General features: G+C 71.3%; 58 protein-coding genes (2 of these 58 only partly in view). 39 read left to right on the top strand and 19 right to left on the bottom strand.

All coding sequences use genetic code 11. The features are described from left to right. The 3 genes in view from H284_RS0104070 to H284_RS0104080 are tightly spaced (at most 37 nt apart) and all read left to right on the top strand, a layout consistent with a single transcriptional unit that may run on beyond the window. On the top strand, window positions 1-588 hold the end of the coding sequence (locus tag H284_RS0104070; RefSeq protein ID WP_020075247.1) for a 6-phospho-beta-glucosidase. It extends 684 nt beyond the left edge of the window; the window shows 588 of its 1,272 coding nt (coding positions 685-1,272); the start codon falls outside the window, past its left edge; the stop codon is at window positions 586-588. Beyond that, window positions 585-1,589 (top strand): N-acetylglucosamine kinase, encoded by a 1,005-nt coding sequence (locus H284_RS0104075; RefSeq protein ID WP_020075248.1) that lies wholly within the window; start codon window positions 585-587, stop codon window positions 1,587-1,589. Before H284_RS0104070 ends, H284_RS0104075 begins: the two co-directional genes overlap by 4 nt. Window positions 1,590-1,626: 37 nt before the next feature. Then, window positions 1,627-2,259 carry a protein-L-isoaspartate(D-aspartate) O-methyltransferase gene (locus tag H284_RS0104080; protein WP_020075249.1) on the top strand — a complete coding sequence of 211 codons (633 nt, stop codon included), beginning with the start codon at window positions 1,627-1,629 and terminating at the stop codon, window positions 2,257-2,259. Between the two features lie 7 nt (window positions 2,260-2,266). On the opposite strand, the gene H284_RS0104085 is transcribed toward H284_RS0104080, so the two are convergent. Further along, complete coding sequence (locus H284_RS0104085) at window positions 2,267-3,013, bottom strand: gamma-glutamyl-gamma-aminobutyrate hydrolase family protein (protein ID WP_020075250.1); 747 nt, start codon at window positions 3,011-3,013, stop codon at window positions 2,267-2,269. Between the two features lie 124 nt (window positions 3,014-3,137). Between H284_RS0104085 and H284_RS0104090 the strand changes: the two genes are divergently transcribed. The 7 genes from H284_RS0104090 to H284_RS0104120 all read left to right on the top strand — a co-directional run bounded on the left by H284_RS0104090 (window position 3,138) and on the right by H284_RS0104120 (window position 10,480). Next, window positions 3,138-5,231, top strand: coding sequence for a TPM domain-containing protein (locus H284_RS0104090; RefSeq protein ID WP_029042809.1), 2,094 nt, complete (start codon window positions 3,138-3,140; stop codon window positions 5,229-5,231). A gap of 55 nt (window positions 5,232-5,286) precedes the next feature. Continuing rightward, entirely contained in the window at window positions 5,287-6,036 is a 750-nt protein-coding gene (locus tag H284_RS0104095) for a PspA/IM30 family protein (protein ID WP_020075252.1), read from the top strand. Continuing rightward, window positions 6,033-6,914, top strand: coding sequence for an arginase family protein (locus tag H284_RS0104100; RefSeq protein WP_020075253.1), 882 nt, complete (start codon window positions 6,033-6,035; stop codon window positions 6,912-6,914). The genes H284_RS0104095 and H284_RS0104100 overlap by 4 nt, the downstream gene beginning before the upstream one ends. A gap of 10 nt (window positions 6,915-6,924) precedes the next feature. Then, window positions 6,925-7,710 (top strand): crotonase/enoyl-CoA hydratase family protein, encoded by a 786-nt coding sequence (locus tag H284_RS0104105; protein ID WP_020075254.1) that lies wholly within the window; start codon window positions 6,925-6,927, stop codon window positions 7,708-7,710. A gap of 99 nt (window positions 7,711-7,809) precedes the next feature. Then, complete coding sequence (locus H284_RS0104110) at window positions 7,810-9,261, top strand: dihydrolipoyl dehydrogenase family protein (RefSeq protein WP_020075255.1); 1,452 nt, start codon at window positions 7,810-7,812, stop codon at window positions 9,259-9,261. After that, the gene (locus H284_RS0104115) at window positions 9,258-9,638 is read left to right on the top strand and encodes a hypothetical protein (protein ID WP_020075256.1); all 381 of its coding nucleotides are present in this window, start codon (window positions 9,258-9,260) and stop codon (window positions 9,636-9,638) included. Before H284_RS0104110 ends, H284_RS0104115 begins: the two co-directional genes overlap by 4 nt. Next, a complete protein-coding gene (locus H284_RS0104120; protein WP_020075257.1) occupies window positions 9,635-10,480 on the top strand; it encodes an SDR family NAD(P)-dependent oxidoreductase in 846 nt (281 codons plus the stop codon). The genes H284_RS0104115 and H284_RS0104120 overlap by 4 nt, the downstream gene beginning before the upstream one ends. A gap of 75 nt (window positions 10,481-10,555) precedes the next feature. Here H284_RS0104120 and H284_RS0104125 read toward each other — a convergent pair whose 3' ends face one another. Next, complete coding sequence (locus H284_RS0104125; RefSeq protein ID WP_020075258.1) at window positions 10,556-11,002, bottom strand: SIP domain-containing protein; 447 nt, start codon at window positions 11,000-11,002, stop codon at window positions 10,556-10,558. A 120-nt stretch (window positions 11,003-11,122) separates the two neighbouring features. Here H284_RS0104125 and H284_RS0104130 point away from each other — a divergent pair, with 120 nt between their 5' ends. Then, a complete protein-coding gene (locus H284_RS0104130; protein ID WP_020075259.1) occupies window positions 11,123-12,187 on the top strand; it encodes an ATP-dependent DNA ligase in 1,065 nt (354 codons plus the stop codon). Window positions 12,188-12,251: 64 nt separating this feature from the next. Continuing rightward, window positions 12,252-12,899, top strand: a complete 648-nt coding sequence (locus H284_RS0104135) for a UdgX family uracil-DNA binding protein (protein ID WP_020075260.1) — start codon at window positions 12,252-12,254, stop codon at window positions 12,897-12,899. A gap of 4 nt (window positions 12,900-12,903) precedes the next feature. Here the strand turns inward: H284_RS0104135 and ligD are convergent, their stop codons facing one another. Continuing rightward, window positions 12,904-13,923, bottom strand: coding sequence for a non-homologous end-joining DNA ligase (gene ligD, locus H284_RS0104140; RefSeq protein ID WP_029042810.1), 1,020 nt, complete (start codon window positions 13,921-13,923; stop codon window positions 12,904-12,906). Between the two features lie 154 nt (window positions 13,924-14,077). On the opposite strand from ligD, the gene H284_RS0104145 reads away from it, so the two are divergent. The 3 genes from H284_RS0104145 (at window position 14,078) to H284_RS0104155 (ending at window position 16,855) form a co-directional block, all read left to right on the top strand. Next, window positions 14,078-14,755, top strand: coding sequence for an endonuclease/exonuclease/phosphatase family protein (locus tag H284_RS0104145; RefSeq protein WP_018190295.1), 678 nt, complete (start codon window positions 14,078-14,080; stop codon window positions 14,753-14,755). Between the two features lie 29 nt (window positions 14,756-14,784). Beyond that, window positions 14,785-15,327 (top strand): cysteine hydrolase family protein, encoded by a 543-nt coding sequence (locus H284_RS0104150; RefSeq protein ID WP_020075262.1) that lies wholly within the window; start codon window positions 14,785-14,787, stop codon window positions 15,325-15,327. A 70-nt stretch (window positions 15,328-15,397) separates the two neighbouring features. Further along, on the top strand, window positions 15,398-16,855 hold the full coding sequence (locus H284_RS0104155; RefSeq protein WP_196802820.1) for a lipase maturation factor family protein: 1,458 nt from the start codon (window positions 15,398-15,400) through the stop codon (window positions 16,853-16,855). On the opposite strand, the gene H284_RS0104160 is transcribed toward H284_RS0104155, so the two are convergent. After that, window positions 16,849-17,475, bottom strand: a complete 627-nt coding sequence (locus H284_RS0104160; protein ID WP_018190292.1) for a hypothetical protein — start codon at window positions 17,473-17,475, stop codon at window positions 16,849-16,851. The genes H284_RS0104155 and H284_RS0104160 overlap by 7 nt on opposite strands. A gap of 66 nt (window positions 17,476-17,541) precedes the next feature. Beyond that, window positions 17,542-17,928 carry a DUF7144 family membrane protein gene (locus H284_RS0104165; RefSeq protein ID WP_018190291.1) on the bottom strand — a complete coding sequence of 129 codons (387 nt, stop codon included), beginning with the start codon at window positions 17,926-17,928 and terminating at the stop codon, window positions 17,542-17,544. Between the two features lie 65 nt (window positions 17,929-17,993). Here H284_RS0104165 and H284_RS0104170 point away from each other — a divergent pair, with 65 nt between their 5' ends. Then, window positions 17,994-18,293 (top strand): DUF1905 domain-containing protein, encoded by a 300-nt coding sequence (locus H284_RS0104170; protein WP_018190290.1) that lies wholly within the window; start codon window positions 17,994-17,996, stop codon window positions 18,291-18,293. Between the two features lie 2 nt (window positions 18,294-18,295). On the opposite strand, the gene H284_RS0104175 is transcribed toward H284_RS0104170, so the two are convergent. Beyond that, complete coding sequence (locus H284_RS0104175; RefSeq protein WP_020075264.1) at window positions 18,296-18,988, bottom strand: DUF1345 domain-containing protein; 693 nt, start codon at window positions 18,986-18,988, stop codon at window positions 18,296-18,298. A 53-nt stretch (window positions 18,989-19,041) separates the two neighbouring features. Between H284_RS0104175 and H284_RS0104180 the strand changes: the two genes are divergently transcribed. Continuing rightward, on the top strand, window positions 19,042-19,440 hold the full coding sequence (locus H284_RS0104180; RefSeq protein WP_231371063.1) for a (deoxy)nucleoside triphosphate pyrophosphohydrolase: 399 nt from the start codon (window positions 19,042-19,044) through the stop codon (window positions 19,438-19,440). Continuing rightward, complete coding sequence (locus H284_RS0104185) at window positions 19,437-20,468, top strand: zinc-dependent alcohol dehydrogenase family protein (RefSeq protein WP_020075266.1); 1,032 nt, start codon at window positions 19,437-19,439, stop codon at window positions 20,466-20,468. Before H284_RS0104180 ends, H284_RS0104185 begins: the two co-directional genes overlap by 4 nt. A gap of 276 nt (window positions 20,469-20,744) precedes the next feature. Here H284_RS0104185 and H284_RS0104190 read toward each other — a convergent pair whose 3' ends face one another. Further along, entirely contained in the window at window positions 20,745-21,536 is a 792-nt protein-coding gene (locus H284_RS0104190; RefSeq protein WP_039731200.1) for a G protein-coupled receptor family protein, read from the bottom strand. Between the two features lie 158 nt (window positions 21,537-21,694). Between H284_RS0104190 and H284_RS0104195 the strand changes: the two genes are divergently transcribed. Both H284_RS0104195 and H284_RS0104200 read left to right on the top strand, forming a co-directional pair. Then, window positions 21,695-22,303, top strand: coding sequence for an HD domain-containing protein (locus H284_RS0104195; protein ID WP_018190284.1), 609 nt, complete (start codon window positions 21,695-21,697; stop codon window positions 22,301-22,303). After that, window positions 22,300-23,223 (top strand): hypothetical protein, encoded by a 924-nt coding sequence (locus tag H284_RS0104200; protein ID WP_020075268.1) that lies wholly within the window; start codon window positions 22,300-22,302, stop codon window positions 23,221-23,223. Before H284_RS0104195 ends, H284_RS0104200 begins: the two co-directional genes overlap by 4 nt. Before the next feature lie 33 nt (window positions 23,224-23,256). Here the strand turns inward: H284_RS0104200 and H284_RS0104205 are convergent, their stop codons facing one another. The 4 genes from H284_RS0104205 to H284_RS0104220 all read right to left on the bottom strand — a co-directional run bounded on the left by H284_RS0104205 (window position 23,257) and on the right by H284_RS0104220 (window position 29,987). After that, window positions 23,257-25,734 carry a transglycosylase domain-containing protein gene (locus H284_RS0104205; RefSeq protein WP_020075269.1) on the bottom strand — a complete coding sequence of 826 codons (2,478 nt, stop codon included), beginning with the start codon at window positions 25,732-25,734 and terminating at the stop codon, window positions 23,257-23,259. A gap of 264 nt (window positions 25,735-25,998) precedes the next feature. Then, entirely contained in the window at window positions 25,999-28,545 is a 2,547-nt protein-coding gene (locus H284_RS0104210) for an ATP-dependent Clp protease ATP-binding subunit (protein WP_020075270.1), read from the bottom strand. A 111-nt stretch (window positions 28,546-28,656) separates the two neighbouring features. Further along, the gene (locus H284_RS0104215; protein ID WP_020075271.1) at window positions 28,657-29,475 is read right to left on the bottom strand and encodes an aldo/keto reductase; all 819 of its coding nucleotides are present in this window, start codon (window positions 29,473-29,475) and stop codon (window positions 28,657-28,659) included. 56 nt (window positions 29,476-29,531) lie between these two features. Further along, window positions 29,532-29,987: an Lrp/AsnC family transcriptional regulator gene (locus H284_RS0104220; protein WP_020075272.1), complete on the bottom strand. Its 456-nt coding sequence runs from the start codon at window positions 29,985-29,987 to the stop codon at window positions 29,532-29,534. A gap of 103 nt (window positions 29,988-30,090) precedes the next feature. Between H284_RS0104220 and H284_RS0104225 the strand changes: the two genes are divergently transcribed. From H284_RS0104225 to H284_RS0104235, 3 genes are read left to right on the top strand one after another with little or no spacing between them, the layout of a single operon-like run. Then, window positions 30,091-30,555, top strand: a complete 465-nt coding sequence (locus H284_RS0104225; RefSeq protein ID WP_020075273.1) for a DUF2000 domain-containing protein — start codon at window positions 30,091-30,093, stop codon at window positions 30,553-30,555. A 49-nt stretch (window positions 30,556-30,604) separates the two neighbouring features. Beyond that, window positions 30,605-31,315 carry an alpha/beta fold hydrolase gene (locus tag H284_RS0104230; protein ID WP_020075274.1) on the top strand — a complete coding sequence of 237 codons (711 nt, stop codon included), beginning with the start codon at window positions 30,605-30,607 and terminating at the stop codon, window positions 31,313-31,315. Between the two features lie 22 nt (window positions 31,316-31,337). Continuing rightward, window positions 31,338-32,423 carry a DNA glycosylase AlkZ-like family protein gene (locus tag H284_RS0104235; RefSeq protein WP_020075275.1) on the top strand — a complete coding sequence of 362 codons (1,086 nt, stop codon included), beginning with the start codon at window positions 31,338-31,340 and terminating at the stop codon, window positions 32,421-32,423. 36 nt (window positions 32,424-32,459) lie between these two features. Here H284_RS0104235 and H284_RS0104240 read toward each other — a convergent pair whose 3' ends face one another. Further along, window positions 32,460-33,236, bottom strand: coding sequence for an SDR family oxidoreductase (locus H284_RS0104240; protein ID WP_020075276.1), 777 nt, complete (start codon window positions 33,234-33,236; stop codon window positions 32,460-32,462). A gap of 101 nt (window positions 33,237-33,337) precedes the next feature. Between H284_RS0104240 and H284_RS0104245 the strand changes: the two genes are divergently transcribed. The 6 genes from H284_RS0104245 (at window position 33,338) to H284_RS0104270 (ending at window position 38,734) form a co-directional block, all read left to right on the top strand. After that, entirely contained in the window at window positions 33,338-34,195 is an 858-nt protein-coding gene (locus H284_RS0104245) for a helix-turn-helix transcriptional regulator (protein ID WP_020075277.1), read from the top strand. 9 nt (window positions 34,196-34,204) lie between these two features. Next, window positions 34,205-35,155 (top strand): hypothetical protein, encoded by a 951-nt coding sequence (locus tag H284_RS0104250; RefSeq protein ID WP_020075278.1) that lies wholly within the window; start codon window positions 34,205-34,207, stop codon window positions 35,153-35,155. Beyond that, a complete protein-coding gene (locus H284_RS0104255) occupies window positions 35,152-35,859 on the top strand; it encodes a histidine phosphatase family protein (protein ID WP_018190271.1) in 708 nt (235 codons plus the stop codon). The genes H284_RS0104250 and H284_RS0104255 overlap by 4 nt, the downstream gene beginning before the upstream one ends. Next, the gene (locus H284_RS0104260) at window positions 35,852-36,724 is read left to right on the top strand and encodes an NAD(P)H-hydrate dehydratase (RefSeq protein ID WP_020075279.1); all 873 of its coding nucleotides are present in this window, start codon (window positions 35,852-35,854) and stop codon (window positions 36,722-36,724) included. Before H284_RS0104255 ends, H284_RS0104260 begins: the two co-directional genes overlap by 8 nt. 116 nt (window positions 36,725-36,840) lie before the next feature. Beyond that, window positions 36,841-37,332, top strand: coding sequence for an SHOCT domain-containing protein (locus tag H284_RS0104265; protein WP_020075280.1), 492 nt, complete (start codon window positions 36,841-36,843; stop codon window positions 37,330-37,332). A gap of 157 nt (window positions 37,333-37,489) precedes the next feature. After that, window positions 37,490-38,734: an AI-2E family transporter gene (locus H284_RS0104270; protein ID WP_020075281.1), complete on the top strand. Its 1,245-nt coding sequence runs from the start codon at window positions 37,490-37,492 to the stop codon at window positions 38,732-38,734. Between the two features lie 33 nt (window positions 38,735-38,767). On the opposite strand, the gene H284_RS0104275 is transcribed toward H284_RS0104270, so the two are convergent. The 4 genes from H284_RS0104275 to H284_RS0104290 all read right to left on the bottom strand — a co-directional run bounded on the left by H284_RS0104275 (window position 38,768) and on the right by H284_RS0104290 (window position 41,645). Next, window positions 38,768-39,370, bottom strand: a complete 603-nt coding sequence (locus H284_RS0104275) for a hypothetical protein (RefSeq protein ID WP_231371167.1) — start codon at window positions 39,368-39,370, stop codon at window positions 38,768-38,770. Window positions 39,371-39,408: 38 nt separating this feature from the next. Further along, window positions 39,409-40,059, bottom strand: coding sequence for a DUF3558 domain-containing protein (locus tag H284_RS0104280; RefSeq protein ID WP_231371064.1), 651 nt, complete (start codon window positions 40,057-40,059; stop codon window positions 39,409-39,411). Between the two features lie 43 nt (window positions 40,060-40,102). Continuing rightward, complete coding sequence (locus H284_RS0104285; protein ID WP_020075284.1) at window positions 40,103-41,191, bottom strand: ATP-binding protein; 1,089 nt, start codon at window positions 41,189-41,191, stop codon at window positions 40,103-40,105. A gap of 100 nt (window positions 41,192-41,291) precedes the next feature. After that, complete coding sequence (locus H284_RS0104290) at window positions 41,292-41,645, bottom strand: hypothetical protein (protein ID WP_020075285.1); 354 nt, start codon at window positions 41,643-41,645, stop codon at window positions 41,292-41,294. Window positions 41,646-41,745: 100 nt separating this feature from the next. On the opposite strand from H284_RS0104290, the gene H284_RS0104295 reads away from it, so the two are divergent. Then, window positions 41,746-43,140, top strand: a complete 1,395-nt coding sequence (locus tag H284_RS0104295; protein ID WP_020075286.1) for a DUF2252 domain-containing protein — start codon at window positions 41,746-41,748, stop codon at window positions 43,138-43,140. On the opposite strand, the gene H284_RS0104300 is transcribed toward H284_RS0104295, so the two are convergent. Together H284_RS0104300 and H284_RS0104305 are read right to left on the bottom strand one after the other, a co-directional pair. Continuing rightward, window positions 43,133-43,927, bottom strand: a complete 795-nt coding sequence (locus H284_RS0104300) for an alpha/beta fold hydrolase (protein ID WP_020075287.1) — start codon at window positions 43,925-43,927, stop codon at window positions 43,133-43,135. The two genes, H284_RS0104295 and H284_RS0104300, sit on opposite strands and share 8 nt — an antisense overlap. Next, window positions 43,924-44,739, bottom strand: a complete 816-nt coding sequence (locus H284_RS0104305) for an ABC transporter ATP-binding protein (protein ID WP_020075288.1) — start codon at window positions 44,737-44,739, stop codon at window positions 43,924-43,926. The genes H284_RS0104300 and H284_RS0104305 overlap by 4 nt, the downstream gene beginning before the upstream one ends. A 128-nt stretch (window positions 44,740-44,867) precedes the next feature. Here H284_RS0104305 and H284_RS0104310 point away from each other — a divergent pair, with 128 nt between their 5' ends. The 8 genes from H284_RS0104310 to H284_RS0104345 all read left to right on the top strand — a co-directional run bounded on the left by H284_RS0104310 (window position 44,868) and on the right by H284_RS0104345 (window position 51,842). After that, the gene (locus H284_RS0104310; protein WP_231371065.1) at window positions 44,868-45,878 is read left to right on the top strand and encodes an acyl-CoA dehydrogenase family protein; all 1,011 of its coding nucleotides are present in this window, start codon (window positions 44,868-44,870) and stop codon (window positions 45,876-45,878) included. Continuing rightward, window positions 45,872-47,149, top strand: a complete 1,278-nt coding sequence (locus H284_RS0104315; RefSeq protein ID WP_020075290.1) for a PIG-L family deacetylase — start codon at window positions 45,872-45,874, stop codon at window positions 47,147-47,149. Before H284_RS0104310 ends, H284_RS0104315 begins: the two co-directional genes overlap by 7 nt. Further along, on the top strand, window positions 47,146-47,832 hold the full coding sequence (locus tag H284_RS0104320; RefSeq protein ID WP_020075291.1) for a glycosyltransferase family 2 protein: 687 nt from the start codon (window positions 47,146-47,148) through the stop codon (window positions 47,830-47,832). Before H284_RS0104315 ends, H284_RS0104320 begins: the two co-directional genes overlap by 4 nt. An 84-nt stretch (window positions 47,833-47,916) precedes the next feature. Next, a complete protein-coding gene (locus H284_RS0104325) occupies window positions 47,917-48,588 on the top strand; it encodes a hypothetical protein (protein ID WP_020075292.1) in 672 nt (223 codons plus the stop codon). Next, on the top strand, window positions 48,575-48,928 hold the full coding sequence (locus tag H284_RS0104330) for a hypothetical protein (RefSeq protein ID WP_018190258.1): 354 nt from the start codon (window positions 48,575-48,577) through the stop codon (window positions 48,926-48,928). The genes H284_RS0104325 and H284_RS0104330 overlap by 14 nt, the downstream gene beginning before the upstream one ends. 10 nt (window positions 48,929-48,938) lie before the next feature. Further along, window positions 48,939-49,862 (top strand): hypothetical protein, encoded by a 924-nt coding sequence (locus tag H284_RS0104335; RefSeq protein ID WP_020075293.1) that lies wholly within the window; start codon window positions 48,939-48,941, stop codon window positions 49,860-49,862. Between the two features lie 137 nt (window positions 49,863-49,999). Next, on the top strand, window positions 50,000-51,142 hold the full coding sequence (locus H284_RS0104340) for an OmpA family protein (protein ID WP_020075294.1): 1,143 nt from the start codon (window positions 50,000-50,002) through the stop codon (window positions 51,140-51,142). A 52-nt stretch (window positions 51,143-51,194) separates the two neighbouring features. After that, window positions 51,195-51,842, top strand: a complete 648-nt coding sequence (locus H284_RS0104345) for an NADPH-dependent F420 reductase (RefSeq protein ID WP_020075295.1) — start codon at window positions 51,195-51,197, stop codon at window positions 51,840-51,842. A gap of 39 nt (window positions 51,843-51,881) precedes the next feature. On the opposite strand, the gene H284_RS0104350 is transcribed toward H284_RS0104345, so the two are convergent. Beyond that, window positions 51,882-52,157, bottom strand: a complete 276-nt coding sequence (locus H284_RS0104350) for a hypothetical protein (RefSeq protein WP_020075296.1) — start codon at window positions 52,155-52,157, stop codon at window positions 51,882-51,884. Window positions 52,158-52,283: 126 nt separating this feature from the next. On the opposite strand from H284_RS0104350, the gene H284_RS0104355 reads away from it, so the two are divergent. Continuing rightward, window positions 52,284-54,213, top strand: the 5' portion of a protein-coding gene (locus H284_RS0104355; RefSeq protein WP_029042813.1) for a DUF4062 domain-containing protein. 632 nt of this gene lie beyond the right edge of the window; 1,930 of the gene's 2,562 nt are visible here — the first part of the coding sequence; it begins with the start codon at window positions 52,284-52,286; the stop codon falls past the right edge of the window.

The following is a 54,213-nucleotide window of genomic DNA, read 5'->3' on the forward strand; positions in this document are numbered from 1 at the left end:
GTCGAGCTCCCCGCGTCCCTGATCCGGCTGCTCGGCGACGTGCCCAGCTACTACCTGCGCTACTACTACGCCCACGACGAGGTCCTCCGCGAGCAGCTCGACTCCCCCACTCGCGCCGAGGCCGTGCAGCGCGTCGAGCGCGAGCTGCTGGAGCTGTACGGCGACCCGGCGGTCGACACCAAGCCCGAGCAGCTCTCGCAGCGCGGCGGCGCGTTCTACTCGGAGGCGGCGGTCGACCTGATCGCCTCGCTCACCGGCGACCGCGGCGACGTGCAGGTCGTGAACCTGCGCAACGACGGAGCGCTGCCGTTCCTCCCCGACGACCACGTGATCGAAGTGTCGGCGACGGTGGATGCGCGGGGCGTCACCGCCCTCCCGATCGACCCTCTGCCCGCCGATCACGCCGGGCTGATCTCCCACGTCGCAGGCTACGAGCGGCTCGCGCTCGACGCCGCGGTGCACGGTGGACGCGACCGCGTGCTGCGGGCCATGCTCGCGCATCCCCTCGTCGGTCAGTACGATCGGGCCGAGCGACTGACCGACCTGCTGATCGCTCACAACCGCGACCACCTGGAGTGGGCCAAGTGACCGACGACAACGCGCCCATCGCGCCGCTCGTGATCGCCGTCGACGGCGGCGGATCGAAGACGGACGCGGTGGCGCTGGAGCTCGACGGCACGGTCGTCGCCGAGGCCAGGGGCACCACCTCCAGCCCTCACCTGATCGGGATGCGCGGCTCGGCCGATCTCGTCTCGGCACTGATCGGCCGCCTGCTGGAGCAGACCGGCCCGCTTCCGATCGCCGCCGCCAACCTGTACCTCTCGGGGCTCGACCTGCCCACCGAGATCGACGACTTCCGGGCGAGCATCGCGGGGACGCCGTGGGCGGCGGCGACGGTCGACAACGACCTGTTCGCCCTGCTCCGGGCGGGAACCGACGAGCCGGACGCGGTCGCCGTGGTCTGCGGCACGGGCATCAACTGCGTCGGCGTCCGCGCCGACGGCGCCGTCGTCCGCTACCCGTCGCTCGGGACCATCTCAGGCGACTGGGGCGGCGGCTGGCACCTCGGCGAGCGCGCGCTCTGGCATGCGGCACGCGCCGTCGACGGCCGCGGTCCGGCGACGGAGCTCGCCCGGGCGGGCCCCGCGGCGTTCGGGCTGGACAGCGTCCAGGCGGTCATCGAAGCGCTGCACTTCGGCCGCCTCCCGAACCGCGACCTCGCGCTGCTCGCACCGACCGTGTTCGCGAGCGCGCGCGCCGGGGACGCCATAGCGGCGGCGCTGATCGACGAGCAGGCGGAAGAGATCGCCACCTTCGCGGTGACGACGTTGCGCCGACTCGACCTGCTCGACCGGCCGGTCCCCGTCGTCCTCGGCGGCGGCGTGATCGGCGGGCGCGACGAGCGGCTGCTCGGCACCATCGAGCGGCTGCTCGCCGAGCGGGCGCCGGCAGCGCGGATGGAGCTCGTCACCGCCGCGCCCATCCTCGGCGCCGCCCTCCTGGCACTGGAGTCGGCCGGAGCAGACCCGGCCGCGCTGGACGCTGCCCGACGCACTCTGGAGGAGCGACCCGCCGCGGTGGTTCAATAGCCGCACGGACCACGATCACGACTTGGAGCGGGCGCGGATGGTCGAGCAGCAGCTCGTCCCGCGCGGGATCGAGGACCAGCGCGTCCTCGATGCGATGCGACGTGTGCCCCGGCACCTGTTCGTGGAGCCGTCGGCCGAGCCGTACGCGTACGAGGACCATCCGATGCCCATCGGCGACGGCCAGACCATCTCGCAGCCGTACATCGTCGCGCTGATGCTGCAGGCGGCGCGGATCGGCCCGGAGGACGTCGTGCTCGATGTGGGCACCGGCTCGGGATACGCGGCAGCCGTCGCCTCGCTCCTCGCGCATCGTGTGGTCAGCATCGAGCGGCATCCTGGGCTGGCGGTGGGGGCCGCGGCGACGCTGGACGCACTCGGCTACCGGGTGGAGGTGGTCACCGGCGACGGCACGCTGGGCTGGCCGTCCGGCGCTCCGTTCGACGTGATCGTTGCGGCGGCGACAGGTCCAGCCGTTCCCGGCGCCTGGCGGGCGCAGCTCGCGCCGGGCGGACGCGTGGTCATGCCGGTCGGTCGTCCCGGAGGCGCGCAGCACCTGGCCGCGTTCACGCGCGGCGACGACGGGTCGCTGCACGAGACGAACCTCGGCGGTGTGGCGTTCGTGCCGCTGCTGGGCGAGCAGGGGTGGCCGGTGCGGCCGTCCCGGGACTGAGTACCGCTCAGGCCGCGACGACCTCGCGGGCCGGGACGGCGACCCTCAGCGCTCGGAGCAGCGCGGCCAGCTGCCCGGCCGGGGCGGCGATGTCCTCGGGGTGCCACTGCACCGCGAGGAGCGGGGCGTCGGCGTGCTCGATGGCCTCGACGTGGCCGTCGTGCGACCGGGCGGTGACGACGAGGTCGGCGCCGAGCGCATCCACCGCCTGATGGTGGGCGCTGCGCACCTCGAGCGAACCCGCTCCGAGGAGATCGGACGCGCGGCTGCCCGCCTCGACCTGCACGGTGTGCGTGGTGAGCACCTGCGGGATGGGGACGCCGCGGTTGACGTGCGCGCACTCCTCGCCGAGGTCTTGGACCAGCGTGCCGCCCAGCGCGACGTTCACGATCTGGAGCCCGCGGCAGATGCCGAGCAGCGGCGTTCCGCGCACCAGGGCGGCGTACACCAGCGCGATCTGCGCGGCGTCCGCCGCCGGCAGGTGCCGTGACTCGTTGGGGTAGCCCGTCCGGCCGCCGTAGAAGTCGGGATGGATGTCCTCGCCGCCGACGATGACGACGGCGTCGGCCGGCTCGGTCTCGGCGAGCAGTGCGTCGGCGCCGCGGTCCGCCGCGAGCCGGTCGACCCTCCAGCCTTGCGCCTCAGCCTCGGCGATCACGTTGCCGACGAGCAGCTGGACGTAGTCGTGATAGGCCGGATCATGGCCGCGGAAGCGCGTGGCCTCGACGACGGCGAGAGTCGGCTGCTCGGACATGATCCCATCCCACCAGCAGGGTCCGCCGAGCGCACGGGTGGCCGTAACAGGCCGAAACAGTGACACTGTCGGAGAGCACCAATAGACTCGGCTGCGTATCAGCCGGACCCGAGAGAGTGGGTGGATGCGCTTGCGACGTCTGCTGACCGGAGCCCTGCTGGCGCTCGGACTCGTAGCGGGGCCGACGCTGCTCACGGCCTCGCCGGCCTCCGCACAGGACCCGGTCGATCTCGGTCCCAGCCACGTCGTCGATCAGGCGCAGGTGCTGAGCGGATCGGACGAGTCGACGATCACGGCGGCCGCGAAGAAGCTCTACGACGATCACCGCATCGACCTCTACGTCGTCTACGTCGACCGGTTCACCGATCCGACCGAGGCCGCCGACTGGGCCAACGAGACGGCCGCGCGCAACGGACTCGGGCAGCGCGACTACCTGCTCGCGGTCTCCACGGAGGGCCGCACCTACTACCTGTCGGGCGACGACAACGGCCCGGTGAGCGCCGACCAGCTCGACTCCATCGAGCGCAACGACATCGAACCGAAGCTGCACGACGGCGACTGGGCCGGGGCGGCCGTCGCCGCGGCGAACGGGCTCGGCGACGCCGTCGGCGGAGGTGGTGGCGGCGCCGTGTTCTTCTGGGTGTTCCTCATCGGCGTGCTGATCGTCGGCCTCGTCGTATTCCTACTGGTCCGCTCACGCGGTTCCCGCAAGAAGAAGGCCGCCGCGGGGCCGACCACGCCGCAGAGCGAGTTGCAGACCATCTCCCTCCCCGACCTCGAACGGCGAGCCGGGTCCGCGCTGGTGCAGACCGACGACGCCATCCGTACGAGCGAGGAGGAGCTCGGCTTCGCCACCGCACAGTACGGGGCGGATGCGGTGGTGCCGTTCCAGTCCGCCCTCGACACGGCGAAGGGGCAGCTGCGCGAGGCGTTCACGCTCAAGCAGCGGCTCGACGACGCGGAGCCCGACACCGACGAGCAGCGCCGCGAGTGGAACATCCGGATCGTCCAGCTCTGCGCCACCGCCAATCAGGCACTGGATGCGCAGGCCGACGCCTTCGACGAACTGCGGGCGATCGAGAAGCGCATCCCCGAGGCGAGTGCCGAGATCGCCACCCAGGCCGCGGCCCTCCGGCAGCGTCTCACGGCGACGCGCGGCACGCTCGACGGACTGGCGCAGCGGTACACCGACGCCTCCCTCGGCACCGTTCACGACAACATCGACCAGGCGACGCAGCGCCTCGACTTCACCGACACCGCGCTGGCGGGCGCCGCGCAGAAGGCGGCGGCCGGCGATGCGGGCGCCGCGGCCGTGGGCGTTCGCGCTGCCGAGGAGTCGGCGGACCAGGCGGGCCTGCTGCTCGACGCGGTCGACCGGCTCGGCTCCGATCTGGCCGCCGCGCAGCAGTCGCTCGACGGCACCCTCGCCGAGCTGCGGAGCGACCTGGCGGAGGCGCGCGCGCTCGCCGCCTCCAGCGACCCCGGCGGCGCCATCGCCGCGGCGGTCGCCGGCACGGAGCAGACCGTGACCGACGTGCAGGCGGCCCTCTCCGCCGGACGCGTCAACCCTCTCGAACTGGCCCAGCGGCTCGACGCCGCCAACCGATCCATCGACGGGGTGCTGCAGGGCGTCCGCGACGCCCGCGCCCAGGCGCAGCGCGCCCAGTCGGCACTCCAGCAGACCCTGATGACCGCGAAAGCGCGCGTGTCGGCGTGCGAGGACTTCATCACCGCCCGGCGCGGAGCCGTCGGCGCCGAGGCGCGCACCCGGCTGGCGGAGGCCGCCCGGCTCGTGGTCCAGGCCGAGCAGACCGCGGCGACCGACGCCGTGTCCGCCCTGGCCCAGGCCCAGCGCGCGGCGGAGCTCGCCGACCAGGCGACACAGCTCGCCCAGCAGGACGTGGGCGGATTCCAGCCGGACCTCGGCGGGATGGGCGGAGCAGGCGGCGGCCTCGGCGACATCTTCGGCGGCGGCACCTCCGGGCGCGGCGGCGGAAGCGGCACGATGGGCGCCATCCTCGGCGGCATCCTCATCGACTCGGTCCTGCGCGGCGGGATGGGCGGCGGCGGAGGGAACTGGGGCGGCGGCGGAGGCTGGGGCGGCGGTGGTTTCGGCGGAGGCGGCGGCAGCCGCACCCGGAGCGGCGGCGGCGGCTTCAGCGCAGGAAGCTTCGGCGGCGGGGGCACCCGCAGCCGGCGTGGCGGCGGACGGTTCTGACTGCCGCACACATCTCACAAGCGCCCAACGGGGGCGGGAGCGAAAGGAAGAGCACATGGCGAAGCAATCCATCTTCGGACGGATCTCGCAACTGTTGCGAGCGAACATCAACGCCCTCCTCGATCAGGCGGAGGACCCGGAGAAGATGCTGGACCAGATGGTCCGCGACTTCACCAACAGCATCGCCGACGCCGAGAGCGCCATCGCCGAGACGATCGGCAACCTGCGGCTGCTCGAAGACGACCACCGCGAAGACGTGGAGGCCGCGGCCGAGTGGGGCGACAAGGCGCTCGCCGCCAGCCGTCAGGCCGACCAGTACCGCTCCTCGGGCGACAGCGCGAACGCCGACAAGTTCGACAACCTCGCCAAGGTCGCGCTGCAGCGGCAGATCTCGTCGGAGAACGAGGCGAAGGCCGCCGAGCCGCAGATCGCCGCGCAGACCGAGGTGGTCGAGAAGCTCAAGACCGGGCTCAACGCCATGAAGGAGAAGCTGGAGCAGCTGAAGAGCAAGCGCTCCGAGCTGATCGCCCGCGCCAAGAGCGCGCAGGCGCAGGCGCAGGTGATGGATGCCGTGAAGAGCGTCGACATCATGGACCCGACCAGCGAGGTCTCCCGCTTCGAAGAGAAGATCCGCCGGGAGGAGGCCAAGGTGCGGGGCGCGCAGGAGCTCGCCGCATCCAGCCTCGACTCGCAGTTCGAGCAGCTCGACGACCTCGGCGAGATGACCGAGGTCGAGGCACGGCTCGCCGCGCTCAAGTCCGGCGGAGGGTCGCAGGGGGCCGTGACCTCGGGCGCCCAGGGGTGAGCGGCGCGTCCTTCCTCGTCGTCCCGCAGTGGCAGGGGTCGGGCTCGTCGCGGGCCATGCGCCTGATCGACGGCGCCGACGCCATCCGCGGCGATCTGCCGGGCACCCGCACCCACCAGGTGCCGGTGCCCGCCGCCGCGGGCGAGTCGCTCGGCAGCGGTGTCAACCGGTTCTCATCCCTCGCGGCCGTCCGCGAGGCGACGCTGGCCGAGCTCGCGCTGCTCGAGGCCCCGGTCGTCACGGTCGGCGGCGACTGCGGTGCGGAGCTCGCGCCCATCCAGCACGCGCTCGCTGCGCATCCCGCCGGGTCCGTGGCGGTCGTGTGGTTCGACGCCCACGGCGACCTCAACGATGTCGACTCCTCGCCGTCCGGCGCCTTCCACGGGATGGTGCTGCGCGCTCTGCTCGGCGACGGACCGGACGGGCTCGCCTCGACTGGACCGGAGGTCCTCGCTCCCGCTCAGCTGATCCTCGCGGGAGTCCGGGCGCTCGACGACGGCGAGTCGGCCTTCGTGGACCAGGCCGGCATCCGCGTCGTCGCACCCGGCGAGCTGGACGACCCGGAGGCGATCGTGAACGCGGTGGCGGCCACCGGCGCGACGTCGGTGTACCTCCACATCGACCTCGACGTGCTCGACCCGTCCACCATCGACGGGATCGGCTACCCGGAGCCGTTCGGCGTGCTCCCGGAGCGGCTCACCGAGGCGATCCGCGCACTCCGCCGGCGGTTCGAGCTCGCGGGAGCGGGCCTCATGGAGTTCGCGCCGGAGAACCCGGACGCCGCAGCTCACGACCTCCCGGTCATCCTCCGCATCCTCGGTGCGCTGACCGGCCCGACCGCGTCCCAGGCCGCGGCCGGCTCCGACGGAGCGCGGTAGCTTGGGAGCCATGAGCGAGCCCAAGATCCTGACCGAGCGGCGCGGGCACGTGCTGCTGATCGGCCTGAACCGGCCGGAGAAGCGGAACGCGGCCGACTTCGAGCTGCTGAGCCAGCTGGCGCTGGCCTACGGAGAGCTGGAGCGCGATCCCGAGCTGCGGGTCGGTCTCGTGCACGCCGTGGGCGAGCACTTCACGGCCGGGCTGGACCTGGCCGACCTCGGGCCGCGCATCGGACAGGACGGGCTCTCCTTCGTCGGCGAGGACGGCATCGACCCGTGGCAGGTCTCCGGTCAGCAGCTGACCAAGCCGGTCGTCATCGCCGTGCAGGGCACCTGCCTCACCCTCGGGATCGAGCTCATCCTCGCCTCCGACATCGCGGTGGCGGCACGCGGGACGCGGTTCGGTCAGATCGAGGTCACCCGCGGCATCCTGCCGTTCGGCGGCGCCACCCTCCGCTTCCCCCGGGCGGTGGGATGGGGCAACGCGATGCGCTACATCCTCACCGGTGACCTGTTCGACGCCGCCGAGGCGCACCGCATCGGTCTCGTGCAGGAGGTCGTCGAGGACGGCGAGCAGTTCGACCGCGCCCTGGAGCTGGCCGAGCGGATCGCCGCACAGGCGCCCCTGGCGGTGCAGGCCGCGCTGGCCAACGCGAAGCGAGCCGTGCGCGACGGGGATGCCGCGGCGGAGGCCGAGTTGCAGCCCGCCCTCGTCCGGCTCGTCGGCAGCGAGGACGCCCGGATCGGCATGGAGGCGTTCCTGACCCGCACGGAGGCGCGCTTCGTCGGCCGCTAGCCATCCGATCCGCGGGCGCGCGACGAACCCCACGGACGACACGACGCACCACATCCGACACACCATCGACAGCGGCCGGAACGGCGGCAGGGAGAAGACATGAGCGAGATCAAGGACTACGACGTCATCGTGATGGGTGCGGGAGCCGTGGGCGAGAACGTCGCCGACCGGGCCGCTCAGGGCGGCATGCGGACGGTGATCGTGGAGTCCGAGCTCGTCGGAGGCGAATGCTCCTACTGGGCGTGCATGCCCTCCAAGACGCTGCTGCGGAGCGGGGCGCTGCTGCGCGCCGCCCAGAAGGTCGGAGGAACGCGCGAAGCGGTCACCGGTCCGCTCGACGTGGCCGCGGTGCTGAAGCGCCGCGACGACATGACGAGCAACTGGAACGACGACGGCCAGGTCGAGTGGCTGAACGGCGCCGGGATCGACCTGGTGCGCGGGTGGGGCGTCATCACCGCGCCGCGCGAAGTCACCGTGACGGCGGAGGACGGCACGGTCACGGTGCTCCGCGCGAAGCACGCGGTCGCGGTGTCCACCGGATCCGCGGCGCTCATGCCCGACATCCCCGGACTCCGCGAGAGCGAGCCGTGGTCGAGCCGTGAGGCGACGAGCGCCCAGCGCGTGCCGGTCTCCCTCGCGATCCTGGGCGGCGGTGTCGTCGCCACCGAGATGGCCACGGCCTACGCCGGCTTCGGCACCGAGGTGCACCTGATCGCGCGCAGCGGCCTGCTGGGCGGCGACGAGCCGTTCGCCGGTGAGATGGTCGCCGAGTCGCTCACGAAGCTCGGCGCCACCCTGCACCTCGACTCCGGCGTCGAGCAGGTGGAGCGCACGGACGACGAGGGCTTCCGCCTCCGCCTCGACGACGGCACGGTGCTCGAGACCGACGAGTTCCTCGTGGCCACCGGGCGCCTCCCCCGCACGTTCGGCATCGGACTCGACGCGTTCGGTCTGGAGGACGGCGCGTGGCTCGACGTCGACGACAGCATGCGCGTGCTCGGCGCCGACGGCCGGCCCGTCGACGGCGGCTGGCTGTACGGCGTCGGCGACGTCAACCACCGCGCGCTGCTCACCCACCAGGGCAAGTACCAGGCCCGCGCCGCCGGCGACGCCATCGCCGCTCGCGCCAAGGGACGCGACGTCGCGCTGGAGCCGTGGGGCGCCTTCGTCGCGACGGCCGACCACGAGGCCGTCCCTCAGGTCACCTTCACCGACCCGGAGGTCGCCTCCGTCGGGCTGACCGCCGCGCGCGCCGAGAAGGCGGGCTACCGCATCCGGGTCGTCGACTACGACATCGGGAGCGTGTCCGGTGCGCACGTCGTCGCCGACGGGTACGAGGGCAAGGCCCGCATGGTCGTCGACGAGGACCGCAAGGTCGTGCTCGGGGTGACCTTCGTCGGTCAGGACGTCGGCGAGCTCCTCCACTCGGCCACCGTCGCCGTCGTGGGCGAGGTGCCGCTGGACCGCCTGTGGCACGCCGTCCCGTCGTACCCGACGGTCAGCGAGGTGTGGCTGCGGCTGCTCGAGACCTACGGAAGACCCGAGAAGTGAGCGGTTTCGACCGCACGCCGCTCGGCCGCATCCTGCTCGATTCGCCGTTGAGCCGCGCCGGATACCTGTATGCGACCGCGGTCGGCCTCACCTGGGGATTCCTCTGGAGCACCGGGCGCATCGAGCGTCGCGCCGGGCTCACGGTGTTCCGCGGCATGCCGAAGGCGACCTTCGGACGCGGCGGGTCGTGCGTGGGCGGCGTCTACCTCACCGACCACAACGTGAGCGACGACGTGCTCGAGCACGAGGCGATCCACAAGCGGCAGTGGCAGCGGTACGGGATGCTGTTCCCGCTGCTCTACTTCGTCGCCGGCCGCGATCCCCTCCGCAACCGATTCGAGATCGAGGCGGGCCTCGAGAAAGGCGGGTACCGATGACACGCACCATCGTGATCACGGGCGCGAGCTCCGGCATCGGAGCAGTGGCTGCCGAGCAGCTGAAGGCGGGCGGCGACGAGGTCGCGGTCGTCGGCCGCAACCCGGAGCGCACCCGCGCAGTCGCGGAACGCATCGGAGCGACTCCGTTCCTCGCCGACTTCGAGCGCCTCGACGACGTGCGCGCCCTCGCGGCGGCCCTGCTCGACAGGTACGAGACGATCGACGTGCTCGCCAACAACGCCGGCGGGCTCTACCACGACCGCGAGCTGACGGTGGATGGGCACGAGCGGACCATCCAGGCGAACCACCTCGCGCCCTTCCTGCTCACCGCACTGCTGCGGCCGCGACTGGTCGAGACCGCGGCGTCCGGACGGGATGTGCGGGTGGTCTCCACCGCCAGCCTCGCCAACCGGTTCGGCAACCTGCGCATCGACGACCTGGACTGGGAGCGGCGCCCCTGGCAGGGCGGTTGGCGCGCGTACGGCACGGCGAAGCTGGCGACCATCCTGTTCGCCGCCGAGCTGGCCGAGCGCCTGACCGGGACCGGCGTGAGCGCCTACTCGTTCCATCCCGGAACCATCGCCACCAATTTCGGCAACTCGTCGCCGCTGATCCGCTTCGGCCACCTGGTGACGCGGAGCAGCTTCGGCATCTCGGTCGCGGCGGGTGCCGCTCCCCTGCTGTTCCTCGCCGGACCGGCGCGGGTCGGTGCGCCGAGCGGCACGTACTTCGACCGCCTGACGGTGAACGGCCGCGTCAACCCGCAGGCGCGCAACGCGCAGCTCGGGCGCGACCTCTGGGCCGCGAGCGAGGCGCTGGTGGGGCTGGACGTCCCCGCCTGATCCACTTCCGTGGGTCGCAACACGCCGTTATGGCCGCGCCATAACGGCGTGTTGCGACCCACGGACGGCGGAACGTCAGTGGAAGGACGGCGCCGCGACGGCGTCGGCGGACATGCCGACCGAGTGGATGAGGTGGTCGCGCACCTCGGTTGCGAGCGCGAAGCCGCCGGTGACGATCGCACGCGTTTCGCCCGGCCCGTCGCACAGCATCTCGTCGCACCAGGCGCGCACGGCGCGGGCGCCGGCCTCGCCGCGGGCGCACAGCTCGCCGGTGCCGGGCCGACCGCTGCGGTGCGAGCGGATCAGCCAGGTGACGGTCATGCGCATCGGCGTCGCCAGCGGCACGACCTCCGAGGGCTCCCCGACCTCGACGAACACGCGGCCGCGCGCACACAGCGGGAGGAGCGCGAGTTCGGCCTCCAGCTCGGTGAGCGAGGTCTCATCCCCGACGACCAGGAACTGCACGCGGTCGTCGTGGTGCGCGGTCGAGGCGGTGTGGGTGGCGTGATCGGGACGGTACATCTCGCGATCGAGTATAGGCGAGCCTTACCTAAGCACCAACGGCTGTGAGCGCATCCTCAGCGTGCGACGCGGGTGACCGCATCCCTTCCCGAGGTCGGTCGTTCGCGGCATGATCGGAGCATGCAGCCGTCCGCCTCCTCCCCCATCGCCCCGATGCTCGCGAAGGCGGTCCCCGCCGTCCCGGAGCCCGACAGCGTAACGGGCGGCCTCAGCTACGAGCCGAAGTGGGACGGCTTCCGGGCCATCGTCTACGCCGAGGGCGACGGCGCGGTGGAGTCGGTGGAGATCGGCAGCCGCGGCTCGAAGATGCTCACGCGGTACTTCCCCGAACTCGTGGAGGCGTTCCGCAGCATCCTGCCCGGCCCCTGTGTGCTCGACGGCGAGATCGTGGTGCCGACCGGCGAGCCCGGGAAGCAGCGGCTCGACTGGGAGGCGCTGTCGCAGCGCATCCATCCGGCCGCGAGCCGCGTGAAGCTGCTGTCGGAGCAGACGCCGGCCACCTTCGTCGCTTTCGACCTGCTCGCCATCGGCGACGACTCGTACGTCGACCGGCCGTTCGCCGACCGGCGGGCGGCTCTGGAGGAGTTCGCCGGCGACCTGCCCGCTCCGATCCAGCTGACGCGCACCACGACGGATGTCGACCTCGCGCGCCGCTGGCTCGTCGAGTTCGAGGGCGCCGGGCTGGATGGCGTCGTCGCGAAGCCGCTGGCCGGGCCGTACGCGCCGAACAAGCGCACGATGCTCAAGATCAAGCACCACCGGACAGCCGATGTCGTGGCGCTCGGGTACCGCATCCACACCAGCGGCCGCGGTGTCGGCTCCCTGCTCGTCGGGCTGTTCGACGATGACGGCCAGCTGCGGAACGTGGGCGGCGTCTCGGCGTTCACCGACGCGAAGCGGCTGTCGCTGATCGACGAGCTGGAGCCGCTGGTGGAGCGCGACGAGAGCGGAGCGGCCGTCACCGGCGAGACCGACCGGAGCCGCTTCTCGGGCAGCAAGGACGTGTCGTTCGTGCGGCTGCGGCCCGAGCGCGTTCTCGAGGTGCGGTACGACCAGATGGAGGGGATGCGCTTCCGGCACACGGCGCAGTTCGAGCGCTGGCGGCCGGACCGCGAGGCGCGGTCGTGCACCTTCGAGCAGCTGGACCGGCCGATCGCGTACGACCTGGGCGACGTGCTGACCTGATCCGCCACACGACAGCGCCGAGTGGGCGTTGCGAGACACGCTCCCCGGTGGTTCCGTGATTCGCATGGCGGATGTCGAGCGACCTGGAGCCGACGAGTTCCTCCCCGAGAAACGCGACCTGCGGAGCCTGCGGGCCGCCGCACCGGACTGCCGCGGCTGCGAGCTGTACCGGGATGCGACGCAGGTCGTCTTCTCTTCGGGTCGCGCGGGGGCCGCGCTCGCCCTCGTCGGCGAGCAGCCCGGCGACCGGGAGGACATCGAGGGCGAGCCGTTCGTCGGGCCGGCCGGGCGCCTGCTCGACCAGGCGCTGGAGGCGGCGGGGATCGACCGCGGCGACGTGTACGTCACCAACGCGGTGAAGCACTTCCGCTTCCACCGCCAGGGCAGGCGGCGCATCCACGAGAAGCCGGCCGTCGGTAACATCGTCGCCTGCCACCCGTGGCTGGAGGCGGAGTTCGCGACGGTCCGCCCCCTGCTCGTCGTCTGCCTGGGCGCGACGGCCGCGCGGAGCGTCCTCGGGCGCCCGGCGCGCATCCAGGAGGAGCGGGGACGCGTCCAGGAGTCCGCAGAGGGCCGGCCGGTGCTCGTCACGACGCACCCGTCCGCCCTGCTGCGGCTGCGCGACGATCCGGGATGGGATGCCGCGTTCGACGCGTTCGTCGCCGACCTGGAGACGGCGGCGAAGGCGGCCGCCGGTCTCGCGGCGGACTGACCCGCTACGCCTTCTTCGCGCGGCTCGGCTGCACGCGCGGCGGCTCCCCCGGCATCTTGGGGTAGTCCGGAGGGAACGGCAGCTCGCCGAGGCCGTTCGACAGGTCGCGCTCCCACCAGCCGAGCAGCACGTCGATCGTGCCGGGGTCCGCACCGAAGTGCTCCCACGGGTCACCGACCGTGCGCAGTCGCTCGGGCATGGTGAGCACCGTGAAGTCGCGCGGGTCGACGTGTTCCAGCTCCTCCCACGTGATCGGGGCCGACACGGAGGCGTGCGGGAGCGCCCGCGGGCTGTAGGCGCCGGCCATCGTGCGGTCGCGGTTGGCCTGGTTGAAGTCGACGAAGATGCGCTCCCCGCGCTCCTCCTTCCACCACGCCGTGGTCACGCGGTCCGGCATCCGTCGTTCGAGCTCGCGCGCGGCCGCGATCACGGCGTGCCGGACGTCGAGGAATTCGCGCTGCGCCACGATCGGCGCGAAGACGTGCAGTCCCCGATTGCCGGAGGTCTTGATGAACGCCGTGAGCCCGGCCTCCTGCAGCACCTTCCGCAGCTCGATGGCGGCGGGCACGGCGTCGGCGAAGCCGGTACCCGGCTGCGGGTCGAGGTCGATGCGCAGCTGGTCGGGGTTGTCCGAGTCCTCGGCGCGCGACGGCCAGGGGTGGAACACCACCGTGTTCATCTGCGCGGCCCACACGGCGGCGGCCGGTTCGTCGATCACGAGTTGTGGATGCGAGCGGGCGCTCGGGTACGTCACCGTGACGGAGCGCACGTAGTCCGGCACCCCGCGCGGCGGGTTCTTGGAGAAGAACTGCTCCCCGTCGATCCCCTCCGGGAACCGCTGCAGCGACACCGGCCGGTCGCCGTTCGCGCGGACGAACGCGTCGCCGACCTCCACGAGATAGTTCGCGAGATCGAGCTTGGTGATGCCGGCCTCGGGGAAGATCACCCGCTCGGGGCTCGAGATCCGCACCTCCCTGTCGCCATCGGGACCCGGGACCGTGAGGACTACAGCGCCGCCTGCCATGCGACCACCGTACCGCCCGAACCGCCGGTGTCCGTGATGTGAATTCCTTGTGGGATCACACGTGGTCGCTTGAGCGGTCTCACAAGTGGGACAGAATGGCAGAGCGGGCGCGCATCCGTGCCGCCCGCGTACGAGGTCCTTCGAGAAGAGGTGCATGACCCTGAGGATCGTGAGCTACAACCTCCGCAAGCACGCCGCGAGCGGGGAGCTGACGGGCATCGCGGAGGCGTACGACGTCGACGTCCTGTGCCTGCAGGAATGCGACAGCGACGCCCTTCCCGAACGCCTGCACCACCTGGTGCTCGCCGACACCACCCGGGCCAACCGGCTGGGCCTCGCGGTCTACGTGCGCGACGACCGCTACGAGATCCTCCACAGCCAGGTGTTCGCCGTGCAGAAGTCGCTGCACGACCGCGTGCTGGCGCCGGCCAACGAGCGCCTGCTGGCCGTGCACCTCCGCGACCGCGACAACGGTGAGGAGATCCTGGTGGGGTCGTTCCACGCCGCACCCCTCACCGCGCTGAACTCGCTGCGGCGCAAGCAGATCGCCGCTGCCCATGACGGGATGCGCTCGCTCGCCCCCGACACCCCCGCGGTCATGGTCGGCGACTTCAACTACCCCTGGTTCATCCGAGGCCTGGAGCGGCACCTCACGACTTCCGGCTACACGCTGAAGCGCACGACACAGCCGACCTACCTGCGCTACAAGTTCTTCTCCGGCTACTTCGACTTCGTCACGTCGACCGGCTTCGAGATCGAGCGGGTGGATGTGCTGCCCGCCGGCGCCTCGGACCACCGGCCCATCCGGCTGGACGCCGAGCTCGCGGCCTGACCAGGCCGACCGCCTGGCAAGATGGTGGCGTGACAGACACCGTGCCCTCCGCCCTGCTCGTCATCGACCTCCAGAAGGGCGTGCTGCCCGGCTGCTTCGACGCTGACGGCGTGCTCTCCCGCGTCCGGCAGCTCGTCGACCGCGCCCGCGCCGCCGCCACCCCGGTGGTCTGGGTGCAGCACGAGGCGGACGGCATGGAGGAGGGCAGCGAGCCCTGGCAGCTCGCCGACGGGCTCGTCCCTGTCGACGGCGAGCCCCGCATCCTGAAGCACTATCGCGACTCCTTCGCCGACACCGACCTCGACGAGGTGCTGGAGCGTCTCGACGTCGGCCGCCTCGTCGTGACGGGAGCGCAGAGCGACTACTGCGTGCGGACCACGGCGCAGAGCGCGGCCGTACGCGGCTACGACGTGGTGCTCGTCTCCGACGCCCACACGACCACCGACAGCGGGTGGGGCGGCGTGGAGCTCACCGGTGAGCAGATCGTGGCGCACACGAACCGGTACTTCGACGGCCTCCGTTACCCGGGCCAGCTGTTCGGGGTGGCCGAGGCGGCATCCGTTCCCCTCTGACCCGGCGGGGACTCGTCGTCCCGCCGCCCCGGGCGTACGGTGAGGGCGTTCGACGACTGGGGTGGTGTCGATGGAGTTCCCCGCGTGGCTGACCGCCTGGCTGGCCGGCGACGACTACACGATCGCGCGCGAGATCCTGGAGCGCGGCGTCGCCGCGCTGTATCTGGTGGCGTTCGTGTCGGCAGTGAACCAGTTCCCCGCCCTGCTCGGCGACAACGGGCTGCTGCCCGCCCGACGTTTCCTGCGGCATCCCTACGCCCGGAAGCAGCCGACGCTGTTCCGCTGGCGCTACTCGGACCGGCTGCTGCGCACGGTCGCCTGGACGGGCGCGGCCCTCTCGGCGCTGATCGTCGCGGGCGTGGTGCAGCTTGCGCCCACCTACGTCTTCGTCCCCGTCTTCCTGATCGTGTGGTTCCTCTACCTCTCGATCGTGAACATCGGGCAGACGTTCTACGGCTTCGGCTGGGAGAGCCTGCTCTGCGAGGCGGGGTTCATCGTCGCCTTCCTGGGCGCGTGGGACACCGCTCCCCCGATCACGATCGTCTTCTTCGTCCGCTGGCTGGTGTTCCGGCTGGAGTTCGGCGCCGGCATGATCAAGATGCGCGGCGACCGATCGTGGCGCGACCTCACCGCGCTGTACTACCACCACGAGACGCAGCCCATGCCGAACCCGCTCAGCCGCTCGGCGCATCTACTGCCGAAGTGGTTCCACCGGGTGGAGGTGCTGGGCAACCACTTCGCGCAGCTGATCGTCCCGTGGTTCCTGTTCTTCCCGCAGCCGGTCGCGAGCGTCGCCGCGGCCGTCATGATCCTCACGCAGCTGTGGCTGGTGCTCACCGGCAACTTCGCGTGGCTGAACTGGATCACGATCGTGCTCGCGTTCGCCGGGATCAGCGACCCGGTGTTCTCGTGGCTGTTCGGTGGGGCGGAGGTCGGCGGGATCGGCGCTGCCGACGTCCCGCTCTGGTACGCCGTGGTAGCGGTGGCGGCGACCGTGTTCCTGGTGGTCCTGAGCTGGCCGCCGCTGAAGAACCTGTTCTCACACCGCCAGCTGATGAACGCGAGCTTCAACCGCTGGCACCTGGTGAACGCCTACGGCGCGTTCGGCAGTGTCACCAAGGAGCGCTACGAGGTGGTCGTCGAGGGAACGACGGACGACCCGGGCGACCCGGATGCGCTCTGGCTGGAGTACGCCTTCACGGGCAAACCCGGCGACGTGCACCGCATCCCCCGCCAGTTCGCGCCGTACCACCTGCGGCTCGACTGGCTGATGTGGTTCCTGGCGCTCGGCTCGCGTGACTCGCCCTGGTTCGAGGTGCTCCTGCTGCGTCTGCTCGAGGCGGACCGGCCGACCCTGAAGCTGCTCCGGCACGATCCCTTCGGAGGGGAGCCGCCGCGGGCGATCCGCGCCCGGATGTTCCTGTACCGCTTCAGCACGCACGCCGAGAAGCGGGAGACAGGCGATGTGTGGGTGCGGTCGGAGGTCGGCGACCTGGTGCCGCCGGTGAGCCTGCGCAGCGGTCAGTAGCCGGTGCGCTCCTCTTCCAGTTTGGCGAGATCCCGCCAGATGAGCAGCTTAAGCCGCGCCGGCCTCTCGCGTTCGTAGTCCGCCTTCAGCGCCTCGGCGCCCGAGAACGCGTCCAGCCCCGCCTCGATGGCGCGCCCGACCTCGTCCCATGCGTCCTGCCGGCCGCGCTCGACGAGGGCGAGCAGCTCCTCCTCCGAGTCGGCCTTCGCCCGCAGCGCCGCCGCCAGCTGGATGGCCGCATCCCGTCGCAGCCGCAGGTTGTCGGCATCGACCCGGCGGTAGTCGTGCGGGTGCTCGGCGTCGCCGCTCAGCTTCTCGGCCGCCTCCAGCTCCTCCTCGATCCGCCCGGCCGCGACGCCCTGTTCGGAGGCCAGCTCGCGCAGCATCGCCGCCGCCTCCATGGCATGCATCGCCGGGTCGTACGAGTTGCCGTACTGGATAGTGTCGACGACGATGTGGTTCTTGACCGCCATACGGGTGGCGTATTCCGCGAGCAGCATGCCTTCCTCGACGGACTGCTCGAGGCTCGGCGCTGGCGGCTCGGGCAGGGCGTGCTCGTCGAACGGACGCGTGCGTGTCGTCTTCTCGACACGCCTGCGGAACCACTTCGGCCAGCGCATGGGACTCCTCGAACCCGGCGCCCGTACGACGCCGTCCTCCCATTCTGGCCGATCGGCTCCCGGGATTCAGCGGCCTGTGAAGAACCCGTTCGCACGGCGCGTGAACAGCAGCACGATGATCAGCAGCGACCACAGGATCTGGACGATCCCGCTCGCGAGCTGACCGGAGAAGAGCAGGATGACGCCGTTCACGATGTCGACGATCATCACCACCGTCACCACGACGCGCGCGCCGGGGCTGCCGCGCAGCAGTCCGCGCGCCACGATGATCACGATGATGCCGAGCAGGATCGAGATGATGGCCGCCGTCGTGATGCCGGCGACACCTCCGCCCGCCGAGCCGGCCACCTGATCGCGCGTGATCAGCAGGATCACCCCGCCGATGACGTTCAGGATGCCGTTGATGTAGGTGAGGACGGCCACGAACGTGACCGATCCGGGACGTACCGCCATGCCGACCCCTCCACTCCGCCGCGGTGCTCTTCTCGCCCGGGCGCTTCACCGGTAGCTTGGCGGATATGGCCGGTTATCGCTATGAGTTCGAGGCGGAGCTGTTCCGCTGGGCCTCCCGCCGGGAGCTGTGGGTCTTCGCGCAGCTGCCCGAGGAGGTGTCGGAGGAGATCCGGCTGCAGCCGCATCCACCCGCCGGTTTCGATTCCGTCAAGGTGTCGGTGACCCTGGGCGGCTCGCGCTGGTCGACGTCGATCTTCCCGCAGGCCGACGGCACGTACGTCGTGCCGATCAAGAGCGCCGTGCGGCGGGCGGAGGGCGTGGAGCTCGGCGACCGGGTGCGCATCGGCGTCGAGACGCTGCTCTAGCGCTACCGCGCCCCCGACATGATCGTGTTCAGCGCGAGCACGATGATCAGCCCGTTGAAGAAGTAGCTCAGCACCGAGTGCCAGACGATGGTCCAGCGCATCCGGGTGCTGAGCACCTCCACGTCGGATGCCGCGAACGTCGTGCCGAGGGTGAAGGCGAAGTACACGAAGTCGACGAACCGCGGCACCGCCGCCGGGGTGCCGTCGGGGTGCGGGAACCGCAGCATCGGCTCCGCGGCGGCGAAGTAGCGCTGGTAGTAGATCTGCGAGAAGCCCCAGTGCAGGAACCCCCAGGCGAGCAGCATCGACCAGACGCCGACGAAGTCGGTTGCGGTGCCGACTTCGGGGTCGTTGTGTAATCCGAGCACTTGGATCGCGGCGGCCAGACCGATGAGGCTCGAGAAGATGGTCGCTGACATCGAGACGATGCGGGCGAGTCGTCCGGTCTCCCAGCGAGCCGGGCGACCGCCGGGAGGGGCAGGGCGCCGGGCGACGCGACCCAGCACGATGAGCACGACGATGAGGTACGCCGTACCGATGCCGCACCAGATGGCGAGGAGCTCGAGTGTGGTGCCGTCGTCACCCTCTTCGACATAGAGCCAGACACCCACGACGATCATCGCCAGCTGGGCCAGGAGGCTCGCGGCCAGGCCGATGACGACCCACGGCCGCCGCACGGGCGCGCTCTGCGACATACCTGGATGCTAGCGGTGCCATCCTCCATCGCTGCGCAGGGCAGGATGGAGTGGTGCAGCCCCTCGTCGTCGTCGCGGCCGTCGTCCGCGACGGTGACCGCGTTCTGGCCTGCCGTCGGGCGCCCGGGAAGGATGCCGCCGGACGCTGGGAGTTCCCGGGCGGCAAGGTCGAGAGCGGAGAGTCGCCGGAGGCCGCGCTCGCGCGGGAGATCGCGGAGGAGCTCGGGGTGCGCATCCACGTCGGTGCGCTGCTCGACCGCACGGTGACCGCGCGTGCAGGCGGCCGCGCGATCGACCTCGCCTGCTTCGACTGCCGGCTCGACGGGGACGCACCGGTCGCGAGCACCGATCACGATGAACTGCGCTGGATGCCCGTCGAGCGTCTCGGCGAGCTCGACTGGGCGGAGGCGGACCTCGCCGCCGTCGCCGAACTGACCCGGGAGGTCACGTGAAAGCCCTGTACTACGAGCGCTTCGGCGGGCCGGTGGAGGTCGCGGAGCTTGCCGACCCGGCCGTTCCCGATGGTGGTGCCGTCATCCGGGTCGAAGCGTCCGGTCTCTGCCGCAGCGACTGGCACGCATGGGCGGGCCACGACGACTCGGTCGCCCTCCCCCACGTCCCCGGTCACGAGTTCGCGGGTGTCGTCGAGGCGGTCGGCGCCGGAGTCTCGCGCTGGCGGCCGGGCGACCGGGTCACGGCTCCCTTCGTCAACGGATGCGGCGAGTGCGAATGGTGTCGCGCCGGGCAGGCGCAGGTGTGCCCGGAGCAGACGCAGCCCGGCTTCACCCACTGGGGATCGCACGCCGAGCTCGTCGCCGTGCGCGCCGCCGACACCAACCTGGTGCGCGTGCCCGACGACCTCTCCGCCGACGCCGCCGCGAGCCTGGGCTGCCGGTTCGCCACGGCGTACCGGGCGGTGACGGCGCGGGCGCGCATCCGGCTTGGGGAGTGGCTCGCGGTCTACGGCGCGGGCGGCGTCGGCCTGAGCGCGGTGATGGTCGCCTCGGCGCTCGGCGCGCGGGTGGTGGCCGTGGACCGCTCCCCCGCCGCCCTGGACCTGGCCGCGCGTCTCGGAGCGGAGCACACGGTCGTCGCCGCCGCGGACACCGCCGACCGCGTGCGCGACCTGACCAACGGAGGAGCGCACGCCACGATCGACGCGGTCGGCTCCCCCGACACCGCGACGACCGCCGTCCGCTCGCTGCGCCGCCTCGGCCGTCATGTGCAGGTCGGGCTGCTGGCCGCCGCCGTGCCCGAGCTCCCGCTGGATCGGGTCATCGGATGGGAGCTCGAGATCCTCGGCAGCCACGGCATGGCCGCAGCCGCCTACCCCGAGATGCTCGACCTGGTGGCCGCGGGCCGTCTGACCCCGCAGCAGCTGGTCGGCGGTGCCGTAGGCTTCGCCGAGGCCGCGCACCTGCTCGAAACGGCGGACACCGCGCCGCCGACCGGCATCGCGGTGCTGCACCCCGCGGGCTGACGCCGGCGGCGGCCCCGCACGACCTGCCCGCACGAAGGGAGGAACCGATTGGCCCGCAGCCGCCCGTGTCCTCCCTTTCCCCCGTCCGCCCGGAGTGTCCCGCGGGATCCCCTCCGTTTCCCACGACCCGCGGCCGCCGTCCTCGCGGCCGTCCCCGCCTCCGGAACCGGTCCGGCGAGGACGGAAATGGAGGCGATCCGGCTTCATCCCGCCCGTTCAGGCGGGAAACGGAGGCGCTGGAACGCCGCGAGACAGGGAATCGCCTCCGTTTCGCGGTCAGGCTGACGGCGCGGTGGCGCCTTCAACCTCCGGCCCGTCGGCGTCCACGGCGCCAGCGAACGGTTCGTCCCCGACAGGCGGCGCCCACTCCTGGCCGCGGGCGGCCCCACCCTGAGCCGCCGCGACGGGCGCCAGATGCGCGCTCGCCGCTCCGATGTACTGCCCGCGCACGAACACCCCCGGCGACGGCGACGTCGGCTTCTTCGGCTCGAACGCGAAGACGATGACCGGGATCAGGAACAGCACGGCCGTGACCAGTGTCGCCGCACCCGCGATTCGCCACCACACATCGGGCCACTGCACCTCGGGAAGCGCGGGCGGCAACGCCAAAAGCACCGCGATGACCCAGATGAAGACGAGCGCCATCGCGGCGAAGACCTTCGTGGCCTGCGAGGTGGCGTGGGCGACGAACCGCCGGCCATACGTCTGCGTGACGATGAGAGCTGCGCGCAGCAGGATCACGATCCAGACGAAGAGGAAGAGCTGCGCGGACCACACGACGCCGCTCCCCGTGTCCTCCGGCTGGAAGAATCCACCCCACGTCTTCAAAAGCCCGACGAGTACGAGGAGGGCGTTGACGCCGGTTGAAACGGGGAGATACCAGCGGTTGGGGCCCTGGGCCATCCCGGCGTCGAGCACGACGGCGCCGGCGAACGCAGCGGCGAGCAGCAGCGTCAGCCAGGCACGCCCCGCGATCTCGGCCTGATCGCCGAGGATGATGAAGATCGACCCGAGCACGGCGGCGGCGACGAGAACGCCGATCGCCAACCAAAGGGACAACGTTCGCATGCGCGGTCCCCGTGTCGTGATTTCGTGTTTCATGGCTCTACCGCTCTCCGTGACTCGTCTGCATACATGAAAAGTTCTGTACACACGTACCGACGGCCGAAGCGGGCGATCGTGACGCCGCCAGCCCGCATCCCCCTCCCATCCGGCAGGATGAGCACATGCGCATCGCCGACTTCCCCCGCCCCGACACCAACGCCTCCCGCGCGGCCCTCGAGATCGCGACCGAGTACCACACGCCCTCGCTGCTGAACCACGTGCAGCGCTCGTGGCTCTGGGCGGAGGCGTTCGCGGCCGTGCGCGGGTTCGAGCCCGATCACGAGCTGCTCTACGTGTCGGCACTGCTCCACGACCTCGGCATCGCGCCCGAGTTCGACAACAACACGCTCGCCTACGAGGATGCGGCCGGTCACGTCGCCATCGCCCTCACCGCGGGCGCGGGATGGCCGGCCGACCGCCGCGTGCGCGCCCACGAGGTCATCGTGCGGCACAACTGGCCGGAGGTCGACCCGGCGATGGATGTCGAGGGGCACCTGCTCGAGATCGCGACCGCCCTCGACATCTCCGGGGCACGCGACGGTGAGCTTCCCGCGGAGTTCCTCCGAGAGGTGGTGACCGCGTACCCGCGGCTGGAGCTGGCCGCCGAGTTCGGCTCGTGCGTCGCCGACCAGGCCGAGCGCAAGCCGGACACGTCCGCCCGCCGGCTCGTCGACGGCGGGGTGCAGCGGAAGCTCCGCGACAACCCGCTGGAACGTATCCTCGAAGGGTGACCCTCTCCCTCGCCGAGCGCCCGACGCTGCCGCCCACCCGGCTGGCGGAGTCGGAGTGGCGTTCGCGCGAGCAGGCGCACATCGAGCGCGCCGACGCGCTGACGGCCGCGCACCGCGAGCGGGCGGCACGCGGCGAGAAGCACCCGGTGTGGGACTTCCTGTTCACCTACTACTCGTACGCGCCTGCGCAACTGCGCCGCTGGCATCCGGGCCCGGGTGTCGAGCTGGAGGGAGCGGACCAGGATCCGCGTGCCGCCTGGCGCTGGTACACAGCCGGGTCGGTGCCCGGCTCACTCGTCGTCGACCGCGTCGGCCTGGAGCACGAGAAGGCGACACTGCTGCGGGGCGTCGAGCGCATCCTCCGTTCGACGGCCGCGCGGCCGGGACGGTTCGGCTGCTTCGGTCTGCACGAGTGGGCGATGGTCTACCGGCAGGACGAGCACCGGCATCCCGTGCCGTTGCGTCTCGGTCAGGATGCGACGGATGCCGTGGTCGACTCGCACGAGCTGCGCTGCACCCACATCGACGCGTTCCGGTTCTTCACCCCGGACGCGGTGCCGCTCAACCGGTTCGCACCGACGCGCGAGACGCAGCCGGAGCTGGAACAGCCGGGATGCCTGCATGCCGGGATGGATGTCTACAAGTGGGCGATGAAGCTCGGCCCGCTGGTGCCCGGTGAGCTGCTGCTCGATGCGTTCGAGCTGGCCCGCGACATCCGGCTTCTCGACATGCAGGCCTCGCCCTACGACATGCGGCCGTGGGGCGCGGAGCCGGTCGCCATCGAGACCGCGGAGGGCAAAGCCGAGTACGTCCGGCGGCAGCGCGCGTTCGCCGAGCGCTCGAATGCACTGCGAGGCCGCATCCTCACCGCGTGGCGCGGCGACGAGGCCGCGCCCGACCCCGCACGCCCGGCCGGCTGAACGCATCCACCCGGCCGCCTCTCAGGTCTCGGCTCAGCCGCCCTTCTTCTTCCCCGGCGACGTGGGCGTCGGCGTGCTGCCGCCACCCGGCGTCGGGGTGCCCGTCGCGGCACCGCCCTGCCCGTTGCTGATCGTGAGCGTCACCGAATCCCCGTCCTCGAGCGATGCACCGACGGCGGGGTCGCTCGAGGCGACCGTCCCGGCCGGCTGGTCGCTCGGCACGGGCGCGGAGTCGACGGTCACGTCGAGACTGAGGCCCTCGAGCAGCTTCTGCGCCACGTCCGGGGCCTTGCCCGTCACATCCGGCATCGTGATCTGCTCGCCGTAGAGCACAGCGTCCGTCGGCTCGGTGAAGTCGCCGCCGCCGTACGCCGCGTTCAGGGCCTTCAGGATCGGCTTGGCGATCGAGAACTTCACGTTGCCACCCCCGATGCCCTTGAAATACAGCGAGCGGAGGGGCGTCGAGCCCGAGACGTTCCCGACCCACGTGGCCGTCGCGACCTTGGTCGTGGATGTGATGAGCCAGTTCTCCAGCGAGTCGTCGGTGGTGCCGGTCTTGGCCATGATCGGGATGTCGTCGTACGGGTTGGCGCTCGCCGCCGTCCCTCCGCCCTTGATGACGCCCTCCAGCGCGTAGGTCACGCCCGCCGCGATCTCCGGCTTGAGGCCCTGCGTGCAGGTGGTCTTGCTGACCTTGTGGTCGCTGCCGTCGGCGTTCACCACCCGGTCGATCGCCACGGGCGTGCACACCACGCCGTTGTTGGCGATGCCCGCGTAGGCGGTGGCCATCGTCAGCGGCGAGATGTAGTTCGTCCCGAGGATCATCGACGGCGTCTGCACCCACGGGTTGCTCTTCGAGGCGGGATGCACGCCGAGTCCCTTCGCCGCGTTCACGATCGAGCACAGGTCGACCTTCGTGCCCATCTCGGCGAAGGCGGTGTTGACCGATTCGGCGGTCGCGGCCATCACCGAGAGCCGGCTCGCCGATCCCTCGTCGTTGGTCACCGGCCAGTCGGGGCCGTCGATGTTCGCGCAGGTGTTGGTGAAATCGGAGGTCGGGAAGACGTGCTGCGAGGCGTTCACCGTCTCGTAGAGGCTGTGACCGGCCTCCAGCCATGCCGCGAGGTCGAAGGCTTTGAACGTCGACCCGGTCTGGAAGCCCTGCGATCCGCCGTAGTCCTCGTCCGTGTTGTAGTTCACGGCCGTCGTGCCGTCGATGGGTGTGTCGGTGTTGTTGAAGCTGCGGTTCTGCACCATGGTCACGATGCGGCCGGTGCCCAGCTCCAGCGCCACGTTGCTCGCGCCCAGGTCGATGCCCGGACGGGAGGCGGGGATGTACTTGCTGAGGGAGGCCTGCGCCACCTGTTGCAGGTCGAGGTTGAGGGTGGTGTAGATCTTCAGGCCACCGCGGTTGAGGGTCTGCCAGCGGTCGTCCGCCGTCGCGCCGTACGCAGGATCGTTGAGGATCACGTCGCGGACGTAGTCGCAGAAGAACGCGGCGTTGTACTGCTGCGCCGCCGCGCATCCCTGGGTCGTCGGCGTGATCGCCGGCTGGATGGGCGTGGCCTTCGCCGCGTCGCGCTGCTGTTTCGTGATCGTGTGCGTGATGTACATGCGGTCGAGCACGTAGTCACGCCGCTCCTTGGTGAGCTTGTAGCCGTTGGCGGCGCCGTTGTCCTTGCTGTCCGGCTGGTCGATGCGCAGGTTGGCCGGGTTGTTCAGGATGGCGGCGAGCGTCGCCGCCTGGGCCAGATCCAGCTTGGCGGCGGTGGTGTTGAAGTAGTACTGGGCAGCGGCCTGAACGCCGTACACCTGGCCGCCGAAGCCGACGACGTTGAGGTAGCCGGTGAGGATGTCCTTCTTGCTGTAGGTCTTCTCCACCTCGACCGCGTAGCGCATCTCCTGGACCTTGCGCTGGAGGGTCACTCCCGCGGCGTCGGCGTAGCAGGCCTGCACCTTCTTCTGGCTGGTGAGCGCCTCGCACTTCTCCACTTCGACGTTCTTCACGTACTGCTGCGTGATCGACGACCCGCCCTGCACGTCACCGCCCGCGACCGTGGAGACGGCACCGCGCAGGGTGCCCCAGATGTCGACGGCCCCCTCTGTGTAGAAGCGGGGGTCCTCGGCCGAGACGGTCGCATCCTTGACGGTCTGGGCGATCTGGTCCCAGGTGACGTCCTGCCGGTTCTGGGCGTAGAACGTGGCGATCGGCACATCCTGACCGCCCTGCTTGGCGTACACCGTCGAATTCTGGGCGAACTGCTGGATGTGCAGGTCCGCCGGGAGCGCGTTGAAGTCGCTGGCGCCGGCCGCCGCGGTCACGCCGATTCCCAGGAAACCGGGCAGCACGAACAGGGAGCTGAGCACGGCAGCGACGAGCGCGAGGCCGAGGAACTGCGCGATGAGCCCGCCGCGGGTGCGCGCGGGCTTCAGCTCGAAGCGCTTGACGGGTTCCAGCCGCTCGTCGATGGCGGCCAGGCGGGGATTGCGGGGTCGATCGGATGCGGGCACGCCTTCCAACAAACCAGCCGACCCTGGATGAGTCCAGGGGTTTGGGTGTGCGTCGCTTTGGAGACGTTCAGGATGCGCACATCCCGCCCCGCCCGGTGGGTCGCAACACGCCGTTACGGCGCCCGCCTCCGGATCCGTGGGTCGCAACACGCCGTTACGGCGCGCGCATAACGGCGTGTTGCGACCCACGGACGCGTGGCGGCTAACGCACGAAGCGCCGGCCCTGCGAACAGGACCGGCGCTTCGTGGGAGGTGCGGGGCGGGTTACGCCGCGAGCGGGAGTGCCGCCGGAGCCGCGGCGACCCGCAGGTCACCGGCCTCGGCGTCCACGATCACGCGGCCGCCCTCGGAGAGCTCGCCGCTGACCATGAGCTCGGCGATGCGGTCGTCGACCTCGCGCTGGATGACGCGGCGGAGCGGGCGGGCGCCGTACTCCGGCTCGTAGCCGGCGTCGGCGATCCAGGCGACCGCCGCATCCGTCGCCTCGAAGGCGATGTCGCGGGCGGACAGCCGGGAGGCCGTCGCGGTGAGCAGCAGGCGGACGATGTCGCGGAGCTGCTCGGCATCCAGCTTCCGGAACAGCACGATCTCGTCGATGCGGTTCAGGAACTCGGGGCGCATGGCCTCGCGCAGCTTGCCCATGACCCGGTCGCGGATGTCCTTCTCCGAGGAGAAGCCGTCCGAGCCGGCCGGGACGAAGCCGAGCGCGCCGCTCCGCGACGCCAGGAACTCCGAGCCCAGGTTGGAGGTCATGATGACGACCGTGTTGCGGAAGTCGACCGTCCGGCCCTGGCCGTCGGTGAGGCGGCCGTCGTCGAGCACCTGCAGCAGCAGGTTGAACACGTCCGGGTGGGCCTTCTCGATCTCGTCGAACAGCACCACCGAGTACGGGTTGCGGCGCACGCGCTCGGTCAGCTGACCGGCCTCGTCGTAGCCGACGTACCCGGGAGGGGCGCCGACCAGGCGCGCGACCGTGTGGCGCTCGCCGAACTCGCTCATGTCGAAGCGCAGCATCGCCTTCTCGTCGCCGAACAGCGACGACGCGAGCGACTTGGCCAGCTCGGTCTTCCCCACGCCCGTCGGGCCGAGGAAGAGGAAGCTGCCGACCGGGCGGCGCTCGTCACCGAGGCCGGTGCGGTTGCGGCGGACGGCCTTCGCGACCGCGACGACCGCGTCGTCCTGACCGATGACACGGTGGTGCAGCTCCGACTCGAGACGCGCAAGGCGCTCACGGTCGGCCTCACCGATGCGCGACACCGGGATGCCGGTCGACCGGGACACGATGGCCGCGATCTCGGGCTCGCCGACGACGGCCTCGACGCGCGGGGCGGAACCGAGCTCGTCCAGCGAACGCTGCACGGCCTCGATCTCGTCACGCAGACGCGACGCCTCCTCGTAGTGCTCGGCCGCGACGGCGGAGTTCTTCTCGGACTCCAGCGTGGCCAGGCGCTCCATCAGAGCGGAGGTGTCGACGCGCTTGCCCAGCGACAGGCGCAGACGCGCTCCGGCCTGGTCGATCAGGTCGATGGCCTTGTCGGGCAGGAAGCGGTCGGAGATGTACCGGTCGGAGAGCTCCACGGCGGCGCGGATCGCGTCGGCCGTGTAGGTCACGCCGTGGTGCTCCTCGTACGCGGCACGGAGGCCGTCGAGGATGAGGACCGCGTCCTCCACCGACGGCTCGCCGACGGTCACCGGCTGGAAGCGGCGCTCCAGCGCCGGGTCCTTCTCGATGCGGCGGTACTCCTTGAGCGTCGTCGCGCCGACCAGGTGCAGGTCGCCGCGGGCCAGACGGGGCTTCAGGATGTTGCCCGCGTCCATCCCGCCGGACTCGCCGGACCCTCCGGCGCCGACCACGGTGTGAAGCTCGTCGATGAACACGATCAGCTCGTCCTTGCCGTCGCTGATCTCGTCCATGAGCTTGGTGAGCCGCTCTTCGAAGTCGCCGCGGTACCGGGTCCCTGCGACCATGCCGGCGAGGTCGAGCGAAACGACCTTCTTGTCCTGCAGCTGCTCGGGCACGTCGCCGGAGACGATCGCGCGGGCGAGGCCCTCGACGATCGCGGTCTTGCCGACGCCGGCCTCACCGACCAGCACCGGGTTGTTCTTGGTGCGGCGGGAGAGGATCTCGACGGTCTGCTCGATCTCGTCCAGACGTCCGATCACCGGGTCGAGCTTGCCGTCCCGGGCGAGCGCGGTCAGGTCGGTGCCGAACTGGTCGAGCATCGGGGTCTGCGAGTCGTCCTGCGCGGCGTCCGCGTCGCCCGGCTGGCCGGCGCCGACGGTGGTGCTCTGACGCATCGCCTCGGTGAGGGCCTCCGGCGTCACGCCGGCGGCCTGCAGCACGCGACCGGCCGGGGCGTCCCGCCCGATCACGAGCGCGAAGAAGACGTGCTCGGGGTCGATGTAGGTCGAACCGGAGGCCTGCGCCACCTGGTACGCGTGGAAGAGGGCGCGCTGGAGCGGCCCGGTGATGGATGCGCCGTCCGCCTGGATCACGTCGCCCGCGGCGGGCAGGCGCGACTCGGCGGCCTCGGCCACCCGGGAGGGGTCGACGCCGATGCGGCGCATGGCGTCGGCTGCCGGCTCCTGCTCGGCCATCACGCGCAGCACGTGCAGCGCGTCGAGCTCGCTGTGGCCGTGCTGCAGCGCGAACCGTCCGGCCTCCGCCAGGATCTCCTGGGTACGCCGGCTGAGGAAGCGGCTGATGTCGATGGAGCGTGCGTTACGCGCACGCTCACCCGCGAGGTACCGGGCGAGGAACTCGTCGAACGAGTTGGCGCCGTCACCGTCGGGAGTGAAGTTCTCAGGCACGTGTTCTCCTGTTTCTGAAAGTTGAGCCTTGTGCACTCAAGTCCAACGCAGGAGGGACGGCCTTATTCCCGCGTGCCCGTTTCCGTCATGCCCCGAAGCCTCCCCGACGCGTCACTCACCCGAATCGAGGGCGTCGAGCGCGGCCACATCCTCCGCCGACAGCTCGAAGTCGACATCGGCGTTCTCGCGGATGCGCTCGGGCGTCGTCGACTTCGGCAGCGGCAGGATGTCCTTCTGCAGCAGGTAGCGGATGCTCACCTGGGCCACCGACTTGCCGTACTTGTCGGCGATCTCCTTGATGTCGCGGTTGTCGAGCAGGCGCCCGGTCGCGAGCGGCGAGTAGCCCTCGACGAGGATGTCGTGCTCCTTGCTGTACGCCGTCGTCTCGGGCTGGGTGTTCCCGACGAACCAGCGGATCTGGTTCGCGTGCGGCACCACCTCGGTGGCGTCGATCAGCGACTCGAGGTCGGCGACTTCGAAGTTGCTGACGCCGATCGAGCGGGTCCGGCCCTGCTCGTAGAGCTCCTCGAAGACCTTCCACACCTCGATGTTCCCGGCCCGGTTGTCGCTGCCGATCGCGTTCCACGGCCACGGCGCGTGGATGAGATAGAGGTCGACCGGGCCGAGGTCGAGCAGCGCGGTGGACCGGTCGAAGGCGTGCCGGGCACCCTCCGCATCCTTGACCTCGGCGGGGCACTTGGTGGTGATGAAGAGTTCCTCGCGGGGGATGCCGCTGTCGCGGACCGCGCGGCCGACGCTGGCCTCGTTGCCGTAGGCGCGCGCGGTGTCGATGTGCCGGTAGCCCGCGTCGAGAGCGGTGCGGACCGAGTCGTACGTCTCGGAGCCGTCAGGGATCTGCCAGGTGCCGAACCCGATCTTCGGGATGGTGACGCCGTTCGACAGGGTGAAGGTGTCGGTGAGTGCGGGCATGCGTTGTTCCTCTCTCGGAAGGATGCGGTGCCGCACATCGTAGCCCGCGCGCGGATTCAGTCCACCGGCTCCGGGCTCCCGTTGCGGAGGTGCTCGTAGACGACGCTGGTGCGCACGTCGGCGATCTCCCGGCGCTGCGTCAGCCGGTCGATCACGAACGCGTACAGGCTCTCGTTGTCGGCGACGGCGACGTGGACGATGAAGTCCTCGTTGCCGCTCGTGACGAAGACGCCGAGGGTCTCGGGAAGTGAGGCCACCCAGTCACGGAACCCCTCGATGACGGGCCGGGACGGCGGACGGATGCGCACGGCGATGAGCGCCTGCACGGGCCGGCCGATGGATGCAAGGTCGACATCGAGCACCGCCCCGCGGATGATTCCCCTGCGCCGGAGCGCCCGCGTCCGTTCCAACGCGGTGCTCGGCGAGACGCCGACGGCCGCGGCGACGTCGCGATTGCTCTTCCGTGCATCCGACTGCAGTTCGCGCAGGATCGCCCGATCAAGTTCGTCCATGACGCCCAGGATAGAGCACGCGCCGAACGAAGTTCGGAGTTCAAGCGCTGTCTCCTCGGATTCTGTAGCTTCGTCCCCATCCCACCGAACGAGAGGACGACGAATGGCGGATCAGGTCGGCTTCCTGCCCGACGAAGTGGACACGGCGGCGCCCACGCGTGCGGCGCGCTTGAAGTGGGTCGTCGTCGTCGACGAGTCCCTTCCGACGGGCATCGCGGCCAACGCGGCGATCTGTACCGCAGCGGCGACGGCTGCGGGCGTCACCGGGCTGCTCGGACCGGACGCGGTGGATGCGGACGGCAGCACGCATCCCGGGCTCCCGTGGGCGGGATGCTCGGTGCTTCGCGCGAGCGGTGAGCAGCTGGCGGCGATCCGGGCGAAGGCAGACGCATCGGAGGGCGTCTTCGTCGCGGACATGCCCGCCGCCGCCCAGCTGACGCGGGTCTACGACGAGTACCTCGAGACGGTCGCGGGGACAGCATCCGACGCGCTCCCCTATTACGCGGTGAGCGTGGTGGGTCCCCGAAACCGCGTCGACAAGATCGTGGGGCGGCTCGCCCTGCTCTGAGTGCGCGGCCCCTGCCCAGATGTCGGTGCCCCGCGGTAGCGTCGCCCCCATGCAGATGGTTCTCGTCCCCGGTTTCTGGCTCGGCGCCGACGCATGGCGGGAGGTGATCCCGGCCATCGAGAGTGCGGGCCACACGGCGCATCCGCTCACGCTTCCCGGCCTCGAGTCGCGCGACACCGACCGCAGCCGCATCCGTGTGCGCGACCATGTGGATGCGATCGTGCGCGCCATCGACGAGCTGGGCGGCGACGAGCGGGATGTGGTGCTCGTCGGTCATTCCGGCGGCGGCCCCCTGGCCTATGCGGCCACCGGCGAGCGTCCCGATCGCATCGCGCGCACGGTGTACGTCGACTCCTGGCCGCTCGGGCCCGGCGGGTCCGTCGCACCCGACCTGCCGGCGGCCGACGGCCAGGTCGAGCTTCCCGACTGGGAGGACTTCGAGGACGCCGACCTCATCGACCTGACCGACGAGCAGCGGGACGAGTTCCGCCGGATCGCCGTGCCGGAACCGGCCGATGTCGTCGCCGGTCCGATCGAGCTCGCCGACGACTCCCGCCGACGCGCGGTGCCGGCCACCATCGTCGCGTGCGAGTTCACGCCCGCCGACCTGCGCTCGTGGCTCGACGGCGGCGAGCCGGCCGTGGCCGAGGTCGGGCGCCTGGAGCGCTGGGACGTGCTGGAGCTGCCGACCGGGCACTGGCCGATGTTCACCCGGCCGTCAGAGCTGGGCGCGCTCCTGGCAGAGCTCGCGGACCGCTGAGCGCTGCGAGATCGCCGTAGCCATGACGGAGATGCTGGATCGCGACGAGGCGCGCCGCATCGCGGTGCGCGCGCAACGGCTCGACGCCGAACGGCCGCTCGGCCTCGTCCCTTTGGTCGAGCACCTGACCTTCCTGCAGCTCGACCCGACCGCCGCCATCGCCCCGAGTGCGGACCTGATCTCCTTCACACGACTCGGGGCGTCATACCGTCCTGAGCAGCTCGCCGAGGCGGTCGAGCACGACCGCACCCTGTATGAGCTGAAGTCGCAGGACGACCCTGTGCAGCCTCCGTTCGCCATGGTCCGCCCGGTGACCGATCTCGGGCTGAACCTGGACCGGATGTCGGCCGGTCCCATCCACCGCGGGTGGCGGGCGTGGCTCGAAGCGAACCCGAGGTTCCGGCGCGACGTGCTCGACCGGCTGCGCGACGCGGGTCCCCTGCTCTCGAAGGACATCCCGGACACCGCCGAAACGCCCTGGCAGTCGAGTGGATGGACGCACGAGAAGAACGTCACCCACATGCTGGAACTGCTGCAGGGTCTGGGCGAGGTCGCCGTCGCCGGGCGGATCGGCCGCCAGCGCACGTGGGACCTCGCCGAACGGGTGTACCCGACCGGCATCGAGGTCGTCCCGGAACCGGAGGCGACCCGGCTGCGCGATGAGCGCCGCCTGCGCGCCCTCGGCATCGCCCGTCCGCAGCTCGTCGGAGACGCGGGCGTCCCCGTGCGCGTCGAGGGCAGCGACCGCGAGTGGCGGGTCGATCCGGCCGCTGTCGGGCACCCGTTCGCCGGCCGCACGGCGCTGCTGTCGCCCTTCGATCGGCTCATCCACGACCGGGTGCGGTCGCAGGAGCTGTTCGGGTTCGAGTACCTGCTGGAGATGTACAAACCGGCCGCGAAGCGCCGCTGGGGCTACTTCGCGCTGCCGATCCTGCACGAGGACCGCCTGGTCGGCAAGCTCGACGCCGCGGCGGACCGGAAGGCCGGTGTGCTGCGCGTCGCCGCGGTGCACGAGGACGAGCCGTTCGGCCCCAGCACACGCGACGCCGTCGATGCCGCGATCGACGACCTGACCGCGTGGCTGGGGCTGACGGTCACCCGAGACTGACCGCCCGGCGGCGCCGGACCGACCTGCAGCGCCCGGTCAGGCCGCCGCGTCCTTGCCGTGCGGGTCGGATGCGTTGAGCACCTCGACCACACGGTCGTAGTCGCCGCGCGCTTCGCCGTAGCGCAGGAACTTCACGCGCTCCACCTGGAGCTCCTTCGCGTCGGGCTGCGTCTCGATGAGCGTCATGACCTCGCCAACGAACTCGTCGAGCGGCATGGCGAACTCACTCGCCTCCTGACCGGGCAGGAGGCCCGTGCGCACCGCGGGAGGCTCCAGCTCCACGATCCGCACGGACGTGTCGGCCAGCTGCAGCCGGATGCTCTCGCTGAGCATGTGGATGGCCGCCTTGCTGGCGTTGTAGCTGGGCGTCGCCGCGAGCGGCGTGAACGCCAGACCGGACGACACGGTGACGATGGTCGCATCCGGGCGGGTCTGCAGGTGCTCGACGAAGGAAGCGATCAACCGGATCGGCCCGAGGACGTTGGTGGTCACGACCGACTCGGCGGAGTCGAGGAATCCGGCGGGCGTGTGCCAGTCCTCGACGCGCATGATTCCGGCCATCGCGATCAGCACGTTGAGGTCGGGATGAGAGGCCAGCACCTCGGCGGACGCGGTGCGGATGCTCTCGGCGTCCGCGGTGTCGATCCGGACGGTGTCGATGCCGGGGTGCTCCGCGGCGATCCGCTCGAGCAGCTCGGTGCGTCGGCCGCCGACGATGACGGAGTTGCCGCGCTCGTGCAGAGCCACGGCGAGGGCGAGCCCGATGCCGCTGGTGGCGCCGGGGATGAAGACGGTGTTCCCTGTGATGTTCATGCCTCCACTGTGCGAGCGCCGCGCCAGGCGAGGAAGTGGAGCGGTCATCCAGGGATCGCCGATCCCTGGATCGCGGCAGCGGTCGGCGTCATCATGGAGGGATGGACCGTGCCGCACTCGCCGACTTCCTGCGCCGCCACCGCGAGATGCTGCGCCCGGAGGACGTCGGACTCCCGAACGGACTCCGCCGTCGCGCGCCCGGGCTCCGGCGCGAGGAGGTCGCCATGCTCGCCGCGATGTCCACCGACTACTACACGCGGCTGGAGCAGCGCCGAGGCCCGCAGCCCAGCGAGCAGATGCTGTCGTCGCTCGCCCGGGCGCTCCGCCTCACCGACGACGAGCGCGACTACCTGTATCGGGTCGCGGGTCACAACACCCCCGACCGGTTCTCGGGCGGCGGCCACGTCTCCCCCGCGCTGCAGCGTGTGCTCGACCGGCTCGAGGACACCCCGGCGCTGGTGCTCTCCAATCTCGGCGAGACGCTCGTCCAGAACCGCATGGCGGTCGCGCTGCTCGGCGACCGCTCCGGTTACACGGGTCTCGCCCGCAGCGAGTACTACCGCTGGTTCACCGATCCGGAGAACGCGCGAGCGCAGTACCCGGAGGAGGACCGCGCCCGACAGAGCCGTGCTCAGGTCGCCTCGCTGCGCGATGCGTACGGCGCGCTCGGTCCGCGCTCGCGCGCCGGCGAGCTGGTCCGGGCTCTGCTGGCGGAGAGCCCGGAGTTCGCGGAGCTGTGGGAGCGTCACGAGGTCGCCCGTCGCTTCGAGGACCACAAGACCCTTCTCCATCCCGAGCTCGGCGCGATCGAGCTCGACTGCCAGGCGTTGTTCACCGAGGACCAGTCGCAGTGCCTGCTGGTGCTGACGGCCGCTCCGCGCACCGAGGCCGCCGAGAAGCTGGCGCTGCTCAGTGTGCTGGGCACCCAGTCGTTCGCCGCCGCGACACCGCGGGAGTAGCCTGGCCGCGTGGGCGAAGCGCGATGGAGCCGGGACGACGCGGTCATCCGCTGGCTGCTGGAGGGCGACCCCGCCATCCGCTGGCAGACGCTGCAGGATCTGCTCGGGGCGCCGGCGGACGAGGTGGCCGAGGAGCGCTCCCGCGTCGAGCGTGATGGCTGGGGCGCCGAGCTGCTGCGCCGCCAGGACGACCGCGGGACGTGGGGCGGCACGGTGTGGAAGCCGGAGGACCGCGACGCCACAGACAGCGTCGTGCTGCTGCTCGGGCTGTTCGGCGCGGAGGGCGAGCGGACGCGCGAAGCCATCGACCGCGTGGCCGCCAACGTCGACTGGGGCGAGGAGTGGGATGACAGCCCTTTCTTCGACGGAGAGATCGAGCCCTGCATCAACGGCCGGGTGCTCACCGCGGCGGCGGCGCTCGGCCGGCCCGCGGACGTTCTCGTCGAGAAGCTGCTCGACGGCCAGCAGACCGACGGCGGGTGGAACTGCTACGCCGAGACGAAGGATGCGCCCGGCTCGTTCCACAGCACGATCTGCGTCGTGGAGGGCCTCGCCGCCTATCGCGATGCGACCGGGCGCACCGATCTGGACGATCCGCTGAAGCGCGGTCAGGATTACCTGCTGGTGCGCGGGATGATGCGGCGCCGGTCCACCGGCGAGCTGATCGACGAACAGTGGCTGCGCTTCTCCTTTCCTTATTACTGGCACTACGACGTGCTGCGCGGACTCGACCACCTGCGCGCCTCCGGCCTCACGGCCGAGGGCTGGATCGCCGAGCGCATCGCCGAAGCGGTCGAGGCCGTGCTCTCCCGCCGCGGCCCGGACGGCCGATGGGCGCTCGACCGGCTGCTGCCCGGCCGGCCGGCCATCCCGCTCGAGGAGATCGGCGAGCCCAGCCGCTGGAACACGCTGCGGGCCTTGCGCGTGCTCGACTGGGCGGGCGTACAGTCCAGGACATGACCGCTCGCACCCTGCTCCTGATCCGGCACGGCGAGAGCACGGCGAACGTGGCCGCGGCTGCCGCGGAGGTGGCCGGAGCCGAAGTGATCTCCGTCGAGGCGCGCGACCCCGACATCACGCTCTCGCCGCTCGGCGAGCTGCAGGCCGCCGCCCTCGGCGCCCGGCTCCGCGACGCGCTCCCGTCGGACGCCGTTCTGTTCAGCTCGCCCTACCGTCGCGCCATCCAGACCGCCCGGTTCGCGCTCGGCGAGGAGGTGCCTCTGCGGCTCGACGAGCGCCTGCGCGACCGCGAGCTCGGCATCCTCGACCGCCTCACCGCCCTCGGGGTGGAGCGGCGGCTTCCGCTGGAGGCCGAGCGCCGGCGCTGGGCGGGCAAGTTCTACTACCGCCCGCCGGGTGGCGAGGCGTGGACGGATGTGGCGCTGCGCATCCGCTCGTTCCTGCGCGATCTTCCCGAGACCGGCACGGTCGTCGTGTTCGCCCACGACGCCGTGGTCAGTCTTTTCCTGTACGTGCTGCTGCGCATGACCGAGGGGCAGCTCGCCGAGCACCTGCTGACGCATCCCGTCGCGAACGCCTCGGTCACCGAGCTGACCGGCGACGGCGCCGAGTGGACGTTGCGGGCATTCGCCGACGACGCCCATCTCGCGGTGGCCGGACTCCCCGCCACCCAGCACCCCGGCCAGGCGCGCACCGATGCGTGAGCGCACGACGACGCCCGCACCGGAGCGCGTCACCCCCGAGCTGCTGCGCGCCTGGCCGCTGCCCCAGCCGTCCGGATCCAAGCGGTCCCGTGGCGAGGTGCTCGTGGTCGGCGGTGCCCTGCGCTCCCCCGGCGCCGCCTTGCTCGCCGGGCGTGCGGCCCTGCGGATCGGAGCCGGGAGGCTGACGCTCGCGGTCGGCGCGTCCGTCGCCGCCCCGGTCGCCGTGGCCCTGCCGGAGTGCGGCGTCGTGCCCCTTCCCGAGACCTCGTCCGGAAGCGTGCGCGGTGCCGGTGTCCGCGCCGCGGCCGCCGACCTGGCGTCCGCAGACGCCGTCCTCATCGGGCCGGGACTGGACGACGCTGCGGAGACCGCCCGGATGCTGCCCCGCGCCGCACACGCCGCAGGCCACGACACCGTGCTCGTCCTCGACGCCTACGCCCTCGGAGCCCTCGCCGGGCATCCGCGGCTGGTCGGGAACGTCCCGCGCATCCTCACTCCCAACACCGAGGAGGCGGCGCGGCTGCTCGGCCGGGACACCGACGACCTGGATGCCGACACTTTCGAACTCGCCCGCCGCTACCGCGCGACCGTAAGCTGTTTCGGACGGGTCGCCTCCCCCGACGGCCGGTTGCTGACCGTCGGCAACGGGGACCCCGGCCTCGGCACCTCCGGCAGCGGGGATGCGCTGGCCGGCGCGATCGCCGGGCTTGCCGCGCGCGGCGCCGACCCTCTCCAGGCCGCCGTGTGGGGCACCTACCTGCACGCTTCGGCGGGCGACGCGCTCGCCGCGAGTGTCGGCCGGCTCGGCTACCTGGCCTCCGAGATCGTCGACCGCCTCACCGTGGAGCTCGACGCCCTCTCCTGACCCCGGCGGCAGTTCGGCATCAGCCGCGGAATATGTCTAGCCGCGCGAACAGGTGCGGCGTTACTCTCAGCCCACATCCAGGCTCGCCGAGCTGGAGTGGAGAGGGGAAACCGAACATGGACTGGAGCAACTTCTGGAGCGTCATCTGGCTCTTCTTCTGGAGCTTCGCCTTCGTGGCCTATCTGTTCGCACTGTTCGCGATCATCAGCGACCTGTTCCGTGATCACAAGCTGAACGGGTGGTGGAAGGCGCTGTGGATCATCTTCCTGATCTTCGTGCCCTTCCTGACGGCGCTGGTGTACCTGATCGCCCGCGGCCCCGGCATGGCGGAGCGCAACCAGAAGGAGGCCAGGCAGTATCAAGCGGCCACGGACGACTACATCCGGCAGGTCGCCGGATCGAGCCCGGCGGACGAGATCGCCAAGGCGAAAGCGCTGCTCGACAGCGGCGCGATCACTCCCGATGAGTTCGCGCACCTGAAGGCGCACGCACTCAGCAGCCACGGTGCGACGGGCGGGTCGGCTCCGGCCGCCTCCGCAGCGGCACCCGCGGCACCCGCCGCACCGGCCGGACCGGCGACACCGCCGCCGGCAGCGCCGACGGTCTGACCCCCGCGGTCGGGCGTTCGTCGTGACGAACGGGCGCGGCGCAGCAGTCGCCAGACGACTGCGGCGTCGCGTCCCGGTCCGGCCACGCCCTCCCGGCGGATGAGCCGGCGCACACGCGGGCCGCTTCGCGGCTCTTGACGCAGAAATGGAGCGGCTCATGACCCAGGATGCCCCCATCCCGGCACCGTCCTCGGCCCCGGCGGAGCCCGACCACCGGACCGGCCGACGCTGGCCCTTCTCGCGCAGGCGCAAGCATCCCGTCGCACCGGCGGAGCCCGTCGACCCGGACACCGAACTGGGGCCGGCCGGTGGCATGGGGCGCGGTGTGCGCATCCTGCTCGGCCTGGCGGCCGGTGTGGTGATCTCGTTCGGGATGGCCGCGATCGGCGGCATCCTCGCCCCGACCCTGCTCGCGCTCGTCCTGACCATCTGCGCCCAGCCGGTGCGGGTCTGGCTGGAGCGCCACGGCACCCCGCAGGGCCTCGCCACGGGCGCGGTCGGCCTGACCGTGTTCGCCCTCCTCGCCGGGTTCATCGCCGTGCTGTGGATCGCGACCGCGCAGTTCATCGGGATGCTCCCGCAGTACAAGCCGCAGCTCCAGCAGCTCGGGACGGAGTTCACGAACTGGCTCCAGAGCATCGGCGTCGGGCAGCAGCAGGTTCAGCAGATCAAGGCGGGTTTCGATCCGGGAACCTTCCTGTCGTTCTTCGGCGGCCTCCTCGGCAATGCGCTGGGGCTGGTCGCGTTCCTGGTGATCGTGCTGACGATGCTCATCCTCATGCCGGCGGATGCCGCATACACGCCGACCCTGCTCCGACAGCTGCAGCCGACCCGGCCGAACCTGGTCTACGCGTTCGGCGGCTTCGCGCACTCGGTGCGCCGGTACATGGTGGTCACCACGCTGCTCGGCATCGTGCAGGGCGTGATCAACGGGGTGGCGTTGTGGCTGCTCGGAGTCCCGGCCGCTCTGCTGTGGGCGATCCTGTCCTTCCTGTGCAGCTTCATCCCGAACGTCGGCTACTTCATCGCCATCGTGCCGCCGCTCGTCTTCGGGTTCCTGACCGGTGGGTGGGGCACGGTCGTGGCGATCATCGTGATCTACGGGGTGATCAACGCCGTCGTGCAGTCGATCGTCCAGCCGAAGGTGGTCGGCAACGCCGTCGCCCTCAGCCAGACGCTGACCTTCTTCTCCGTGCTGTTCTGGGCCGTGGTCCTCGGCCCGATCGGCGCCATCCTGGCGATCCCGCTGACGCTGCTCGTGCGTGCCGTGCTCGTCGACTCCGACCCGAGGTCGCGGCTGTGGCGCCCGATCATCGGCGACCTCACGCACACGCGCGAGCTCATGAAGGAGCAAGCCGTCGAGCGGAAGACGGAGCGCAAGCAGCAGCACGCGCAGAAGTAGTGGGGAGCGTCCGCGCCGCTAACGATCCTCCTGTTATTCGTCCGCGATGCGATTCAGGGGGTCGTCGTTGCAACGCAGCACTCGGATGTTTCTATTCTCGTCGGGGAAGTCGGGAAGCCCTCGCTCATAGTCGCTTCTGCTGTAGTGCGGACCAACGAGGTGATGCTCCTTCAGACAAGCGATGATTTTCGGAATGAGATCGATGTTCTCCGGATTTCTGAGCACAAGTGAGTAGACCAGACCGACCGTGTTCTCCCCGGAGGACTTCTCACACTCCGACACCTCGTTATTCGCGGCGTCTGTTTCTTGGGCCGGGTTCAGATCGAAGGTCGAGCCGCCGGCTTTCCCGTACGAGACCAGCACGTGTCCGAAGCCACTCACACACTTCCGAAGGCGTTCAACCATTTCGGCTTGCTCCGCGTCAGTGATCGTCCCGTCAGCCAACGCCTCACGCTCGGCCGTCGTGCGCGATTTGGCATACATGTCCGCGAGCACGGCCGCATATGGTCCGGTGAAGGTCGGACCGCCCGGTACCGTCGTGATCTGACTCGGAGGAGAAGGTGCTGACGGCTTCGAACCGGACGTGACACCCGACGTGGTGCACCCGGTCACAGTGACGCCAACGAGCAACAGCACCAACGCTACCTTTTTCATTCTCTCTTTGGCTCTCCGGGCTATTCGCCCTTGGCGAGGTTCAGGGGATCCTCGTTGCATCGCTGCACCTGAGCAGTTCGCTTCTCATCCGGGAAACGTGGAAGCCCGCGTTGGTAGTCGCTCTTGCTGAAACCAGGTCCGACCAGGTGATGCTTCTTCAGACAGGCAACGACCTTCGGTACGAGGTCGATGTTCTGCGGATTGACCACCATCTGTCCGTAAATCAGTCCGACCGTATTCGCCCCCGAAGACCACTGACATGACTCCACCGCTTCATTGCCGTCGTCGGGGTGTCGGCTTTCATCCAGGTCCTTGATCTCGTGTGCACCTGTCTTCGTGTACTTCTGCAGCTCGAACCCGCTGGCGGCCAGGCACGTTCGCAGACGCTCGATCATCTCCGCCTGCTCGGCATCGGTGATCGTGCCATCCGCCAACGCCTCACGCTCGAAATCCGAGCGGGACTTCGCGTACCTCTCCGCAAGCTCTGCCGCATACGGCCCGGTGAACTCCGGGATCGCACCGGCCGTCGACGTCGGGCTCGGGGCGACCGTTGCCGACGGACTCGACGGCGAATCGATTCTCGACGCGGTGCACCCGGTCAGTGCGGCACCCACAGCCGACAGCAGGACGGCAACGATCAGTTTTCGTTCGACGACGCGCAGGTGTGACACACCTATATAGACGCAGCCGTCTACCGAATATGACGGGAGGGGACTAGACCCCGCTGCCCTGCACGGACAGGTCGCCCCCGCCCTCGACGGTCAGGCGGCGGCCGATGCGGACCAGCTGCGGCTCCTCGGTGAACGCGCCCGCGAAGAGCGCCTCGCCCTTGCGGAAGGTCGGCGACTGCTCCAGCAGGTGGTGCGGAACGAAGCCGAAGACCTCGGCCAGCTCCGCGAGGTCGCGCGGCGAGTTCATGCGCATCAGGCCGAGGTTGTCGCACTGGGAGAGCACGTTCGGGTGGATCTTGGTCGGCCGCTGCGTCGACAGGAACAGCCACAGCCCGAACTTGCGGCCCTCCGCGGCGATCTGGATGAGCTGCTCGGTGAGCTGCGCCTCCACCGTGGTGCGTGCGACCGGCGGGCAGAAGTTGTGCGCCTCGTCGATGACGATGAGGAGCGGTCGCCGCTCCATCCGACGCTCCCACAGCTGTTCGAGGATGCCGAGCGCCGCCGCCTGCGGCTCCCCAGGGTGCGAGAAGCCGCCCAGATCGAGCACGGTGGCGCGCGGCCGCTCGTCGACGACCGAGGCCGCGGATCCACCGCCCATGGCCCACAGCGGCCAGTCGAGGATCTGCAGGTTGTCGATGCGCAGCCCGAGCCGCCGGTGGGCGGGGTCGTCCGCCTCGAGCAGCGAGCTGAGGAACGTCCCGCGCTCGAAGTGCTCCGGCCGCGCCTCCAGATGCAGCAGCGCGTTGAACTCCTCCGCGTCCGCGATGGGGTCGAGCCGGCCGACGGCTCCCTTCGAGCGAACGCTGAGGTCGATGAAGCGGATGCGCACCTGCGGCTCCCGCGGCGTGCTGGAGTGCAGCACGCGGATGTCGAACCCCTCCCACCGCTCGGCCGCGTCTCCGTCGGATCCGTCGCGTGTGTGCGCCAGCTCCACGAAGTCGGCGTTCGGGTCGAGCACGGCGACGGGCAGCTCGGTGTGCAGCAGCAACTGCTCCAGCACCACGCCCAGCGCGTAGGTCTTGCCCGAGCCGCTCTGGCCGCACCAGAAGGTGTGCCTGTTGAAGCGCGAACCATCGATGACGGCAGGCCGTTCCGGCGTCTCCACCGTGGTGCCGACAGTGAGCGGGATCATCCGGCTCGTCCCCCGTTCTGCGGCCGTGTCCCGTCCGCGTGGCGCCGATGCTAGCGCGGGGCCACCCGTCGCGGACAGACCGGAATCCGGCGGCCCCCTATCACTCCGGGCGGAGGTTCTCCGGGAGGGGGAACGGCAGCGTGTAGACGATCTGGGGCGCGTCGATGGCGCCGAAGTCGTCCTTCTTGACCACGATGCGGTCGGTGGAGACCTCGGTGATGCGCACGCGCATCCATCGGCCGTCGTCCAGGCGCAGCTCGTAGCGGTCGGCGAGGTAGCCGATGCCCGCCGACTCCAGCATCTCCTCGCCGGTGAGCCAGTCGGTCGGGCCGGACAGCTCGCGGCCGAGGAGGTCGATCGGCACGAAGCCGTCGCCGTCCGGGCGCAGCCAGCCCACGCGCTCGCCGTCCTCACGGCGGTGCTCGATCCACTCCTGCTCGATCTGTTCCCGCATCCTGCTTACCGTAGCGGCAGACCGCGACCTATGATGAGCGCGTGCTCGCCGGAAGAGCCGACGGCGAGGGCGGGCACGTCGCTCCCGAAGGAGGTGCGGCATGACTCTGGATGTCGCAGAAGCGGGTGAGCGCGCGGAAACCCCGCTCACTCCCGAGGAGCTGGCCGCGGCCGGGCGTGCCGCCCGGGCCACGCTGCCGCGCTCCGCCCACGCGGACTACGTGCCCCCACCCGGGCGCGACCCGATGGGCATCCTCCGCTCCCAGCACGAGGACCGGCTGCAGAATCTCGTCGACCTGCGGGTGGAGCGGATGAGCGCCGATGCGTTCGCCTTCTACCGGGGCACGGCGGCGATCCAGGCCGCCGACCTGGCCGCGGCGCCCACGACGGGTGCGGAGGTCGTCGTCTGCGGCGACGCCCACATCTCCAACTTCGGGATGTACCGCTCACCCGAGAACGCGATGGTGTTCGACATCAACGACTTCGACGAGTCGACGGTCGGGCCGTGGGAGTGGGACGTCAAGCGGATGCTCACCAGCATCGTCCTCGCCGGGAGGTCGCTCGGGATGTCGCCCGAATTCGTGCGGGACACGACGCGGTCGGCCGGGGAGGCCTACCGCCGCTGGCTGCAGGAGACGCTGACCGAGCCGCTGACCGCCCGCTACTTCACGCCGACCTCCGTGACGTCCGGCCACGGACGGCTCAGCGCGGACATGGAGCAGTTGATCCGCCAGGTCACCAAGGAATCGAAGAAGCGGACCACCGAGCATGCCGCGCGCCGCACGCTCCGCGCCGACGAGGACGGTGTGCTGCGCTTCGTCGACCGGCCGCCGATCCTGCGGCGGGCGGAGCCGGAGATCCAGGCGCTGGCCCAGGATGCGTACGACCGCTACCGCCGCACGCTCCCGCCCAACACCGCCCTCCTCGCCTCGCAGCTGCGCGTCGACGATGTGGCCCGGCGCGTCGTCGGGGTGGGCAGCGTCGGCACGCGCTGCTTCGTGATCGCGCTGCGCGGGCCGATCGGCGAGCCGGTGATCCTGCAGCTGAAGGAGGCGAGCGCCTCGGTCGTCGAACGGTTCGGCGGGGTGGCACCTCTCCCCGGCTACCTCGACCTCTCCCTGCTCCCGGACGACCAGGGCTACCGCGTCGTCGCGTGCCAGCGCATCCTGCAGGCGGTGTCCGACCCGTTCCTCGGCTTCATCCGGGTCGAAGGATTCGCCTTCTACCTGCGCCAGTTCCGCAACCGCAACGCGTCGTTCGACATCCCGTCGATGAACGCCGCACAGTTCTCGGACTACGCCCGGGTGTGCGCCGTCGTGCTGGCCCGGGCGCACGCGCGCTCCCCCAAGTCGGCATTCGTCTCCGGCTACCTCGGCTCCGGACCGGCGTTCGCCCACGCCGCGACGACGTGGGCGGAGCGATACGCCGATCAGGCGGAGGCCGACTACCGCGAGTTCGTCGAGGTCGCCCGAGCGGGAGGGTTCGCGGTCAGCTGACGGCGGGGCGGAGTCCCGCGGCGCCACGGTCGAGGAATGCCCGCACGGCGTCCTCGACCGCCGGGGTGTCGAGGTGGAGGCCGTGGCGGGCGTCGAGTTCGAGCAGCGTCGCGTTCGGGATGCCGCCCGCGAGCAGGCGCGCGTGCTCCAGCGGGGTGAGCACATCCCGGGTGCCGTGGATCACCAGCGTTTCGGCGCGGATGCGTGCCAGCGCGTCCGTCCCGTCGTGGTCCCTGCTGGCGGCGAAGTGCCCGCGGAGCGCCGGACGGCCGGCGACGCGCGAGAAGAAGCGGTCCACGTCGCCAGGATGCTCGGCCGCCCACGCATCGTCGAAGAACAGCGGCAGCATGCGGTCTCGGTCGCCGCTCAGAAGGTCGGCGATCGCCGAGGGATCGCGGCGCTGCGCTGTGCGGTCGCCGGCGGAGGTGGCGATGAGGACCAGCCGCCGCACACGCGCGGGATCCTCCGCGGCCATCCACTGCGCGACGCGGCCGCCCATCGAGTGGCCGACGACGTGGGCGGCGGCGACGCCTGCGGCATCGAGCACGGCGACCGCGTCGGAGGCGAACTCGCGCGTCGAGTAACGCGAGGTGTCGCCCTCGCCGCTGGCCCCGATCCCGCGATGGTCGAACACGATGACGCGGAAGTCCTGCGCCAGCGCGTCGGCGAACGGGCCCCAGCCGTGCATCCCGGTCGCCTGCCCGGCGATCAGCAGCACCGGCACCCCGACGCCGCGCTCGTCGAAGGCGATCGGCGTTCCGTCGTCCGCGGTCGCGAAGCTGCTCATGCGGGGATCGTGCGCTCCCGCACCGCGCGCGCACTCCACCGGCCGTCGGCCTTCTCGACCCGGATGCGGTGCTCGAAGGCCCGCGTGACGGTCTCCGTCGTGACCGCCTCGTCGATGCCGCCGCGCGCCACGATGCGTCCGTGCGCGATCAGCAGGGCGTGCGTGGTCGTCTCCGGCAGCTCCTCCAGGTGATGGGTGACCAGGACACTGGCGAGCTCCGGCGCCGTGTGCGCGAGCCCGTCGATCGTCTCCAGCAGCTGCTCCCGCGCCGCGACGTCGAGGCCGGTCGTCGGCTCGTCGAGCAGCAGCAGCCGGGGCTCCGAGATGAGGGCCCGCGCGATCAGCGAGCGGCCGCGCTCGCCCTGCGAGAGCGTGGGCCAGCGCGCCTCCCGGCGTTCGTCGAGACCGACCGAGTGGATGAGATCGTGCGCACGGCGGACCTCCTCCTCGGTCGGCTCCCACCGCATCGGCAGTTCCAGTGTGCCGGTGATGCCGGTGAGCACGACCTCGGTCACGGTGAGCGGCGACCGGACGGGGTGCCGCGGGTTGACGTGCCCGATGTGACGCCGCAGCTCCTGCAGCTCGACGCGTCCCAGCCTGCGGCCCAGCACATCCACGGTCCCGGAGGTCGGGAAGGTGAGGGCGCCGCAGAACCCGAGCACCGTCGACTTGCCCGCGCCGTTCGGCCCGAGCAGTGCCCAGTGCTCTCCCGCCCGGACCGTGAGGTCGATCCCGTCGAGGATCTGGGTGCCGTCACGGCGGAACGTGACATCGCGGAGTTCGAGGACGCTGTCTGCGGCGGTCGGGGTCACCGATTCACCCTATCCGGGGCAGCACCCTGTCCGGGGCGGCGCCCTATCGGGCGGCGAGGGCGTTGCGCATCCACCCGGTCGCCGTCAAGGGACTCGTCCGCACGCCCGCATCGTGCGACGGTGTGGATATGACGACCCCCACGCCGACCGCCCTCGCCGGATACGAGGAGGTCGCGGCGGAGTCGCCCGGCCGGGTGGTCCCGCTGCTGGAGGCCCTCTCGCGAGTGCCACCGGATGCGGTCCCTCTGCCCGGCGGCGGGCGAACGGCGGAGCGATTCGGCACGCTCTCGCGGATCGCGGCGATCGACCTGACGGCCGCGCGGGTGCTCGAACCGCACCTCGATGCGCTCGCGATTCTCGCTGAGGCCGGGCTCCCACACCCCGCGACAGGGACGACGTGGGGCGTGTTCGCGGCGGAGGCCCCCGGCACGGTCCTCGAAGCCGTGCGGAGTGCCGACGGATGGACGCTCGACGGCGTCAAGCCGTGGTGCTCGCTCGGCGGTCGCCTGACCCATGGTCTCGTCACCGCGAGCGTCGCCGACGAGCGGAGGATGTTCGCGGTCGACCTGCGCCAGGACGCCGTGACGGCCGAGCCGGCAGCCTGGGTCGCGCGCGGGCTCGCCGAGGTGGAGAGCGGTCCGCTCCGCTTCGAGAACGCCGCCGCTGAACCGGTGGGCGCGGCCGGTTGGTATCTGGATCGACCTGGATTCCGCTGGGGCGGCATCGGCGTCGCCGCGTGCTGGTGGGGCGGCTGCCTCCCGCTGTTCCGCGCCTTGACGAAGCGGGCCGCCGCCCCCGGGAATCCGCTCCTGGCCGCACGGGTCGGGGAGCTGTACCGCGCGCTGGAGTCGGGGCGCCTCCAGCTGGAGCATGCGGCCGGCCTGATCGACGCCGGAGCGGGAGGCGACGATGCGGCGGCGCTCGCCCACACCGTGCGCGGAACGGTCGCCGACGCGGTCGTGCTGACCCTCGCGGCCGCGCGCGACCTGCTCGGACCGGCGGCCCTCGCCTTCGACGAGGCGCACGCCCGCCGCGCCGCCGACCTCGAACTGTACGTGTCGCAGTACCACCGCGGCCGCGACGACGAGTCGCTCGCGAAGCGGCTCGCCCAGTTGGATGCGCGGTCCGTCTGGTGGTGAGCTTCGACCCGCGGACCGCCGTAACGGCCCCGGAAGCGTGGGAGGCGCTGGAGCAGTGGTCCGGTGTCCCCGCGTTCGACGAACAGCCGGACGAACTGATCGTCTTCTCCGCCCACCCCGACGACGAGACGCTCGGCGTCGGTGGTCTGCTCGCGCGTGCCGCCGGGGCCGGGATCCCGGCCCGGGTCGTGGTCGCCGCCGCGTGCGATGACGGAAGGCTGGATGAGTTGGATGCCGCACTCGCGTCCCTCGGCCTCCCCACGACTCCCGCGGCGCAGCCCGTCGTGCCGCTCGGCCTGCCCGACGGCGCCCTGAAACACCACACGGCTGACCTCCGCGCCGCGATCGCGGAGATCCTCGACGCGCCGTCGGAGGCGCGGAACCGCCTGGTGCTCGCGCCGTGGACCGGCGACCGGCACGGCGACCACCGGACCCTCGGGCGGGAGGTCGTCGCGGCCGCCCGCGAGCGCGGGCTGCGCATCCTGCTCTACCCGGTGTGGCTCTGGCAGTGGGGCACTCCGGCCGACGTCCCATGGCGGCGGGTGCGCGAGGTCGTCCTCGACGCCGGCGGGCGCAGCAGCAAGCGCACAGCTCTCGCCGCATTCGCCTCGCAGCTGCGAACCTCGCAGAACCCGGGAGGCGTGCTGGAGCCGGGCTTCGTGGCGCGTGCGGCCGACGGCCGCGAGGTCGTCATCGAGCCGCCCGAGCCGGCGGATCAGCACTTCGAGCGGATGCACCACGAACGCGACGACCCGTGGCGTGTCCGCACGCGCTGGTACGAACGGCGGCGACGGGCGGTGCTCGCCGCCTCCCTCCCCCGTGAGCGGTACGGCCGGGCCGTCGAGCTCGGCTGCTCGATCGGGGAGACGACCCTGGTGCTCGCCGATCGGTGCGACGAGCTCATCGCGGTGGACGGCTCCGGGTCGGCCGTGGAGGCCGCGGCGGAGCGGCTGCGCGACCGGCCGAACGTCGTGGTCGAGCGGATGCGCGTCCCGCAGGAGTGGCCGGTGGCCGCTGACCACGGCACCGACCTCGTGATCGTCTCCGAGCTGGCGTACTACCTCGCCGAAGACGAGTGGGATGCCGTCATCGACCGCATCGTCGGCTCCCTCGTGCCGGGCGGCGAGGTGCTGCTCTGCCACTGGACGGGCGACTCCGACGACTTCGCCCAGTCAGGAGAGGCAGCGCACGACCGGTTCCGCGAGCGCTCCCGTCTGCGACCTGCGGTCGTGCATCGCGATGAGGAGTTCGTGCTGGAGGTCCTGCGATGAGGCCCGCGATCCGTCGAGCGGTCGTCGTGATCCCCGCCCGCGACGAGGCTCCGACACTCGACGCGTGCCTCGCGTCGGTCGAGGCCGCCGGCGCGATCGTCGACGTGCCGACGGACATCGTCCTCGTGCTCGACGCGTGCACGGACGGCTCGGCCGCGATCGCGGCACGGCATCCTGCTGTTCGCACGGTGACCGTGGATTTCGGGAACGTCGGCCGCAGCCGTGCATTCGGCGTCGAGACGGCGCTCGCCAGCGGTAGACAGCGCCCGGAGAGAGTGTGGCTGGCGTTCACCGATGCCGACGGCACGGTTCCGCGCGGGTGGCTCGCCGAGCACCTGCGCGCGGCCCGGCACGCCGACGCTTACACCGGCGCCGTCGTCCCGGTGCTCGACGACCTCGACGCCGAGCGCCGCCGCGTCTGGGAGGACCGGCATCCCCGTGGTGCCACCCTCGGCCACGTGCACGGCGCGAACCTGGGGATGCGGGCATCCGCCTACCGCCGGGCCGGCGGCTTCCCGCCACTCGCCACCGCGGAGGACGTCCGCCTTGCCGCGCGGCTGCGGGAATCGGGCATCGTGATGCTGTCGTCCGAGCATGAGCCGGTCGTCACCTCCGCGCGGCTCCGCGGGCGGGCGCCGGAGGGGTACGCGGGCTATCTGGAGGCGCTGGCGGCCGACCGCTGACCGCGGTCACAGTTGGGTCACGTTCGGGCTTCCTTCGACCTACACCTAGGGGACGCACAGGCCGACTCCCTACGCTCGCCCGTTATGACGACGCAGCCGCTGAGACTCGGGCCGTTCGCCCGACGCCGCCTGGTCCGGCTGGCGCGCCGCGACGCGGCCACCGTCCACGACACCGAGGTGGATGCGGGCGACCGGACATCGCCGACCGTCGCCACCCTGCAGGCCAGGGCCGATGCCTTCGCCCGCCGCGAGGAGCAGCGCTTCTTCCGCAGCATGCGACGCGAGCTCACCGAGCACCGCGTCCTCACCTCCGCCCTCCGCTCCGACCTCGACACGTACGAGGAGCGGATCGACCGGCTTCCCGAGGGCGACCGGCTCCGCATCGCCGAAGGACAGGGCACCGCGTTCGAGGAGCTGCGGCGGCTGGAGCGGCGCATCCGCCGGGCACACCGGCGCAGCGACGAGCTCAGTGCCTTGATCAACGCGCGGTTCACCGCGGCGCAACTGCGGGCGGCACGGATGTTCGACCGCTCCGACGAGAAGGCCGCCGTGTACTGGGGCGCCCTCCGTCAGGCGACGTCGGGACGCGTATCCGCGCATCCACCCGCCCTGCAGCGTTCCGGCTGGCTCACCTCGCGCGGCACCGCCGTCGACGCCCTGCACCCCATCGCCGCAGCCCGAACCGCGGGCGAGGAGACCGCCGGCGTCGCCGCCGGCCACGACGACCACAACAGGAGGACCGATGCCTCGGCGTGACCGACTGACCGACTACCGCGTCCCCGCCACCGGCGGTCTCCGCCGACGGCTGCTCCGACGGCTGCGCCGCATGCGCCACGCCGTCGACGTCGAGACCCTGGAGGTGTTCGAGCACGAGCTCGCCGCGTTCGAGCGCGCCGGGGTCGCCGAGCTCGAGCGGCAGCGCACCCGCAACGTCGCAGCGGCCTCGGCCCGCGTCGCCGAAGCGCAGGCGCGGCAGGAGCTCATCCGCCGGGCGCTGCAACGGGCCGAGGACGACATCCGCCGGGCCGACCAGGACGTCGAGCGGCTCGACGCCAAGCTGGCCGGTCACGACCCCGACTTCCACTCCTACGCCTGAGAGGCCGCCCATGGCTCGCGACATCGTCACCCGCCCTCCGCGCCTGCGTCCCCACGTCGGCCACGTCTCCCCGTTCGCCCACGTCATGGTCTACGTGCTGCTCGTCGCCATGATCGCGGTGGACTACATCCTGCTCGCCCAGGCGCTGACGCTTCTGCTGCGCAACGACAGCCAGTACGGGTCGATCGGGCTGCAGATGTACGTCATCACGCTCGGGATCTCGCTCGCGGTCGTCACGCTGCCGCATGTCGTGGCCATCCTGCTCCGCCGCGTCCAGGCGGGCGTCATGTCGCGCAGGTGGATCATCACCTCGGTCGTGCTCGGACTGGTCTGGGCCGCCATCCTCGCCGCCATCACGATCGCCCGGATCAAAGCGGGCATCGACGCGCAGAACGCGGGCGGACTCACCGGGCTCGTGGGCGGCGAACAGACGGCCGCGCCCGCCGGGTTCTCGTGGACAGCGCCGGACACGATCATGGCGTTCCTCATGCTGGGTGTGCTGGCCACCTCCGGCGCCCTCAGCTTCGTCGTGGCGTGGCTGACGACGAAACCGCTCCTCACCGCGGCCGAGAAGGCGCACGCGCAGGCGGCCCGGCTGCGGTTGCTCCGCGACCGGCTGCACGGCGAGGCGGTCGCCGCGGAGGAGCGCACGCGCCTGGCCCTGCAGCTCGATGCGCACGACGCCGTCCGCTACACCGGCGCCCGTGTGACGTTCCACTCCCGGATGGATGTGGTGCGCGCCCAGCTCGCGACCCGCCTGGCGCAGCGCGAGCGCGACCCGGAGAGCACCAGCCAGATCATCCGCGAGCTGCGCGCCCGCCGCAGCGTCGAATCCCCGGACCTCGCCCCACCCCTGCCGCCCGGGGCCTCCGCATCCCCCACCTCCCCCGCCTCCCCCGCCTCCCCGACCTCCCCGACCTCCCCGACCGCGTGAAAGGCCCCCACATGCCCCACCTCCCCCCGTCGAGTACGCACGAATTGCACGCGACGCGCCACGAGAGCGGTCAGTCTTCGCGGACTCGACGGTGGGGGAAGCGCGGCGTGCGTGCGGGAGCAGTTGCAGGGGTCGTCGTGGCGGTCGTCGCGGGACTCGCAGCGTGCGCGCCGGCGACGGCATCCGGCGAGGCGTGCGACCAGTCGCACAAGCGCAACCTCGGGGTCGTCGCCGGGAGCACGGCGAATGCGCCGGCCGTGAGCATCCCCGCATCCGCGTCCGCCCAGCTGCAGGCAGCAGGCAAGACGAACGGCAGCGTGACCGTCGTCGTGCCGTCCGGCACCCCGCAGGTCATGGGCACGACCGCCCTCGGGTCGTCGGCTCAGGATGCGATCGTCTGCCAGAACGACCAGCGCACCAAGCTCACTCAGATCACCTCCTACATCGACGGTCTCAAGGCGTCGGCGCCGGAGGTCGACTACCTGGGCGCCATCGACCAGGCGTCGCGCAACCTCGGCAGCGACCCGATGGGCGTCATCGTCGTCGGCAGCGGGCTGCAGACCACCGACCCGCTGAACTTCGCCGGAACCGGCCTGCTCTACGCCGATCCGGCGCAGGTGGTCTCCGACCTCACCTCCCGAAAGCTGCTCCCGACGGACCTGAAGGGCGTCACCGTGTACTGGTCCGGGATGGGCGACACCGCGGGCGCGCAGCAGCCGTTGACCGTCCCCGCGCGCAGCAACCTGGAGGCGATCTGGTCCGCCGTGATCACGGCGGCCGGCGGAACCCTCTCCCTGCTGCCCGAGCCGGCCTCCGGGAACGCAGCCGCCGGGCTCCCGGCCGTGACCCCGGTGACCATCGAGCCGGTCGCCACGAAGACGGACTGGTCGAAACCCGTCGTCATCCGCAACAGCGAGCTGCTCTTCACCAAGGACACGGCGGACTTCTCCGACCCGGCCGCGGCCCAGAAGGTGCTCGCAACGCTCGTGCCCGCGATCGAGCAGAACGGCAAGCCGGTGACCATCACGGGCACCGCATCCAAGGACCAGGCGACCGACAACACCGCCGACACCGCGCTCTCGCTGAAGCGGGCGGATGCGGTCAAGGCGGCGCTGGTGGGTCTCGGCGTGCCCGCCACGCTGCTCCAGACCGCGGGGGTCGGCTTCGAATGGTGCGGCTGGAAGAAGGAGACCGACGCGTCCGGCGCGTACTCGGACGCCGTCGCCGAGCAGAACCGCACCGTCATCCTCACCTCGGCGGGCGTCGGGCTCTGCGGCTGACCGGGATGCGGCCGGCGGGAATCATCGAGAGTCCGTTCCGGTTCCGGCAGGTATGACGACAATCGGATTCATCGGTTCAGGACACATCGGCTCCCAGCTCGCCCGCCTCGCGGTCGCCCGCGGCTACGACGTCGTGCTCAGCAACTCGCGCGGCCCGGAGACGCTGAGCGGCCTCGTGGACGAGCTCGGCGAGCACGCCCGAGCCGCCACCCCGGCCGAGGCGGCCGCCGCCGGCGACATCGTCGTGGTCACGACCCCGCTCGCCGCCGAGGCGACGCTGCCGGTCGAGGAGCTGGCCGGCAAGATCGTCATCGACACGAACAACTACTACCCGCAGCGCGACGGGCACATCCCGGAGCTGGACGACGAGTCCACCACCGTCGCCGAGCGCCTGCAGAAGGTGCTGCCGACATCGCACGTCGTGAAGGCCTTCAACCACATCGGCGCCGCCGAGCTGACCAGCCAGAGCCTGCCCGCCGGCACCCCGGACCGCCGCGCCCTCATCGTCGCCGGAGACGACCCGGCCGCCCGCGAGCGCGTCGCCGCGCTGATCGACGAGTTCGGATTCGACACCGTCGACGTCGGCGCGCTGTCCGAGGGATGGCGCGCCCAGCGGGACACACCGGCCTACGTCCGCCGCTACGACGCCGCCGGCCTGCGTGACGCGCTGGCCGCCGCGAAGCGCTACCGCGACATGTGACAGGAGGCGGGGCGCGTCATCCCGTCGCGCCCCGACCCGTCAGCCCGCGCGCTGCGCGGTGACGAGCTCCACGGTCAGATCGGCGTCGTCGGCGTCGGCGGCTGCACGCGACGACAGGTAGCTGCCGCTGACGAACGCGATCGCGGCGAACACCAGGGCGATCACCAGATCCGCCCACTCGGTGGGGGTCAGATGCTGCAGCAGGCCGCCCGGACCCTCGGTGGCGTCGGAGGCGTCGGGCGCCACGAGCAGCCCCACGGCGATGGCGCAGACCGCCAGCGCGAAGCCCAGTACGTACCACGCGATTTCCTTCACCTTCCTAGCTAACCTCCGATCGCGGATCCTCTGAACCGCCTTGCGCAGGACCGATGGGGAGTGCTACAAGGCTCGCGCGGCACGCCCTCTGTACATTTGCACAGGAACGCAACACAATGACGTTACATGAGCCACCCTCATGTAATCCGCACGCCGGACCAGAGGCTGCGGATCTTCGTCTCCTCCACGCTGCAGGAGCTCGCCGCCGAGCGCCGGGCAGCGCGGACCGCCATCGAGCGGTTGCATCTCGCCCCCGTCATGTTCGAATTGGGCGCCCGGCCGCATCCTCCACGCGAGCTCTACCGCGCCTACCTGGAGCAGAGCGACGTCTTCCTCGGGCTGTACTGGGAGCGCTACGGCTGGGTCGCCCCGGACGAGGAGGTCTCCGGCCTCGAGGACGAGTACAACCTCTGCCCGACCGAGCTGCCGCGCCTGCTGTACGTCAAGAGCCCGGCCGACAACCGCGAGCCGCGCCTCGCCACGCTGCTTGCGCGCATCCGCGACGACGACCGTGCCGCGTACAAGTACTTCGAGACGCCCAAGGAGCTCGCGCAGCTGATCGAGAACGACCTCGCCACGCTGCTCGCCGAGCGCTTCGACCAGAGCCGCGCCCTCATCACCGCCGACGTGGCGAGCGACGCCGACCGCGTCGTGGAGCCCGTGCGCCTGCCGGTCCCGCTGACCGGGCTGGTCGGGCGGGAGGCGGACATCGCGGCGATCGGCGATCGACTCGCGCGGGGCACCCGCCTCGTGACGCTGGTCGGGCCCGGGGGCATCGGGAAGAGCCGGCTCGCGATCGCGGCGGCGCGTGCCGCCGCCCAGCACTTCGACGACGGCGCCGTGTTCGTCGACCTCTCGGCGGTGCACGACCCGCAGCGGGTACCGAACCGCATCGCTCAGGCCCTGGGCGTGCGCGACACCGGAGACGCGCCCATCCTCGACAACCTCGCGACGGCGCTGCGCGACCGCAGCATCCTGCTGGTCCTCGACAATTTCGAGCAGGTGCTGGATGCGGCGCCCCTGCTGACCGGCCTGCTCGCGGCCGCACCCGGCGTCGCTCTGCTGGTGACCAGCCGGACGCTGCTGCGGGTGAGCGCCGAGCAGAGCTACGACGTCGGACCGCTCGCCGAGGACTCCTCGGTCAACCTCTTCGTCGAGCGGGCGCACGCCGTGAAGCCCGACTTCGAGATCACCGCGGAGAACGCCGACGCGGTCGCCCGGGTGTGCACCGCGCTCGACGGCGTGCCGCTGGCGATCGAGCTCGCGGCCGCGCGCATCCGGGTGCTCTCCCCAGCTGAGCTGCTGGACCGCCTCGACCGTCGCCTCTCGGTGCTCGTCGGCGGGTCGCGCGACCTCCCGGAGCGCCAGCAGACGATCCGCCGCACCATCGAGTGGAGCACGCAGCTGCTGGCGCCGGAGCAGCGCCGCCTGCTCGCCCGGCTGGGGGTCTTCGAGGGCGGTTTCACGCTGGAAGCGGCGGAATTCGTGGGCGCGGACGGCGACGATGCCGCCGACGTGCTGTCCGACCTCGCCATGCTCGTCGACTCCAGCCTCGTCGCCCAGCACGACAGCGACGACCGGCCGCGCTTCACGATGCAGGCGATCGTCCGCGAGTACGCCAGAGAGCAGCTGCACGGCGACGGCGAGCTCGAGAGCGCCCGCGACGCACACGCCCGGTACTTCATCGACCTCGGCGCCCGGGCCCGGCTGCCGCTCAAGGGCGGAGGGCAGCGCGAGTGGATGCAGCGGCTCGGCGACGAGCGCGACAACCTCCGCGCCGCCGAGCGCTACCTGCTGGACGCCCGCGACTGGGATCGCGCCGCGGAGCTCGCCTTCAACCTCTTCCTGTACTTCTGGGTGATCGGCCTGCTCGGCGAGGTGCGCACGTGGATGGACGAGCCGCTCGAGTCGGGTGAGGCCCTCCACGACCGCACGCGCGCGGTCGCGCTCTACTTCACGCGGACCATCCGGTTCTGGAAGGACCCGGACGGACGCGTCGCCGCCGATCTCGCGGAGAGCGCCGACCTGTTCCGCCGCTGCGCCGACCGCTCCGGCG

The organism is Cryocola sp. 340MFSha3.1 (genome assembly GCF_000383315.1).
Taxonomy (GTDB): domain Bacteria; phylum Actinomycetota; class Actinomycetes; order Actinomycetales; family Microbacteriaceae; genus Leifsonia.

What these genes read in the sequence shown, in the direction of transcription:
- H284_RS0104325 (WP_020075292.1), top strand. Translation starts at nt 47,917, where the DNA reads ATGACGACGCAGCCGCTGAGACTCGGGCCGTTCGCCCGACGCCGCCTG.
- H284_RS0104300 (WP_020075287.1), bottom strand. Translation starts at nt 43,927, where the DNA reads ATGAGCAGCTTCGCGACCGCGGACGACGGAACGCCGATCGCCTTCGAC.
- H284_RS0104215 (WP_020075271.1), bottom strand. Translation starts at nt 29,475, where the DNA reads ATGCCCGCACTCACCGACACCTTCACCCTGTCGAACGGCGTCACCATC.
- H284_RS0104120 (WP_020075257.1), top strand. Translation starts at nt 9,635, where the DNA reads ATGACACGCACCATCGTGATCACGGGCGCGAGCTCCGGCATCGGAGCA.
- H284_RS0104255 (WP_018190271.1), top strand. Translation starts at nt 35,152, where the DNA reads ATGACCGCTCGCACCCTGCTCCTGATCCGGCACGGCGAGAGCACGGCG.
- H284_RS0104230 (WP_020075274.1), top strand. Translation starts at nt 30,605, where the DNA reads ATGCAGATGGTTCTCGTCCCCGGTTTCTGGCTCGGCGCCGACGCATGG.
- H284_RS0104175 (WP_020075264.1), bottom strand. Translation starts at nt 18,988, where the DNA reads ATGTCGCAGAGCGCGCCCGTGCGGCGGCCGTGGGTCGTCATCGGCCTG.
- H284_RS0104110 (WP_020075255.1), top strand. Translation starts at nt 7,810, where the DNA reads ATGAGCGAGATCAAGGACTACGACGTCATCGTGATGGGTGCGGGAGCC.
- H284_RS0104290 (WP_020075285.1), bottom strand. Translation starts at nt 41,645, where the DNA reads ATGCGGGAACAGATCGAGCAGGAGTGGATCGAGCACCGCCGTGAGGAC.
- H284_RS0104130 (WP_020075259.1), top strand. Translation starts at nt 11,123, where the DNA reads ATGCAGCCGTCCGCCTCCTCCCCCATCGCCCCGATGCTCGCGAAGGCG.
- H284_RS0104345 (WP_020075295.1), top strand. Translation starts at nt 51,195, where the DNA reads ATGACGACAATCGGATTCATCGGTTCAGGACACATCGGCTCCCAGCTC.
- H284_RS0104090 (WP_029042809.1), top strand. Translation starts at nt 3,138, where the DNA reads ATGCGCTTGCGACGTCTGCTGACCGGAGCCCTGCTGGCGCTCGGACTC.
- H284_RS0104160 (WP_018190292.1), bottom strand. Translation starts at nt 17,475, where the DNA reads ATGCGCTGGCCGAAGTGGTTCCGCAGGCGTGTCGAGAAGACGACACGC.
- H284_RS0104225 (WP_020075273.1), top strand. Translation starts at nt 30,091, where the DNA reads ATGGCGGATCAGGTCGGCTTCCTGCCCGACGAAGTGGACACGGCGGCG.
- H284_RS0104195 (WP_018190284.1), top strand. Translation starts at nt 21,695, where the DNA reads ATGCGCATCGCCGACTTCCCCCGCCCCGACACCAACGCCTCCCGCGCG.
- H284_RS0104165 (WP_018190291.1), bottom strand. Translation starts at nt 17,928, where the DNA reads ATGGCGGTACGTCCCGGATCGGTCACGTTCGTGGCCGTCCTCACCTAC.
- H284_RS0104155 (WP_196802820.1), top strand. Translation starts at nt 15,398, where the DNA reads ATGGAGTTCCCCGCGTGGCTGACCGCCTGGCTGGCCGGCGACGACTAC.
- H284_RS0104105 (WP_020075254.1), top strand. Translation starts at nt 6,925, where the DNA reads ATGAGCGAGCCCAAGATCCTGACCGAGCGGCGCGGGCACGTGCTGCTG.
- H284_RS0104095 (WP_020075252.1), top strand. Translation starts at nt 5,287, where the DNA reads ATGGCGAAGCAATCCATCTTCGGACGGATCTCGCAACTGTTGCGAGCG.
- H284_RS0104270 (WP_020075281.1), top strand. Translation starts at nt 37,490, where the DNA reads ATGACCCAGGATGCCCCCATCCCGGCACCGTCCTCGGCCCCGGCGGAG.
- H284_RS0104080 (WP_020075249.1), top strand. Translation starts at nt 1,627, where the DNA reads ATGGTCGAGCAGCAGCTCGTCCCGCGCGGGATCGAGGACCAGCGCGTC.
- H284_RS0104310 (WP_231371065.1), top strand. Translation starts at nt 44,868, where the DNA reads ATGACGACCCCCACGCCGACCGCCCTCGCCGGATACGAGGAGGTCGCG.
- H284_RS0104320 (WP_020075291.1), top strand. Translation starts at nt 47,146, where the DNA reads ATGAGGCCCGCGATCCGTCGAGCGGTCGTCGTGATCCCCGCCCGCGAC.
- ligD (WP_029042810.1), bottom strand. Translation starts at nt 13,923, where the DNA reads ATGGCAGGCGGCGCTGTAGTCCTCACGGTCCCGGGTCCCGATGGCGAC.
- H284_RS0104145 (WP_018190295.1), top strand. Translation starts at nt 14,078, where the DNA reads ATGACCCTGAGGATCGTGAGCTACAACCTCCGCAAGCACGCCGCGAGC.
- H284_RS0104295 (WP_020075286.1), top strand. Translation starts at nt 41,746, where the DNA reads ATGACTCTGGATGTCGCAGAAGCGGGTGAGCGCGCGGAAACCCCGCTC.
- H284_RS0104335 (WP_020075293.1), top strand. Translation starts at nt 48,939, where the DNA reads ATGGCTCGCGACATCGTCACCCGCCCTCCGCGCCTGCGTCCCCACGTC.
- H284_RS0104220 (WP_020075272.1), bottom strand. Translation starts at nt 29,987, where the DNA reads ATGGACGAACTTGATCGGGCGATCCTGCGCGAACTGCAGTCGGATGCA.
- H284_RS0104260 (WP_020075279.1), top strand. Translation starts at nt 35,852, where the DNA reads ATGCGTGAGCGCACGACGACGCCCGCACCGGAGCGCGTCACCCCCGAG.
- H284_RS0104135 (WP_020075260.1), top strand. Translation starts at nt 12,252, where the DNA reads ATGGCGGATGTCGAGCGACCTGGAGCCGACGAGTTCCTCCCCGAGAAA.
- H284_RS0104085 (WP_020075250.1), bottom strand. Translation starts at nt 3,013, where the DNA reads ATGTCCGAGCAGCCGACTCTCGCCGTCGTCGAGGCCACGCGCTTCCGC.
- H284_RS0104265 (WP_020075280.1), top strand. Translation starts at nt 36,841, where the DNA reads ATGGACTGGAGCAACTTCTGGAGCGTCATCTGGCTCTTCTTCTGGAGC.
- H284_RS0104330 (WP_018190258.1), top strand. Translation starts at nt 48,575, where the DNA reads ATGCCTCGGCGTGACCGACTGACCGACTACCGCGTCCCCGCCACCGGC.
- H284_RS0104245 (WP_020075277.1), top strand. Translation starts at nt 33,338, where the DNA reads ATGGACCGTGCCGCACTCGCCGACTTCCTGCGCCGCCACCGCGAGATG.
- H284_RS0104235 (WP_020075275.1), top strand. Translation starts at nt 31,338, where the DNA reads ATGACGGAGATGCTGGATCGCGACGAGGCGCGCCGCATCGCGGTGCGC.
- H284_RS0104240 (WP_020075276.1), bottom strand. Translation starts at nt 33,236, where the DNA reads ATGAACATCACAGGGAACACCGTCTTCATCCCCGGCGCCACCAGCGGC.
- H284_RS0104170 (WP_018190290.1), top strand. Translation starts at nt 17,994, where the DNA reads ATGGCCGGTTATCGCTATGAGTTCGAGGCGGAGCTGTTCCGCTGGGCC.
- H284_RS0104285 (WP_020075284.1), bottom strand. Translation starts at nt 41,191, where the DNA reads ATGATCCCGCTCACTGTCGGCACCACGGTGGAGACGCCGGAACGGCCT.
- H284_RS0104125 (WP_020075258.1), bottom strand. Translation starts at nt 11,002, where the DNA reads ATGTACCGTCCCGATCACGCCACCCACACCGCCTCGACCGCGCACCAC.
- H284_RS0104190 (WP_039731200.1), bottom strand. Translation starts at nt 21,536, where the DNA reads ATGCGAACGTTGTCCCTTTGGTTGGCGATCGGCGTTCTCGTCGCCGCC.